This window comes from Halogranum amylolyticum (genome assembly GCF_900110465.1).
GTDB lineage: Archaea > Halobacteriota > Halobacteria > Halobacteriales > Haloferacaceae > Halogranum > Halogranum amylolyticum.
Genome location: NZ_FODV01000025.1, coordinates 1 through 52,039 on the forward strand (window position 1 = coordinate 1; position 52,039 = coordinate 52,039).

Sequence of the window (52,039 nt, forward strand, 5' to 3'; positions counted from 1 at the left end):
CCCCTCTCATCTCCTTTTCCTCTTCTCTCCCCAGACCCCTCTCATCTCCTTTTCCTCTTCTCTCCCCAGACCCCTCTCATCTCCTTTTCCTCTTCCGTGCTCACTCGTCGCCGAACGTCCACCGCGTCGCGTCGCTCGGGTAGTCGCTCCACGCCAGCACGCGCGTCGGTCGGACCGCGAAGACGGGCGTCCCGTGTCGAACCCCGTACTTCGCCTCGTAGGCGTCGTCGATGCGCCTCAGAATCTCGGGGTCGGTCTCGCCCTCGGTGTAGCGCTCTGCGGTCCCCTCGACGATGACGACCGTCTCGGCGTCCTCGCGATGGACCGTGATCGCGTCGTTGTGCGCGAGGTTCCGCACCCATCGGGTCTTCTCGCCGCCGCCGCAGTGGATGGTTCCGTCGACCCAGACGCCCCAGACCGGACGGGCGTGCGGGCGACCGTCTGGCAGCGTCGTCGATACCCAGTAGCTGTGGTCGTCGGCCATCGTCTCCGCGACGAACGACCACGGGAGTAACCCGTCGCTACTCTCGGGAATGCCGTAACTCTCCTCGGTCTGGGGTCTGCTCCGGGTCGCGTCGGGAGGTTCCTCGTCTCGTCTCTCTGAACTCGTCATCGCTGTCTCTCCGCCGTTGTTCCTCTTGAGGCGTTCGCTCGCCTGACGTGTGCGTTCGACACCGAACGACCAGGCCGAGCCGACGGCGTCGCGGCGAACGAACCCCTCGTTTTCCCGCTCGCCTCCTCTCCCCCCACACCCCCCTCTCCACCACTCACCCTTTCGCCGTGTCGTCCCGCGCCGCCCCACGCTGCGCCGCCCCGCCGCTTCGGTCGTGTAATCGCCGCGCTACCCCGTCTTGTAGACGCCGCGGATCTGCGCGGCGCGTTCGTCGTCTTCGGTGTAGACGTCGACGTCGACGACGCCGATGTCGCCGCCGAGACGGATGACGTCCGCCACCGCCCGGAGGTCGCCGGTGCCGGCGTTCAGATAGTCGATGCGCATGTCGATCGTCGGGACGGGTTGGTCGACCAGCGAGACGAGCGCCGCGCCGCCCACCGTGTCTGCCAGTGTGAACGTGACGCCGCCGTGGGCCATCTGCTTCTCGCTGTTCCACGACAACTCCTCGCGCATCTCGACGCGACCTTCGGCGTGGCCGTCTTCCGCCTCGGTCACTTCCACGCCCAGCAGGTCGGCGAACGGCATCGTCTCGAAGAACTGCTCGATGTCCATGCGTGAGCGTCTCTCCCGCTCGACTTAAAAATAGGGACGACCTACTCGGGTTACGGTTCGGCTTCGACCGTCTCGCGGATCCCCTCGGCGATGCGCACCGGTGCGGGCAGGTAGAAGTCCTCCAGCGCGTGCAGCGGGACGGGCGTGTCGAACCCGGCGACGCGCTTGATCGGTGCTTCGAGGTGGTAGAGCCCGTCCTCCTGCAGAGCGCTGACGATCTCGCCGCCGAACCCGCCGGAGAGCGGTGCCTCGTGGACGACGACGGCCCGCCCCGTCCGTTTCAGCGAGGCGACTATCGACTCGCGGTCCAGCGGTGACAGCGTTCGCAGATCGACCACTTCGACGTCGACACCGAGGTCCTCCTCGGCCATCTCGGCGGCCTCCAACGCCTCCGGCACCATCGATCCGTAGGTGAACACCGAGACGTCGGACCCCTCGCGGCGGACGGTCGCCTTCCCCAGTTCGGCTGGCTCTGCATCGAGGGCGACCGGTTCGCGGAACGAGCGGTAGATGCGCTTCGGTTCGAGGAAGACGACGGGGTCGGGGTCGCGGATCGACGCCCGGAGCAGGCCGTAGGCGTCGCGCGGTGTGCTCGGGACGACCACTTTCAATCCTGGCTGGTGGGCGAACAGCGCCTCCATCGACTCCGAGTGGTGTTCGGGCGCGCGGATGCCGCCGCCGTAGGGGGCGCGGACGACCAGCGGACAGGTGAACCGCCCGCGACTCCGGTTGCGGAGGCGCGCGGCGTGGGAGACGATCTGGTCGAACGCGGGGTAGATGAACCCCATGAACTGCATCTCAGCGACGGGACGAAGCCCCTTCGTCGCCATCCCGATGGACGTGCCGACGATACCCGACTCCGCCAGCGGCGTATCGACGACGCGGGCGGAGCCGAACTCGTCGTACAACCCGCCGGTCGCGCGGAAGACGCCGCCGTTCTTGCCGACGTCCTCGCCGAGCACGAGCACGCGGTCGTCGCGTCGCATCTCTGCCCGCAGCGCCTCGCGGACGCCGTCGACGAGCGTCAACTGCTCGTGTTCGCCGTCGGACTCACCGTCGCCCCGACCGTTCGACGCGAGGCTCACGAGTGATCCCTCCGGAAGGCGTCCTCGCCGTAGCGCTCGACGAGCTGTTCCAACTCCTCGCGCTGGCGTTCGAGTTCGGGCGACGGTTCCTCGTAGACGTGGTCGAACATCGCCGAGACGGGTTCGGGCGTCGTGGACTCGGCGGCCTCGATGGCGTCGGCGAGTCGCTCCTCGATGCGGTCGGAGATGGCGTCGTCGGTCTCGTCGTCGAGTCGGCCCGTCTCCCGGAGGAACGTCTCGTACCGAGGGATCGGGTCGCGCTCGCGCCACTCGTCGGGGACGCCCTCGCGGTAGACGTCCGGGTCGTCGGCGGTGGTGTGTGCGCCGAAGCGGTACTGCACCGCCTCGATGAGCGTCGGGCGGGCCTCGCCCGGACTCGGGTTCCGCGCCTTCTCGACGGCCTCGCGGGTAGCGACGTAGACGGCCAGCGGGTCCATCCCGTCGACCTGCACGCCGTCGAAGCCGTAGGCGTCGGCCTTCTGGGCGATGGTCTCGCTGGCGGTCTGCTGTTCGCGCGGCACGGAGATGGCCCACTGGTTGTTGTTGCAGAAGAAGACGACCGGCGCGTCGAAGACGCCGGCGAAGTTCAGCCCCTCGTGGAAGTCGCCCTCGCTCGTCGCCCCGTCGCCGAAGTAACAGCAGTAGACGCTGTCCTCGTCGAGATAGCGCGACGCCATCGCCGCGCCCGCCGCCTGCGGGATCTGCGTCGCGATGGGGATGTACTCGGGCATCACGTTGACGTCCTCGGGGACGGCGTAGCCGTCGCCGTGGCCCATCATCGTCAACAGCAGCGACCGGACGGGGACGCCCCGGACGACCTTCGCGGCGTGGTCGCGGTAGGTCGGGTAGAGCCAGTCTTGGGCGTCCAGCGCGTACGCGCTGGCGACCTGGGAGGCCTCCTGTCCGGCGAGCGGGGCGTAGGTGGCGATGCGGCCCTGTCGCTGCAGGCTGACCGCCCGTTCGTCGAAGCGGCGGGCCAGCCGCATATGTTCGTAGATGCCCAACAGGGTGTCGTCGTCGAGGTCGTCGGGCAGTGGTTCGTCGGTTCTCGACCCGTCGGGGGTCAAGAGCTGATACCGTGGCGAGTCGTCGGTCGAGTGGTCGAGTACGCTCATATCGTGGTCGTAGGTCTGGATGGCTGGTGGTCGTGGTTCTGTCGTCCGTGCGCTGTCCGCTTCGTCGTCGCTCGTCGTCGTCTGCGACGCACCGCGAACGCGTGGCTACCGGCGTTTCAGCGAGCCGTCGGTGGGTTCGGTGTCGAACCGACCTGTCGTCCAGTGTGTCGCGAAAAGTTTCCCCGCCAGTGTCTGCTCCGGCTGCGTTCGGAGGCGGTCACTGCCAACGGTGCGGTCGGCGGACGGACTGGCGGAGTCCATGGTCTGACATCTCTCTAAACTGTATTAACTATTGTGTGGGATACGATATCACAGAGTCGTCGGCAGTTCCTCGAAATAGCCAAAAGAACGACGGGATATCGTGGACTTTCCTACAGAAACGACGGTCTAGCTCGGAACGGGTTCCGGCTGACACGCCGTGGGTACGGTTAAGGTGCGCGCGCCGAGTCGTCAACCATGTCCACACACGACACACCGATCCGTGTCGACCACGTCGGTATCGCCGTCGAGTCGGTGCCGGAAGCGGAGGCGGTGCTCTCGGTTCTCGGAGCCGTGAAGCGACACGAAGAGCCGAGTCCCGACGGGTCGTTCACCTGGGGGACCTACGAACTGGGCGGGGCTTCGCGGCTCGAACTCGTCTCCCCGCGCGAGGGCGGCGAGGAGAGCTTCCTCACCGACTTCCTCGCCGAACACGGCCCCGGCGTCCACCACGTCACGCTCGAAGTCGCCGACCTGGGGGCCGTCGTCGAGGCGCTCGAAGCGGCCGACGTACGCGTCGTCGACGTCACCGAGCGCGACGATTGGACCGAGGCGTTCGTCTCGCCGCGCAACCCGACGGGGGTGCTGTTCCAACTGATGGAGTACCACGAGGGCTACGCGGCGCGTCACGGCGGCCCTGCCGCCGCCTACGTCGGCGGCGTCCCGCTGGAGGGTGAGCGATGACCGACGACTCGACGGGCGACGCGACATCCAACGACTCGACGGGCGATCCGACGTCCGACGACCAAGCGACTGACTCGGCGACTACCGGATCGACGAGCGACGACCCGACCGACGAGTCGGTCGACGCCGACGTCCGCGAGCGCATCGAGTCGGACCCCTACTGTGCGACGCTCGGTATCGAACTCCGTGAACTCGGCCCCGGGTCGGCGACGACGGCGCTGACGCTCACCGACGATCTGGTTAACTTCCACGGGACGCCGCACGGCGGCGCCATCTACTCGCTGGCCGACGCCGCGTTCGCCGCCGCCTCCAACAGCCACGGCGAGACGGCGGTGGCGCTGGAGACGAACATCTCCTATCTGTCCGCCGTCGACGTCGGGACGACGGTCCTCGCGACGGCGACGGAGACGCACCTGACGAGGCGGACCGGCGAGTACGAGGTCGTGCTCACCACCGAGGGCGACGGCGAGCGACTCGCGACGTTCCGTGGACGGGTCTACCGGCCCTGACTCGCTTCGACGCTCAGTGTTCGGCGATCGTCTCCGTCTCGGCCCCCGTGGGGAGGACGGCCAGCGCGACGCCGAACGCCGCACCGAGGCCGAGTCCGTACACGAGATGCCCGATGGCGAGGAAGATGCCGAACGCGAACGACCCGCCCGGAACCGGCCACAGCGGGACTGGGAGCGCCGTCGCACCGACAAGGTTCAGCGCTACCGGGAGCACGAGTCCGCCGGTGACGACGCCGAGGAGCGCGCCGTAGCCGACGCCGAGACCGGCACACGTGGCGACGCTACGCGCGTAGTCGCGCAGCGGCGTCAGCGTGACCGCGGCCGCGAACGCGAGCGCGAAGACGACGCTGTTGAACAGATGCGCCAGCCACCCCCCGACCACCGTCGGCTGCCCGTACAGCGCCCCGAGGAGCGGCATCGCGTTCGTCGTACTGTGCAGAACGATCCCCATGCCGACGCCGCCGACGAGACCGGCGAGGACGGCGGCGACCCAGACACGGGGTTGTGTGACGTGAACTGACGACATCCTCTCTCCCTCTATGTGTGCTACGCTAGCAACCAGCATAACTCCGCTCTCGCCGTCGACGCGACCGGTGAAAGGCGAGTGTCCCGCTCAGCGGTGGTCGTACACGCGCTGGACCTTCCCGACCTCGGTCCGGCCGATCTGGCCGGGGGGAACGATGTCGAGGCTGTCGGGTTTCACGTCGAGGACGTCCTCCAGTCTCGTCTGTACCTCCTTGCGGAGCGACTCGTTCGACTCGTCGTAGTCCTCGTGGTGTTCGACCGTCAGTTCGAGGCGGTCGAGGTTGTTCTCGCGCCGGAGGTCGATCCGGTAGTGCGGGGCCACCTCCTCGAGGTTGAGCATCACCTCCTCGATCTGACTCGGATAGACGTTGACGCCGCGGACGATCAGCAGGTCGTCCGCCCGGCCGGTGACGTTGCCCATGCGGACGCAGGTCCGACCGCACTCGCACGTCTCGGAGTTCAGCGTCGTCATGTCGCCCGTACGGTAGCGAAGGACGGGCAGCGCCTGCTTCGACAGCGTCGTCAACACCAGCTCCCCCTCCTCGCCCTCGGGCAACACCTCGCCCGTCGCGGGGTCGACGACCTCGGGATAGAAGTGGTCCTCCCAGATGTGGAGGCCGTCCTGGGCGTGGGCGCACTCGATGGAGACGCCCGGGCCGATGATCTCAGAGAGGCCGTAGACGTCGACGGCGGTGACGCCCAGCGCCGCCTCGATCTCCTCGCGCATCGGGTCGGTGAACGGCTCCGCGCCGATGACCACCGTCGACAGCGGGAGCTCTCGCACGTCGATGCCGCGCTTCTCGGCGGCCTCCGCGAGGTAGAGACAGTACGAGGGCGTACAGCAGAGCACGTCGCTCTCGAGGTCCTGCAGCATGTCGATTTGCCGGGCCGTGTTGCCGCCGCTCGTCGGGACGACGCAGGCGCCTAACTCCTGGATCCCGTCGTGGAAGCCAAGCCCTCCGGTAAAGAGGCCGTAGCCGTAGGCGTTCTGGACGATGTCGCCCTCGCGGACGCCCGCCGCGTAGAGCGACCGGGCCATCACCTCGCGCCAGACGTCGAGGTCCTCCTCTGTGTAGGAGACGACCTTCGGCTTCCCGGTCGTCCCCGAGGAGGCGTGGATGCGCCGGACGTCGGCCCAGTCGACGGCGAACATCCCGTCGGGGTACTCGTCGCGGAAGTCCTCTTTCCGCGTGAACGGCAACTTCGAGATGTCGTCGACGCTCTCGACGTCCGCGGGCGACACGCCCGCCTCGTCCAGCGCCTCGCGGTAGTGGTCGACGTGTTCGTAGGCGTGAGCGACCGTCTCCCGGAGGCGCTCGCTCTGCAGTTCGTGGAGGTCCTCCCGTGGTGCGGTTTCTACCTCATTATAGACCATACAGAATCGCTACCCTCTACCGTTAAATACGTTTGCGTGTCACTCACTGGCGCGTCGGTCGAAAAAAGTCGGTCTTAGACGCTGACGCCGAGATAGCGGTCGAGGATGCGTTCGTCGGCCTCCAACTCGGCCGGCGTCCCCTCGTAGACGACGGTCCCCTTGTCGAGGATGTAGACTCGATCGGCCAACTCGAGCGCGACGGCGACGTTCTGTTCGACGAGCAGGACGGTGATCCCCTCGTCGTTGATCTCCTCGACGAGGTCGACGACGCGCTCGACGATGAGCGGTGCGAGCCCCTCGGTCGGTTCGTCCAGCATCAGCAGGTCCGCGCCGGCGACGAGCGCGCGGCCGATCGAGAGCATCTGCTGTTCGCCGCCGCTGAGGTCGACGCCGCGGGACTCGCGTCGCCGCGAGAGGTTCTCGAAGGTGTCGAGCACCTCGTCGACGCTGCGGCGGTTCGGCGTGTCGCTGCCGCCGTAGCTGCCGATTCGGAGGTTCTCCTCGACGGAGAGCCCTGGGAACACCCGCCGTTCCTCGGGGACGATGCCGACGCCGCGTCTGACCGTCTCGACGGGGTCGATCGCCGTGATCTCCTCGCCGTCGTAGCTGATCCGGCCGCCCGTCGGCGTCACCGCCCCCAGGATCGACCGCAGGGTGGTGGTTTTGCCGACGCCGTTTCGACCGACGAGCGCGACGGTCTCGCCCGCGTGGACGTCCAGCGAGACGCCCTCCAACACCTGCGTCTCGCCGTACCCCGCCTCCACGTCACGCAGTTCGAGAAGCGGGTCGCTCACCGTCGCTCACCTCCGAGATACGCCGCCTGCACCGCCTCGTTCGCGGCCACCTCCTCGGGCGTCCCCGTCGCCAACTCCCGTCCGCGGTCGAGGACGGTGATGCGGTCGGAGACGTTCATCACGAGATCGATGTCGTGTTCGATCAGGAGCAGGGTGCGGTCGGCGAGCACCTCGTCGATGAGGCGCATCGTCGCCCGCGTCTCCTCGCGACTCATTCCCGCCGTCGGTTCGTCCAACAGGACGACCTGCGGGTCGGTCGCCAACACGAGGCCGATCTCGAGGCGACGGCGGTCACCGTAGGCGAGCGACCCGGCGCGTTCCTCCGCTCTGTCCGCCAGCCCGACCCGTTCGAGCGTCCACTCGGTCCGTTCGTTGACGTCGTCGAACTCGTCGGCCCCGCGCAGAAACCGATCGCGGAACGAGATGCGGTCGTCGAACACCGACTGGGCGGCCACGCGGACGTTCTCGCGGACGCTGCGTCCGGCGAAGACGTTCGTGATCTGGAACGACCGGCCGATGCCGCGGCGGACGCGCTCGTGCGGCGCGAGCCCGCTCACGTCCTCGCCCTCGAAGACGACCTGCCCGGAGGTGGGCGCGAGCGCGCCGGAGATGAGGTTGAAAAGCGTCGTCTTCCCGGCCCCGTTCGGTCCGATGACGCTGCGGAACTCCCCGCGTTCGACGCGGAGGTTCACCTCGTCGGTGGCGACGAGTTCGCCGAACCGCCGGACGAGATCGCGTGTCTCGAGGACGGTGTCCGTAGTGTCGGCGTCGCCGACGTCGTCGCCGCTCGTGGTCGTCGCCATCAGTCGGTCACCTCCACGTCGTCGTCGGCGACGACGTCCGGCCCCCGCGTGCGACCCCCGAACCGCGCCGCGAGCACGCCGGGTAGCGAGACCAGCCCGCGCGGGACGAAGATGACGAACAGCACGAACAGCACGCCCAGCACGCCCTGCCACTGCTCGGTGAACCCCAGGAGGGCTTCCTTGGCGACGAAGAACACCCCCGCTCCGAGCATCGGACCGTAGAGCGTCCCCATCCCGCCGAGGATGGTCATGACGATGACCTCACCCGACTTGATCCACGCGAGGAACGACGGGGCGACGCCACCGGTCGAGACCGCTGCGAGACCGCCTGCAAGGGACGCGAGACCGCCGCTGACGACGAACGCCCGGCGCTTGTACGCAGTCACGTCGTAGCCGATGAACTCCGTGCGCTGTTCGCTCTCGCGGATCGACTGCAGCACGCTCCCGAAGGGGGCGCGCATGAGCTGGCGAGCCAGCAGGTACGAGCCGACGACGAGCACGAGCACGACGTAGTAGTACAGTTCGACCCCGCCGATGATCTCGACACTACCGACCTCGGGACCGCTCGCGAGCCCGTACACCGGGTCGATACCGAAGAGTCCGTTGTCGCCGCCGGTGAACTCGAACTTGAAGACGGCGCTGTGGAACAGTTCGGCGAAGCCGAGGGTGATCATCGCGAAGTAGACGCCCGCCACCCGAATCGAGAGGTGGCCGACCACCCACGCGACGACGACGCTCAGACAGATGCCGACGGCGAGCGCGAGGAACAGCGAGGGGACGAGATGGATGAGCACCAGTACCGACGCGTAGGCACCCACGCCGTAGAACAGCACGTGGCCGAGCGAGACGAGTCCAGCGTATCCCATCACGAAGTCGAGGCTCAGCGCGAACAGCGCCCAGACGAGGATGTTGACGAGGAGCGTGTTGACGTAGTACGACTGGCCGACGAGGCCGAGTGCGAGCGGGAGGACGGCGAGTGCGGCGACGACGCCGATGCCGAGCCACCGCCGGAGCTCCGGGGTGAGCACGCCGTGTCCGCCGGCGGTGAGCAGTTTCCCCTCGTCGCCGTGGCTCCCCCACTCGGGGTTGCCGAACAGCCCCTGCGGGCGGACGAGGAGCACGAGGATCATCAAGAGGAAGACGGCGAGCCCCTCCAGCGCGGGGACGAAACTCCGCATCAGCGTCTGGATGACGCCGACCGCGAGACCGCCGACGACGGCTCCCCGAAAGCTGCCGAGACCGCCGAGCACGACGATAATGAACGCCGGGATGATGACGAGGTCGCCCATCCCGGGGCTGACGCTCTGGCGACCAGCGAGGACGATACCGCCGACGGCGGCCAGCGCGGCCCCGAACGCGAAGACGACGGTGTAGTAGCGGTCGATGTCGATGCCGAGATAGCGCACCATGTCGCGGTCCATCGACCCCGCACGGATAACGAGGCCGTAGCGGGTCTTGGTGAGTGCGAGCCACGTCCCGAGGGCGATGACCGCGCCGACGGCGATGACGAAGTAGCTGTAGACGGCGTAGCCGAAGCCGAACAGTTCGACCGTCCCCGAGAGTACGTCCGGGCGGGCGATCTGCCGGGGTTGGGTCCCCCAGATCAGGTCGATGAGATCTTTGAAGATGAGGACGAGTCCGAACGTCAGGAGGATGTGATAGAGCGGGTTGCGGCCGTAGAGTGGTCTGATGGTAAACCGCTCGACGCCCGCGCCGAGGACGGCGATGAGTAGCGGCGCGACGAGCAGCGCGATCCAGAAGCCGCCCGGACCGGCGCCGACGGCGAGCGCGAACGCGAAGTACGCGCCGAGCGCGAAGAACTCGCCGTGGGCGAAGTTGATGACGTCCATCACGCCGAAGATGATCGAGAGCCCCGCCGCGAGCAGGACGTACACCATCCCGATGGTGAGTCCGTTCAGCACCTGCTCCAGCAGGGCGGTACCAACGGCCATCTTAGAGACTGCAGCCCGTTTCGCTGCAGTCTGGGAGCGTGTTCGGTCCGTCGACCTTGCTCAGCAGCTTCACGTCGGCCATCTCGCCGTCGCCCTCGACGAGTTCGCCCATCCACGTCGGGTTCTCCGCCTGCTGGTCGCAGGTGCGGAACTGGTTCTGCCCGAAGATGGTGGGCATCTGCATCCCTGCGAGGGTGTCTTTGACCTCGGTGGGGTCGGTCGACCCTGCCTCGGCGATGCCGCGGACGGTCATCCGGATGGACTCGTAGCCGACGCGAGAGAAGTTGTCGGGGTCGGCGTCGAACTCCTCGCGGTACGCCTGGACGAACTGCTGGTTGTCGCCGGTCTCCAGCTTCGGGAGGTAGCGGACGCCGCCGTACGTGCCGACGGCGGCCGGGCCGAGCGCGCCGCGGACGACCTGGAAGCTCATCGTCGGGCTCATCAGGTTCACCTGCTCTTTCAGCCCCTGGTCGTTCGCCTGGTTGACGAAGTTGATGAGGTCGCCGCCGGTCATCCCCAAGACGGCGACTTCGGCCTCGGAGTTCGCGATATCGGAGATGAACGAGTCGAAGTTGCTCGCACCCAACTGCGAGCGGGAGGTGCCCACGACCTCCAGACTCGCGTCGGCCTCCTCCATCCGCGAGCGGACGCGGTTGAGTACCGACTCTCCGTAGGCGTAGTCGGCGATGTGGAACCACACCTTGGTGCCGAGGTTCTGTACCGTGTACTCCGAGACCGCCTCCGCGACCTGCGCGGTGTTCGTCTCGAACCGGAAGACGTACTCGTTGCAGTTCTCGCCGGTGACCGGGACGGCCGCCGCACCGGGGTTGTAGATCACCTCCTCGCTCTGCGCGAAGTCGTTGAGCGCGATGGCGACAGAACTGGAGATGGCACCGACGAGATAGTCCGCACCGTCCCGACTGACGAGTCGCTCGGCCGCCTGCTGGGCCTGCGTCGGGTCGGTCTCGGTGTCCGCCGTCACCAGGTCGATCTCGACGTCGAACTCGTCGCTCTCGTTGAGCTGTTGGACCGCGAGCTCCGACCCCCGCCGCTGGGCCGGACCGAGACTGCTGTACGCACCCGAGATCGGGTTCAACGCACCGTAGGTGATGCTGTTGCCACCGCCGCCGCCGACGCTGCCGAGACAGCCCGCGAGTCCCGCGACTCCCGTCGCACCGACGCCCGCGAGGAACCGACGTCTGTTGGTCGAGACCGAGTCTGTCTGCTCTCTGTGGGGCTTGCTACTCATAACCAAACGAATCGAAGGGATACCTCTATATTAATCATTGTATTCAGTGAGTCGACGCGGAGGCTGAAAGAACCGGTCGACGGAGGTCGGTCCCGCGTCCGTCGGTCGCTACCTCCCGGCGTCACAGCGGCAGGTCGAGACCGGGTCGACGTCTCTCCTGTCTCCCGAGGCGTCTGATCGACTCGCCAAGAAGTGATCGCTCGTCAAATTCTAGACCGCAAACGCGACACGGCGTCTCCGCACCGACTGCTCCTAGTCGACCGATTTAACTTCGCTGTGGCTATTTAGGACACAGAAAAATTTTAAAAATTTTAAAAATTTCCACGGTGGCGAGCACCGCGGAGAGTTGATTGAGGGCGGTGATCGATCCAGTTCCCGGGAGCCGCCCGGCACGGTCGCTCCGCTCGGCGGGGTAGCTGCGTCGGAGAACGGTCGAGAGTGATTTCGCGATAGCGCGTCTATCGGATCGATGCGTCGGCTCGGTCGTTACTGTCGGACGCTGCGAGCCTCTCGAACGTCGGGTCCGTCACGGACCATGTCCTCACAGTGCGGACAGACCCGGGGGTTGGCCATCTGGTTCGGCGCGAAGACGCGCACGTAGTCCACGGTGACGAACGACCCACAGTTGCTGCATTCCGGCATACATAGTTCGTAAGGAAATGTACAGGGATAGTCGTCATGCCAAAACAGTTTGGGGAACGACGATTCACACGAGTTCGACGTCGTCGACCCGCGTCGACGGCCGTAGCGACTACGTGATTCCCCCCGAGAGTACTTGTATGAACGTTCGAGCGAGCGGTGTCGCGATCGCCTGTCTGTTGGTCGTTGCGACCGTCGGCGTCGCACCGGCGTCGACAGCCACCACTCCGACGGCGTCAGTGGGCGACGAGGCGGTCCAACAGGCCGACGGCGACACGTTGAGTGGGCTCGAAGAGACGATGCGCGAGATCGACCAGTTCCTCGAGACGGTGATCGACCTCGTCAGAACGATAAACGAACTGACCGGCGAGGCCGAGGGCGGCGACTGAGAGAGATTCTCGACGGTCTCTCGTGAAAACTGGCGACGGGAGCCAGCCGAGGCTCGCCGTGCCACCGGCCGACGACGATACCCCCTGGCTACTCCGACTGCCGCCAGTGACGCAACAGCAGCGTTTCGACCTGCCGGGGGGTGTACGCTGCGACCAACTCCTCTGCCTCCGACTTCGACAGCGAGAACGCCGCCATCGCGTCGGCGACGAGTTCCGCCTCGGGGCGTGCGGTCGGCGCCTCCGGTACGTCGTCCTCCCAGAGGTCGTCCGACAGCGGCGGGTCGACGCCGGTCACGACAACCGGCCTCCGAGCGTCGCCAGCGCGAGTACGCTCCAGATGGCGAGTCCGGCGCCGTAGAACAACAGCGTCACGCGGCCGGGGAGTCGCCACGACGTCGACCCACTGCCCTCGTTGGCGACGCTCACGCTCTCTCCGAGTCCGAACGACGTCGACTGGCTGTTGGGGAGTCCCGAGTCGACCGACCCGCCGCTCGCACCGCCGAGGACGGCCAACAGCAGTCCGAGCGCGGCGAGACCGAGAACGAGCAGCCCCGAACCGACGAGCGACACCGCGACGGCGACGGTACCGAGCGCCAGCGCGACGGTGTAGAGTCCGACCGCCCTGGCGAGCGCTGTCGACGACATCTGTACGGAAACTCACAGAGTCGAAAATAAATCTCTTGCGGCGTCACGGCCGCCGTTGATCGGGAACGCTTCCAGATCGCCCCACTGGGCTCGCGTTTGCGCTACGTGTACTTCTCGGCGTACTCTCGTGCCTGCTCACGGACTGCCTCGGCGTCGACGCCGACGACCTCGCCGTCGTCGAGGAGCACGTCGCCGTCGACCATCGTGAACGCGACGTCGTCGCCGTGGGTGGCGAAGACGAGATGCGAGAGCACGTCGTGGACCGGCGTCGCCCGACTGGTGTCGGTACGGAGGCCGACGACGTCGGCCTTCCACCCCGGCCGGAGTGCGCCGACCTGTTCGAACCCGGCGGCTTTCGCCCCGTTGACCGTCGCCATCTCGAAGACGGTTCGCGCGGGCAACGCCGTCGAGTCCAGCGTGTCGACCTTCTGGAGCAGGCTCGCCTGTCGCATCTCGGTGAACGGGTCGAGCGTGTTGTTGCACGGCGGACCGTCGTTGCCGAGCGCGACGTTGATACCGCGGTCGAGATAGTCTCCCACCGGCGCGACGCCGCTGGCGAGCTTCATGTTCGACGACGGGCAGTGAGTGACGTGCGTCCCCGTCTCCGCGAGCACCTCGCGCTCGGACTCGTCGGTGTGGACGCAGTGGGCAAGCACGACGTCCTCCCCCGTCAGCCCCACCTCGTCCAGCCAGTGGACGTTGCGCATCCCGGTGTCGGCTTCGACCGTCTCGATCTCGCCGCGGTTCTCGCTGGCGTGGGTGTGTATCCGGACGCCGTCGTACTCGTCGGCTAGATCGCGTGCGCCGCGGAGACAGTCCTCCGAGCAGGTGACGGCGAACCGCGGCGTCACCGCGTACCGTACGCGGTCGCCGAACGCACCGTGGTACTGCTGGATGAGTCGCTCGGACTCGGCGAGCGCCGCGTCGGTGTCCTCCCGAAGGTCGTCGGGTGCCGCTTTGTCCATGAGTACCTTCCCCATGAGCGCGCGGATCCCGACCTCGCCGGCGGCCTCGAACGCCTCCTCGGCGTGGGCCACCGAGAGATGGTCGATACAGGTGGTCGTTCCGCTCTCGACGAGCTCGAGATAGCCCAGCGTCGCCGCCGTCCGCATCTCCGCGGCGCTCATCGACCCCTCCATCGGAAGGATGTGGTCGAACAGCCAGTCCAGAAGCTCGGTGTCGTCGGCGATGCCGCGACCGAGACTCTGCACCGAGTGGATGTGGCTTCCGACCATCCCGGGCGCGACGACGTCGTAGTCGCGGCGCTCGTGGTCGGTGTACCGCTCGACGAGGTCCGCTCGGTCCCCGACCGCCTCGACGGTCGTCCCGTCGACGACGACCGCTCCGTCTTCGATGACCGTCGCCGAATCGGCGACGACAGTTCCGCTGAGTAGCATCCTTCCGCGGGAAGGAGGTCCTCGTACATCAACCCGGCGAGTCGTCGCTCCTCCGACCGACCCGTCGCTCCGCCCGCTTATTTACTCGATTACGTATTACAGTACTACTTTATGTCCTCACGTCATACTGTGGGGTGATGCCAGAAATCACCGTCTCGGACACCCTCTACCGGCAGCTCGTGGACGCGTCGGGCGAGGACAACCTCGACAACACGATGTGGAAGATGGTCGCGCAGTACCAGCGCGGCAACAACCCGGGCGACTGACCGGGTTCGGTCTCCTCTCGTTCTCGGCCGACCGGTTCGCGTGCCCGTCCGCGTCGGCCGTCGTTCCTCCGCTGAGAGGCGTCGCCGTCCCTGGAGAGGGGCGTCTCTCCGACACCGACCGTCCAGCCGTCGGACCGACCGACGTTCGTCGGAGCGGCACAAAACATATACCGGTGGTGTGTCCACTACCGAGTACGAAACGCGGGATCGACGCGGCAGGCCTTCGGGTAGGGGTACACGAAGCCTGACGCCAGTTCTCCCGCGCTGTTATCTCGATCGAAGAGCGGCGGCAGCGTGTGGCCGCTCTTCGTCACGCACCGTCCGCTACTCGGTCGCGAACAGGAGCAACCGAACCGTCACGTAGCCGAAGTAGGCGACGACGAGCAGCGCCCCGTCGTGTCGGCGGAGCGTCCGCGAGTCGCGTCGGAGGACGACCGCGAGCAGTGCCACGCCGACGACGAACTTGAAGGGGAGATCCCAGACGACGACCGACCGGGGGACGCGGTACCCCGAGATCACGCCGCCGAGTCCGATGCCGACCAGCGGGTTGACGACGTTACTCCCGACGAGCGTGCCGAGCGCGACGTTTGGGGCCCGTCGCCTGATGGCGTCGACGACGGTCGACAGTTCCGGGAGCGCCGCGGCCAGCCCTAGCGTGACGACGCCGAGCATCGACCCGCCGAGTGCGAGCTCGTCGACGACGACCTGCACCACCACCAACACCACGTAGCTGCTCGCGAGGATGCCGACCAGCGCCCCGATCGCGACGAGCACGTCGCGTCGGACGTTCGTGCTCTCGGTCTCCGGCAGCCGGAGGCGCCGCTCCCGCTGCCGGAGCGCGTAGTACGTGTACCCCGCGAAGGCGATCAGCAGGACGACGCCGTCGAGTCGTCCGAAACTGCCGTCGATGGCGACGGCGAACGTCAGCGCGAACGCGCCGAGCATCGGGAGGTAGGTCGTCCGGAGGAATCGCTCCGTCACCGTGACGTGGCCGAACCCGATGAGAAACACCCCCATGAGCAGCGTCTGTTGAACCGTCGACGACCCCATGTTGCCACCGAGGATGGTCGCCGACGTCACGCCGTAGTCGAGTGTCCCCACGAGGATGCCCAGCGAGGCGATGACGTGGGCGGCGAGTTCCGGGAGGCTCGTCCCAACGGCGAGGACGGTGACGCTGACGACCACGTCCGAGACGTCGTAGTACGTCGCCAGCGACAGTGCTCGGTCGACGGCGATCTCGGCGCTCTCGACGAGTACCACGAGCGCCACCGCCCCGACTGCGAGCAGCCCGAGCAGTCCGACGTCAGCGGTCACCGGCCGCCGGTCACGACGCGTTGGCCGTCCTCGGACTGCGTCTCCCGCATCCACCGACTCACGGGGCGTACGTTCCCTCGAGTACCGTCTCCTCGACGACGTGGCCCTCAATCGCCCGTTCGAGGTCCGCCTTCGTCGCGCCCGCCGCGAGGTCGAGGTCCGCGTCGAGGGCGTACAGCCTGAACCGGTAGGTGTGCTCGCGGTCCGGGGGGTTCGGGCCGCCGTACCCGCGTTCGCCGTAGGAGTTCTCGCCCTCGACCGCCTCTGTGGGCGTCCAGTCCTCGGGGATGTCGGTCGTCTCGGGGCCGACGTTCCAGACGATCCAGTGGTCCCACACCTTCCCGGCCGGCTCCACCGCGTCGGGGTCGTCGACGACGAGCGCCAGTGAGGCGGTTCCGTCGGGGACGCCACTCACCGACAGCGGCGGGTTGACGTTCCGCGTGCGGTAGCCGTACTCGTCGGGGATTCGCTCGCCCGACGCGAACGCCGAACTGGTGAGTTGGAGGGATGCCATCGTGTGTGATAACGACTGGCACGGAAATAGTCGTTGTGGAGGTAGCGCGTCGGCACGCCGGCGCGTCGACTCATCGCTCGGCCGACCAGTCTCCTCGGCTCCTCACTCGGTCAGCCGCGACAGCTCGTCGTCGGTCAGTTCGATGCTCGCGGCGGCGACGTTCTGTTCGAGGTGGTCGACGCTCGACGTCCCCGGGATCGGGAGCGTCACGGGCGAGTGCTGCAGCAGCCACGCCAGCGAGATCTGCTCGGGCGTCGCATCGTGTGCTTCCGCGACCTCCTCGACGACGGACTCCTTCTCGCCGAGGTCGCCCGCGCCGAGCGGGAACCACGGGATGAAGCCGACGTCGGACTCCTCACAGGCGTCGAGCACCTCCTCGGACTCCCGGTTGCCGACGTTGTACTCGTTCTGGACGGTGGCGACGTCGACGATGTCGCGCGCCTCGTCGAGCTGGTCGACCGAGACGTTGCTCAGGCCGACGTGTTCGATCATCCCCTCGTCTTTCAGCTCCGCGAGAGCGTGTACCGAGTCCTCGAACGGCGTGTCGGGGTCCGGGCGGTGGAACTGGTAGAGGTCGATCGTGTCGACGCGTAGGCGGTCGAGACTGCCGAGCACGGCGTTTCGAAGATAGTCCGGGTCGCCGTTCGGCAGCCACTCGCCGTCGGCGTTGCGGAGCAGCCCTCCCTTCGTCGCGACGACGAGGTCGTCCGGGTAGGGGTGGAGCGCCTCGCCGATGAGGCGCTCGCTGACGGCGGGGCCGTAGGAGTCGGCGGTGTCGACGAAGTCGACGCCGCGTGCCAGCGCGGTGTGCAGCACCTTGCGGGCGTTCTCCGGGTCGTCCGGTTCGCCGATGATGTCGTCGCCGGTGAGCCGCATCGCGCCGTAGCCCAGACGGTGGATCGGCGTCTCGCCGCCGAGATGGAACACGTCGCTCTCGTTTCTGACTGTCATACTCTCTCCGTCGGTCGAGTGACAGTAACCTCTTTGGGCAGGGGAAAAAATCGGCTCGAGAGATCGACTCGACGTCTCTCCGTCGTGGACGTCTGCCTTCGGCGGTGCGGTTTTCCCCGTGGAACTCCTTTCGACAGTCATGTCAACCGATACGCATTGCAACTGCCCGCTCTGTGACCACGAGTGCGATGGTCGAAACCACCTCCGTGAGCATCTCCACGAACACCACCGGAAGAGCGAGATCATCGACGTCTTTCTCGACCACTACGACCTCTGAGCACGCCGGGACCAGTAGCGGTTTGCCCCCGCCGTCCCTACCGGCGGCCATGCGCCGACTCGGACTCCGTCTTCTGATGGCCGCGGTCGGGCTGTCGCTCTTGATGCTCTATCTCGGCGTCGCCTACGTCGGCTTCCTCGCTCTCGCGACGGTGTTCTCCTCGCGCAGCGACCTGACGACGACGGTGCTGCTCGTGGCCGTTCTGACGCTCCTGTTCGGCTTCCTCAGCTACCGCTTCGGGACGGCGCAGATGCTCGACTCGATGGACGCCGTCGAACTCGACCGCGAGTACGGCGCCGGACTCTACCGGCGTCTCGACCGCCTGTGTGCGGAGATGGACGTCGCGCCGCCGACGGTGTTCGTCGCGCGGATGCAGCTGCCGAACGCGATGGCGCTCGGTACCGCCCGCGGGGGGGCGCTCGTCTTCGATCGATCGCTGCTGTGGCTGTTGACGCCCGCCGAGTTCGAGGCGATCGTCGCCCACGAACTCGCCCACCTGGAGAGCCACGACGGCCTCGTCCAGACGCTCGCTTACAGCGCGCTGCGGACGCTCGTCGGACTCGTTCTCGTCGTCGCGTTGCCGTTCGTCATCGTCGTCACCGGGCTCGGCCGGGCGTTCGGCTGGCTGAACGGCCGGCCGGCGGAGTGGAACGCCTCACCGTTCGGCCGCCTCCGCGACCGTATCAGTCAGGCCGTCGCCCTGTTGTTCGTCGGGCTGACGTTGCTCGTCCGAGCCCACTCGCGTCGGCGAGAGTTCGCCGCCGACGACCGCGCCGTCGAGGTCACGGGTGACCCGCTGGCGCTGGCACGGGCGCTCCGCCGCATCGAACGCGCCTCACAGCCGACGCGGGGTCTCCGGTCCCCGCTGACCATCTACGGTCCCGAAGAGAGTCAGCTCGGACGGCTGCTGTCGACTCATCCGCCGATGGACGACCGCGTCCAGCGACTTGCCGAGCGCGCTGAACGTCGGCGTCGGGACGCGACGACGATTCCTATTCGGTGACCCGGGCGAGAGAGCCTATGAGAGACGTCGAAGCCGCGCTCGACGGGCTCGACCTCGGCGAACTCCGGAGTGTCGTCCGCTGACGCCTCGGGGCGAACCGTTTTCTTCCGACCGTCCGTCGGTTCACGTATGGTCGCCGAGTTCGGATTCGCCCTCCTCGTGTTCCTGCTCGCCGTCGCCGCCCCGTTCGCCCTGTACGTTCTCGTCTCCGCAGAGACGGACGACCTCCCGGTGATGGACCGCATGGCGGCCGAGCGAGTCGCTAGACGGGACGTCGACGACGCCGACGAACGGGACTAACCCGGAAAGCGACAAGACGCTGGAGCCACTACAGTAGAGTGTGACCGACGACACCGATACGTGGCAGATGGACGCCCGCACTCGGCTCAGTGTGCTGTCGGCCAATCTGGAGACGCTGGCGGGGTTGGCGATGACGCTCGCCGACGAGGCGGAGCACCCGCGGAGCCGCGAGTTCGACGCGCTCGCGACGGCGTTCCGCGAGGAGTCGCTCGTCATCCAGGACGCCCTCCAGTCGGGCACCACGAGAGAACAGGAGGAGACGTTCCGGATGGCGCTCGACAACCTCGTCCAGTTGCGCGAGGAGACCTCTCCGCGGGTGCTCTCGGCGCTCGACGAGCGTGCCGAAGGGTCGCTGGAGACGTTCGAGTAGCCACCCGCCGCGACGTCCTTTCCTGCCACGGGTCGACCGCCCCTGCCCGCCCACGCCGCCAGCGACCGCGCTCCGTCTCCGCGCCGTGAACGGTTTTCCCCGAGGCGAACGCACTTACGGCTCACCCCAGAACTCCCACGCATGGAGTACACGACACTCGGTGACACGGGGACAACCGTCAGTCGCCTCTGTCTCGGCTGTATGAGCTTCGGGAGCAGCCACGACTGGATGCTCGACCGCGAGGAGGGGGAAGAGCTCGTCAAGCGGGCCATCGAGTTAGGGATCAACTTCTTCGACACCGCCAACGTCTACTCTGCGGGCGAGAGCGAGTCGATCCTCGGCGACGTGCTCGCCGAGTACGACCGCGACGAGCTGGTCGTCGCCACGAAGGTACGGTTCCCGGGAGCGACCGAACACGAGAACGCCGAAGGTCTCTCGCGGAAGACGATCGAACAGGAGCTGGAGAACTCTCTCGACCGACTGGGGATGGACACCGTCGACCTCTATCAGATCCACCGCTGGGACTACGATACGCCCATTGAGCAGACCCTCCGGGCGCTCGACGACGCCGTCCGACGCGGGAAGGTCCGCTATCTCGGCGCGTCGTCGATGTGGGCCCACCAGTTCGCCGAGGCGCTCCACACCGCTGACCGCCTTGGTCTCGAACGGTTCCGGACGATGCAGAACCTCTACAACCTCGCCTACCGCGAGGAGGAACGCGAGATGCTGCCGCTCTGTGCGAAGGAAGACGTCGGTGTCATGCCGTGGTCGCCGCTCGGCGCGGGCTACCTCACGCGCCCCCACGAGGAGTTCGACGCGACCACCCGCGGCGAACACGAGGACGACCTCGGGCGCCCGTACAAGCAGGGCGGCGGCGTCGAGATCAACGAACGCGTGCAGGAGCTGGCCGACGAGAAGGGGGTCTCGATGGCACAGCTGTCGATGGCGTGGCTGCTGCACAAAGACGTCGTCACGACTCCCATCCTCGGTACGTCGAGTGTCGAGCATCTGGAGGCGGCCGTCGAGGCGTTCGACGTCGACCTGAGCGACAGCGAGATCGAGTACCTCGAAGAGCCGTACGAACCGGTTCCGGTCTCCGGCCACGAGTGAGCGTGAGGCGCTCGCTGCGGTCCGTCGGCCTATACAGCTAGACACCACTGATATATGTGGACTGCCCGTTAAACACAAACGCAATTTGCCCGTTCAGGCCCTGTTTCGACGGACAGGTCGCCGTTCGGAGTTTTGATACGCAAATTGCGGCATTCCGGTGACGAGACGTCCTCCCACAGGACGTCTCTTCGCTGAGACCCGTAACTCGTCGGACGAGCACCCCAACGTGTGTCGAGAGGCTTCAGTACCGACGGATCACGCCCGAAGCACCGAGAGATCAGCCGTCGCTCGAACGCCCGTCTCGCGCCGCGTCCACGACGTACGACCGGAGACGAGCCAGCCACGGCGTGTGACTCCCTTCGATCTCGACGATGTGCAGCTTCGCCATGAGGAGATAGCCCCCCAGCGAGAGCACGTAGACGAGCGGCGTCACGACCAGTTGCCACGAGAGCGTCGTCGTCGGGTCGAACCCGATCGCCGGAGCCCACATCCGTTTCGTCGCGTGGATGAGGCGGAACATCGGCACGTGGATCAGATAGACTCCGAGAGCGTGTCGCCCCACTTTCGGGAGCACCGTGTTCTTCCCCCATCCCGGGTTCGAGAGCGCGTACGCGAAGAGCGCGAGCACGAAGAACACCGTCGAGAGCGTGTACTCCGTCAGGTATATCGCCTCTCCGAGGACGTGGTCGCGGACGACGTAGCCGAGCACGTACTGTTCGACGAGCTGGGCGCCTGCGAAGAGACAGACCGCTCCGAAGTAGACGTGGCTACGGTCCTCGTTGGGGGTCCAGTCGACCGCGCTGATCGTGTATCCGAGCGCGACGTAGAAGAACCCGAAGAAGAGGGCGTCACGCGTCCGGAGCGGGACGTCGACGAGCATTGGATAGCTCGTTCCGACGATGCCGACGAAATGAAAGAGCGCCGCGACGGGCAGCAGATAGCGGGTCTTGCCGACCTTGACGAAACACGCCACGAAGACGAGTGAGAAGAACAACGCCGTCAGAAACCACAGTGGGACGGTCATCGCGCTTCCGTAGTACAGGAAGTCGAGCAGGCTGAAGTTGCCGAGGCCACGGTCGATCACCGCAGTCGCGACGGGGACGCCTGCGAGGAGCGCGATCCCCGTCACTGTCGCCAGGGAGAGGAGTCTCCCGAAGAGATAGATGGAGCCGAGCTTTCCGGCAACACCGCCGACGACGGCTCTGACGTTGTCGGCGTTCACCGTCTTCGCGAAGAAGTAGCCGGACGTGACGAAAAAGAACGGCACGTCGAACTGACCGACGGTGTCCAAGACGAAGTAGGCGTAGTTTCCGTACGCTTCGAAGCCACGAAACGGCTGGACGTGTGCGACGACGATGAAGAAGATCGCGATCGCACGCAGCGTATCTATGCTGTGTATTCTGTCGCTCATCGTGTTCAGAAGGTACGTGAGGTTCCGCTCTGCCACTTAAACTCTCTGCGATGTTCGGAGGGGCCCGAACCGGTCGACGCTACCGAATCACAGGGGGATCGAGTCGCTCGCTCGTCGATCGAGAACCCTCTGATTCGCAAGTGCGACGACCACAGCGGGCCGGAGTCACCCCGCTTTCACCGTCCCGACGAGGGGCGTCCGAACCCGCACGTTGTCTCCGTGGGTCGGTGGTCGATACCCCACACGAGAAACGCCCAGCGTTCACGCCGGGGAAGACGTCACTTCGGCGCGAGCAACACCGCTCGGTCGGTGCTGAGGATGACGTCCTGTGCGGTGCTGCCGAACACCACTTTCCCGGTCGGACTGCGTCGTCGCGCGTACAGACAGACGACGTCGGCGTCGAACTTCTCGGCGGTGTCGACGATTGAGACGCCCGTCTTTCCGGTCGTCTCGTAGAGTTCGACCTCGAACCCCGCCTCGAGCAGCGCCGACTCGGCGGCGTCGACGGCGGGGACGTCGTCGAGCGTCGACTCGGTGTCGTCCATCGGGAAGTTGTGGTGGACGAGCGTCCGGACGTTGTCGGGGTCGAAGAGGTCACACACGAGTCGCGCCTGCTTCTCGCTTCGGTCGGTGTCGTCGTCGACCGCGAGGAGAACCGTCTGCTGTGCCATGGTCTGCCTACGACCGCGACCGACAAAGGCGTACCCGCTGACGAGCGTCTTCGCGGCCGGAAGCGGTTGTCGCTCCGTCAGGTTCATATATTTTCATAAACCAGTTCACATCAGTAATGTCAGCTTACTCAACGTGTCTTTCGGGCGTTCACTCTCTTGGCGGGCGTCTGGCGGCGCTCAGAGGGGCGTGAACAGATGGACCGCCGCACGTTCGTCGCCCTGCTCTCCGCCGGCGTCGCAGGCTGTACCGGCACGAAGTCCGCGACCCCCTCGGACACGGTGACGTCGGCGTCGCCGGTGACCTCGTCCACGACGACGACTGCCTCGCCGACGGACTCACCCGAACCGACGACCGAGTCGCCCGACGAGGCTGCGTTCGCGGTCGACGGCCATCCCGTCGAGCGGAACCGCTACGACCTCCAGCGAGTCTCCTACGAGAACCGCCCCCAGTTCATCCTCGACCGGCGCGAACCGCCGCGCTGTGCGTACAACGTCGCCGAACTCGACGGGATCGACGACCTCCAGACCGCGACCGTCGACGGCGACACCGGCCACATGCCGATCCGAACCTCGCGGATGGTGATGCGGCTGCTCCACTGCAACCGCGAGATCGACCGCGAGGCCTACCTCGAACGAGCCGAGGAGATCGCCGCCGCCTACCTCGACTCGGCGACGGTGGTCGACGGACTCCCGTACTTCGCGTACACGCTCGCCAAGGGCGGGTCCGGCGAGGACTTCGCGCCGCCGTGGTACTCGGGGATGGCGCAGGGGACGTCGCTGTCGGCGTTCCTCAGACTCTACGAGCAGACCGGCGACGAGGCGTACATGGACGTCGCCGACGACGTCTTCGCGACGTTCACTCGGACCGGCCCCCGCGAGGAGCCGTGGACCGTCATGGTCGACGACGACGGCTACTACTGGATTGAGGAGTATCCGCACGACCCGCCGACGCACGTCCTCAACGGGTTCAACGTCGGTCTCTGGGGGCTGTACGAGTACTGGCTGTTCACCGAGACCGAGGAGAGTCGCGCGCTGGTGGAGGCGGCCATCACGACGATCGAACGCTACATCGAGGAGTTCCGCGTCCCGGGCGAAGTCAGTTGGTACGGTCTCAACCGCGGCTATCGGGGCAACGAGTACTACCACGCGGTCCACATCCGCCAGCTCCGCGAACTCCACCGCATCAGTGGCGATCCGTACTTCGCCGAGATGGAGGCCGCCTTCGACGAGGACAGCCCCGAGTCGGCGGGCCTGAAGTGACCGGGTGACGCACCCCGCTGACCCGGGCAGGCATGGTCGGCCTTCCCGACCCCGCACTGTCGGCAGCCGTGAGTGCGAAAACAACATTCTTCAACGCACTCTGTGATTGATTCGACAATGTCTGACCCCGACAGTCGGACCCGACCCCAGAACGGTCGGGAGCACGCCGAGAACGACGCCCATATGTCGGACGAGGCCGTTCCCGATCGGTTCTCCTCCGACGAGGTGTTCCGTCGGATCGTCGCCGACGCCGATCACGAGATCACCTCGGGGACGCGCGAACTGTTCTTCAGCGCGCTGGCAGGTGGACTCGCCATCACCATCACGCTCGTCGTGTACGCGTCGATGTATCCGAAGACGGACAGCAGCATCGTCGCCACGCTCCTCTACCCGATCGGCTTCGTCTACATCATCATCGGCGGCTACCAGCTCTACACCGAGAACACGCTGCCGCCGGTCGCGCTGACGCTCGAGCGGTTGGCGTCGATCCCGTCGTTGCTCCGCCACTGGGCGGTCGTCCTCGCCGGCAACTTCCTCGGCGGTGCGATCGGTGCGGTCGTGCTCGCGTTCGGCGGCGTGCTCTCCCCCGAGGCGGCGACGGTGGCGGCGGACTTCGCCATCGAGGGCGTCTACGAGACGTCCCGGTGGGAGCTGTTCTTCAAGGGCGCGTACGCGGGACTGGTCGTCGCCGGCGTCGTCTGGATGAACTTCGCCGCCAGCGACACGGTCTCGCGGCTGCTCATCGTCTATCTGGCGTTCCTCGTGGTGCCGCTGGGGAACCTCTTTCACGTCGTCGTCTCCTTCACGGAGGCGGTCTACCTGATGCTGGTCGGCGATCTGGGGCTCCTGTTGGCGATGACCGACTTCATCGTCCCGGTGTTGCTCGGCAACACCATCGGCGGTGTCGTCCTCGTCACCGTCGTCAACTACTATCAGACCACCGAGGAACGACTCGAGACTGCCCGCTTCGAGAACGTCCGACGGCTCTCGGTCCGCGAGTGGCTGCTCGGGGGGCTGGCGGGTCGGTCGTACGTCCCGCTCGTCGACACCGTCGAGGAGTTCGTTCGGGACCCCAACTCCTACCGGATCTTGGTCCCCATCGCGAACCCGCGGACCGAGTCGGAACTCGTCAAGATGGCCTGTGCGCTCGCCAGCACTCGCGAACGCGGAACCGTCCACGTCGTCCACATCGTCCAGGCACCCCAGCAGCTCAGCAAGAGCGACAAGCGAACCCAGCGCGACCAGATCGTCCGGGAGTCGAACAGACTACTGGATGACATCAGCCAGATCGGCGAACAGTACGACGTCAAGTTCGAGACGTCGACCATCGTCACGCACCGCTCCTTCGAGGACGTCTTCGACCGGGCGAACCGAACCCGGCCGGATCTCGTGATGATGAACTGGGAGGAGAACGGACTGTGGGCCTCCGCCCGCGCAGAGCGACCGATCGCCGAACTGACCAACCGACTCCCCTGTGACTTCCTCGTCGTCAAGGACCGCGGACTCGACTACTCGCGGGTGCTCCTGCCGACGGCGGGCGGTCCCGACTCGGACTTGAGCGCCGAGGTCGCGCGGACGTTCCGGTCGGTCGCCGGTTCCGAGATCTCGCTCATGCACGTCGTCGATGACCCGAGCGAGCGCGAAGCGGGCGAACGCTTCCTCCGGAACTGGGCCGTCGACCACGATCTGCCGGATGCGACCCGGATCGTCGACGACTCCGGCGACGTAGAAGGGGCGATAAAACGCGAGGCCGCCGACAGCACGGTCGTCCTCCTCGGTGCGACCGAACAGGGGCTGCTCTCCCGGCTGGTCACCGACTCGCTGCATCTGAACGTCGTCGACGAGGTCGACTGCTCGGTGCTGTTGGCCGAGCGCCCCAGCGACCGCTCGTTCGGCGAGCGGCTGTTCGGCGGCGGGCAACGGCGCAAGGTGAGAGCACCCCACGGAAGTAACCACGACGATCGAGACGAGTAGTCGGGGCCGACGCTCCCGTCGGACGGCAGGTACATACTTCTCCGACACCTTGATCGAGGTATGATCGAGACGGCGACCTTCGGTGGCGGCTGCTTCTGGTGCGTCGAAGCGGCGTTCGAGGAACTCGACGGCGTCGAGACGGTGACGTCGGGCTACGCCGGCGGCCACACAGACGACCCCACGTACCGGGAGGTCTGCTCCGGCACGACCGGACACGCCGAAGTGGTACAGATCGAGTACGACCCCGACGTCATCGCCTACGACGAACTGCTGGAGGTCTTCTTCACGATCCACGACCCGACGCAGCTGAACCGCCAGGGGCCGGACGTCGGCACGCAGTACCGGTCTATCGTGCTGTACCACGACGACGACCAGCGAGCGCTCGCAGAGTCATACGTCGAAGCGTTGGACGAGGAGGGCGGCTACGACGACGACGTCGTGACCGAGATCGAGCCGCTCGAGCGGTTCTACCGCGCCGAGGAGAAACATCAAGACTACTTCGCGAAGAACCCGAACGACGCGTACTGCTCGATGCACGCCCAACCCAAAGTCGAGAAGGTCCGCGAGAAGTTCCGCGAGAAGCTGAAGGCGTAGCGCGAGTCGTCGACGCGGCCATGTGAACCGGCGGTGCGGAGACGCGACGCGGGAGTCGCCCGCGGTCCGGCGAGACTGTCGGCTCGCCGAGACTCAAGACTGATTACAGTTCGACACAGTACTGTTGCTATGGAACAACGCAAGGCGAAGCGCACGTGGCTCGCGGTGGCTCTCGCCATCCCCGTCGTCGGGTTGGGCCACCTCTACCTGCGTCGCTGGGCGCGAGCCGCTGGCTGGCTCTTCTTGGTCGTCGTCGCGTCGGTCTTCGTCCCGCCCGAGGAGCTCGAGGCGCTGAACGCGACGTGGGAGCAGGGGCTCCTCGCCACCGGCAATGCGGCGAGCGTCCCCGCGCCGGACTTCCTCGCCCTCGCACCGGTGCTCGTCGTCGGCGTCCTGAGCATCGTCGACGCCTACCTCGTCGCACGGCGTCACAACGCCCAGTTCCGTGCCGAGCAGGCGGCGGTCGCCGCCGGAGACGACGCCGAGGCCGGCGTCGAGTGTCCCTCCTGCGGTCGAGAGGTCGACCCGGAACTGGACTTCTGTCACTGGTGTACGACGCGGTTGCAGCGTCCCGACGAGGAGACGACCGACGTCTGAACACGGTCCGAGACGACGTCGACACGAGCTAAACGACCCGACGCTCGAGCGCGAACGCCGTCGCTCTCGGCTCTCCGGCTCGCTTTCCCGCCGGTGTCGAACTCGTGATAGCTGTGTCCCCGTTAGGGTAACTGGACGAGGCCCGCCGCGAGGAACCACAGCGAGATCACTACCAGCGCGGTCAGGATGAACGCCAGCAGGTACTCGAAGGCACCTTCTGGCGTCCGAGTGGTCGGGAGATGCATACCGTGTACTACGGTCGCAACCCACATAACGACGCGTTTCGTCTCGACGGAACGATCGGGTCAAACACAAGTAACTAAACACCACTTCACGAACGGAACGCATGGACAAACTCGCCGACGTCAGCGCCGACGCGCTTCGAGACGCGCTCGCCGACGTCGAGAGCGCGAAGGCGGCAAAACGGCTGATGGTCGCGCTCGACTACAAGGACAGCGTCTCCGTCGCCGTGCTCGCCGAGCGGTACGGCGTCCCTCGGTCGACGCTCTACTACTGGCTCGACCGGTTCGAAGAACAGTCCATCGAGGACGCCGTCGAGGACGAACCGCGACCGGGCCGACCGCCCCGGCTCACCGACGAGGCGCGCGAGTCGCTCCAGACCGACGTCGCGGGCGACCCGACCGACTGCGGGTACGACGCCGAGAGCTGGACGCCGGAGCTCGTCCAGACGCATATCGAACGTGAATACGGTGTCTCCTACTCCACCGGCCACGTCCGTCGACTCCTGCGCGAGTTCGACGTCCGGGACTGAGTTCCATCCAAGCAGTTCTGCAGTTCGACGCCGGTGGTTCGTCCGTCGAAACCTGTCCACGCAGGGAAAAGCCTACAGCACACTCCGTAGCTGTGTCTCTCATGCCAGAGTGTCAGAACTGTGGGTCGACGGTCACCAAGCAGTACGTCCGCGTCTTCGCCCTTCCCAGTCAGGATTCGGTCCGCTGCTGTCCCAACTGCGACCGGATCCGGGAAGGGACGAGCGTGCGCGACGCTCGGAGCTCCACCGGGACGTAGCGCGTCGCTCCCAGGCGCGTCACCGCTTCGGCAGCGCCGTCTCTGATCACTTCACTGCCAGTCCGCTGCCGCACTCCGAACAGGTCGGGTCCTCGAGCGCCAACCGTGCGGAGTACGGGCGGTCCACGCTGATCCGACGGGGGTAGCTCAGACAGTCGTCGTCCGGACAGACGAGCTCCGTGTCGTCCTGTAGACGCTCGATGTACTCGACGGCCGAGAGCTCCGTGAGCGGCGTACGTTCGGACATCGTCTCTCCTCTTCGACTTCACCGAAGTAATCAGTTCTGTAACTCGAAATCCAGTACTAATTCGGACGCCGTCGGCGAGGGCGGCCGCGAGCCCGAGGTTTACCCGCCTCCGTCGCCTCGATTCGCCGATGGAAGTTGCGATTCTGACCGTCGGCGACGAGTTGCTCGCCGGCGACACCGAGAACACCAACGCCTCGTGGCTCGCCCGGCAGATCACCGCCCGCGGTGCGACGGTCACGCGGATGCTCACCGTCCCGGACGACGCCGCGCTCATCGCCGAGACGGTCCGCGAGTGGCACGCAGCGTTCGACGCCGTCGTCGTCAGTGGCGGTCTCGGCGGCACCCACGACGACGTGACGATGGCGGCCGTCGCCGACGCCTTCGACCGCGAGCTCGTCGTCGAGGACGACGTCGCCGCGGACGTCGTCGAGACGGCCCGCGCCTATCAGGAGGCGAACCCGGAACTGGTCGCGGAGTACGACGACCTCGACATCGACGTCGAGGCGTGGGCGTCGACGCCGGCCGGGGCCGAACCGCTGCTCAACCCGACGGGTCTCTCCCCGGGCTGTGTCGTCGAGGACGTCTACGTCTTCCCCGGTCCGCCCGACGAACTGAAGCCGATGTTCGAGGGGGTCGCCGACCGCTTCGGCGGCGACCTCGTCAGCGAGACGTTCTACACGCCCGCCCCGGAGGGGGCGATGACCGGTCTCTTTAGGGAGCTCCACGACCGTTTCGACGTCGTCGTCGGCAGCTACGCCTCCCGTGGGTCGACGCCGAACCGCGTCAAACTCAGCGCCGACGACGAGGCGACGCTCGCCGGCGCCGTCGCGTGGCTCCGGGAGAACGCCGACGTCGTCGACGAGCCGTCGGAGCTCGACGGGACGGACGCTCGGAACTCCTAATCGGGGTTCGTAGAAGTGGCTGTGTATTCGATCTCATCGCCTCTCTGTCAGTCCAGAAACGTCACCGAACGCTGTCAGAACCGTGTGTAACACACAGAGGGTGTATTCACAGAAAAGTCGAGGCGGATGCCCCGAGGCTTGACCTCGGGGAGGAAGCCGACACTCTATGACACCAACCACACTCGATAGCACGACCGACTCCCCCCCACGCTCGACTTTAACTCTTATTAGACATCACTATCTAATGTGAAGTACGGATGGACGATGCGCCACGATGCACCGTGCCCATCAAACTTGACGTACCCGGAGAGAGTCGTGGCGACCTCCATCAAACCAAAGACCAGTTCCTCCACTGCGCGAACCGCACGAGCGACTGGGCGTGGCGATACGACGACTACTGCATCACCAGCAAGTCGAAGGCCGAGAAAGCTCTGTACGGCGAGTTGCGCGAGGAGACTAACCTCACCGCCAACCTCGTCCAGAAGGGCATTCGACGGGCCATCGAAGCCGTCACAGGCGGCGTAGAGAAACTCAAGCAGGGCGAGAAGACAAGCCAACCGTACTTCGACTCGTGGAGCGTCGTGTACGACAAGCGGAGTGCAACGTTCAACGGCGACCACGCCACGCTCTCCACGCCGAACGGCAGACTCACCGCCGAATACGTCCTCCCACCCAAAGACGAGCGCGAGGACACGCCGTTCGGTCGGTACTACGCGAGCGACGACTGGGATGCGTCGAATGCTACGCTCCAATATGACGAGCAAGCAGACGAGTTCTACCTGCACGTCACGCTGAAAAATCCGGACTACAAAGTTGAAAGTGAACACCAAGAAGTCGAGTCACGTGATGAAGCCCCCGAGAACGGAGTGGTTCTCGGCGTGGATTTGAACGTGACTGGCGCGTTCGCCGTCACCAGCACCGGAGAGTTCATCGGCAGTGCGGACTCCCTCACCCACAAACGCGACGAGTACGAACGCCGACGTGGACGCCTGCAACAGACGGGCACTCGTTCCGCACACCTCACGATTCAGTCCATCGGCAGTCGCTTCTTAGACTGGTCGTTGGACTGGTTGCACAACCGAGCGAACGACCTCATCGAAGAAGCTCACAACGCGGATGTGGATGGCATCATTTTCGAGAATCTCGACCACATCCGCGAGAACATCGCTAATAGCTCGAAGTTCCAGCAGTGGACCTCCGTCACGTTTGTTGAACTCGTGGAGTACAAGGTTGAATCCACAGAGTTGTTTGTGGACTTGGTGAATCCGGCGTACACGAGTCAGCGTTGCTCGTACTGTGGATTTACTCACGAAGACAATCGGGACGACAAGCACTTCAAGTGTCAGGACTGTGGGTACGAGGTAAACGCGGATTACAACGCGGCGAAGAACATCGCCGTCCGATACTGCGGGTATATCCATCGCGGGCAGAAGTCTCGCGGTGGATGGGCCACCAGTCAACTGGCCCTCAAGTCAGGGACGTTGAACGTGAACGGCGACTACACGCCTACCAAGCTAAGCGGGTAGAACGGGAGTCCACTGACAAGCCTCGGGGCTTGACCCCGAGGCGGTTGACCCGATCCATCACAACGTTCTCGCGTCGCCGGTTAGCTCTGCTTCGAGCCACTCTTCGAGTCGCGAGACGAATGCTTCGGGGCGCTCACGTGTCACCCAGTGACCGCACTGTTCGATCGTGGACAGGTCTGCGGCGGGCGCCACGCGTGCGGCTCGCTCCGAGAGCTCCAGCGGGATGAGGTGGTCTTCCGCCCCGTGGACGAACAGGGTCGCTACCGGCAGGTCCGGAATCCTGTCGAAGTAGTTTGTCCGGGGACCCGAGAGATGCATCTCCTCGCGGGCGAACCGGAAGAAGGTCTCCCCGGAGTTCGGTCGCCGGATCTCTCGATGGACGTCGTCGACGAACTCTTCGTGGACGTTCTCCGGGTGGACCACGTTTCCGAGCGACGCCTTCGTCACTTTTCGGCTCTTCTTCATCGCCCCCCACGACAGCTCCAGGAGTTTCGGGGTTTTGACCGCCACGGCGGTCTTTCGGCCGCCCGGTACCCGGTCGCCGAGGCCGAAGCTGTCGACGAGAACGAGCCGCTCGACGCGGTCCGAACGGTCGAGTGTGTAGCCGAGAACGATCCCACCGCCCTTCGAGATGCCGACGAGCGTCACTTCGGCGAGGTCGAGTTCGTCTAAGAGGACATCTAACACACCAACGTAGAAGTCGGTCGTCGGCGCGACGTTCTGTGGTACAGGGTCGCTCTCCCCGTACCCGGGCAGGTCGAGCGCGTAGGTGCGATACGATCCGGCGAGTGCTGGAAAGGCCTTCTTCCAGGACACGCCCGCGGCATCTGGACCGGCACCGTGGACCAGAACGACTGGAGGGGCATCCTCGGGACCGTCGACGTGACAGCGGACGGTTACCCCCTCGACGTCGATATCTCGCGTCTCGCCTCCGAGTTGGCTCATGTGACCTGTTCGGTCAGGACGCGTAAATAGCGCCGGCTTGCATGAGACGCCGAACGGCGACGGCCCTCTCGGGGACCACCCGCAGTGAGGTACGCGCTCTCTATTCAGCGCGCCGATTTCAGCAGCCGCTAGAGGTTATCGTAGCTGGCCGGAAGACGAGTGATCGCCGATGAGCCGCCGGGTTCGATTCTCAGGGAGAGAAGTCGAGCGTGTCTCGAACTGCCGAGCACAACTCCTCGTGGGCCTCGCCGTTCGACGCGACGAGCCCTTCCGACGTGGGTCGCCACGGGTCGCCTGCGAGGTCCGTGACGATACCGCCCGCACACCGGATCTGGTGGACGCCGGCGACCGTATCCCAGGCGTTCGGCCCCTCGACGGTCGAGACGGCGGCGTCGAGTTCGCCGCCGGCGACCATCGACAGCGTCACCTGCGCAGAGCCGATGCGTCGGAACTCGCCGAACCGCTCGACGGCGAGTCGTGCGAGCGCGCCGGTCTCTCGGCCGTCACCCGCCCCCAGTCGGAGCGTCGACGCGACGACGAACGCCTGCAGGTCGTCGGCCGTGCTGGTCGAGACGGGGTCGTCGTTGCGGGTCACGGTCTCGTCGTCGGCGACGTAGCGGTCGCCGAGCGCGGGAGCGACGTTGGCGGCGGCGACCGACCGTCCGTCGTCGACGAGCGCGACGCTCGTCGTCCAGATTCGACTTCCATGGACGAAGTTGGTCGTCCCGTCGATCGGGTCGACGATCCACGCCCGACCCGTTTTGCGGAGCGTCTTCCGTGCGTCGTCCTCCTCGGCGACGACGACGGCGTCGGGGTCGGCCTCGCGGATGATCTCGATGGCGCGCTCCTGTGCGGCGCGGTCGGCCTCCGTGACGACGTCGACCTGTGAGGACTTCTCTTCGACCGAGAGCGTCGTCCTGAACAGCGACAGCGCAACTTCCGCGCCGGCGCTCGCCGCGCGCTCGGCCACCTGCTTCGGGTTCTCACTCTGCATGTGCGGCGGGACGGTCCTCTCCGACAAAAGCGACGGTGCCGATGCCGGTTTTTGCTCTGATCCGCACCGCTCCGCTCATCGCCGCGTCGAGACGGCCACGAGCGCCGCCTTCGCGGCGACGCCGACGACCACCAGCAGGAGGCCGAGGTGGAGCGCCGACAGCACCGACAGCCCCTCGACGAACGTCTTGAACGCGCGCCAGTGAGACGTCTCGAACGCGAGCCAGCCGCCGACGGCGACGCCGCCGAGCAGCGTCAGTGCGGTGAGGAGACCGGTGCCGACGAGTCGAACCGCCGTCGATTCGTTCCGACCGTGACGGGGAGTCATCGACGGGTGTCGTCGGTCGGTCACAATGCCTCTTGCGGTCGGCGTCGCCGACGAGCGGGCCGAGCGCCGTCGCCCGCGAGACCGCCGCCGCTGTCGACCCCCACCGCCAGAGCGCCCAAGAGGCTCCGCTCCCTACCCGCACTGTGTTCTCTCAGTCACGCAAGTCACCGTGGACCGTCGACGCGATGCCGGACTGTTCGGGGAAGACCGTCGTGGTCACCGGGGCCAACAGCGGGCTCGGCCTCGAGGCGAGTCGAGCGTTCGCGGGGAAGGGAGCGCACGTCGTCCTCGCCTGTCGGAGCACGTCCCGCGGCGACGACGCCCGAGAGGAGATCCTGAAGGACCATCCCGACGCCTCTCTCGACGTTCGCGAACTCGACCTCGCTAACCTCGACTCCGTCCGCTCGTTCGCCGAGGTGTTCACCGACGACTACGACGACCTGGACGTTCTCTGCAACAACGCGGGCGTGATGGCGACGCCCTACCGGACGACCGCGGACGGCTTCGAGCTCCAGTTCGGCGTCAACCACCTCGGCCACTTCGCACTCACCGGCCAGCTGCTCCCGATGATCGCGGCGACGCCCGGCGAGACGCGCGTCGTCACCACCTCTAGCGGCGCACACCGCATGGGCGAGATCGACCTCGACGACCTTCACCACCAGCGCTCCTACGGCAAGTGGGAGGCGTACGGGCAGAGCAAACTCGCGAACCTGCTGTTCGCCTACGAGCTCGACCGCCGGCTGGGCGCTGCCGACGTCGACGTGACGAGCGTCGCCGCCCACCCGGGTTACGCGGCAACGAACCTCCAGCTCCGCGGCCCGGAGATGGAGGGTGCGGACCTCCGCGAGCGACTCATGGCGCTCACCAACAACGTGGTCGCGCAGTCCGCAGAGAGAGGCGCGCTGCCCATCCTCTACGCTGCGACCGCCGCCGACGTCCGCGGCGGCGACTACGTCGGCCCGGACGGACTCGCCGAGATGCGCGGCTACCCGACGAAAGTCACCTCCAGCGACCGGTCGTACGACATGCAGCTCGCAGACGAACTGTGGGCGGTCTCCGAGGAGTTGACCGACGTCAGCTACGACTTCGAGGCGTTGCCGAACGGCCGGACGACTCCGACGGCGGACTGACAAGCACCGACTATATCCGTCGCTGTCCTCTTCTTTCAGTAGATTCGATGGACGCAGATATCAGTTCGACCGAGGCCGTCGCCGAGCGTCGCGAGGAGATCCTCGCGGCGGTCGAGACACACGCCGGACGCATCGCCCGCGAACTCGCGGTACTGAAGGGGGGCGACTACGGGTCGGAGACGTTCAACACCGACGCGGGCGAGTGGACTGTCAAGTACGAGGCCGGCGCGCTGCAGTACCTCCGCTTCTCGGGGAAGGGTGGCGGCGAGACGTACGTCGTCTCGACGCACCGTCCGCCGGACCCGAAGGAGCTCGCGACGGCGATGGGTGACTACGACGCCTTCGTCGCCGCCTACAACGCCTACGTCGAGTCACTGGACGGCGTTCTCGACGGCGTCACCGACGAGTTCCCGGACGTCGCCTCGACCGAGTCCGTCGTCGCCGAACGCGACCGCATCGTCGGTACGATCCGCGAGACGTCGAACGCGATGGCGGGGCAACTCCACCGCTACGAGGGTGACGCCTACGGGACGTTCGCGAAGCGCGTCGACGGCAAGCGCTGGGAACTCAAGTGGGAGGACGGGCTCGCCTCCTACCTCCGCGTCGGCGGCGAGGGCGGCATCTACCTCGTCTCGCAGTACTCGCCGCCCTCCGCACAGGACGTCCGTACCCTCGCCGACGACTTCGCCGGGTTCGTCGCCGCGTTCAACGACCACGTCGACGACCTCGACGCCGACCTCTCGACGGTCTCGTTCGACGACTGACCGCTCGCTCCGTCTCCCGCCCGGTTCTCCTTCCCTCCGCTCGGTCGCCGACCTGTCACCGCCGACACCAGAACGTTTTACCATCGAATCATACTACTTAGTGGTATGACGCTCACGGATGCGCAGTTCGAACAGTATCAGCGAGAGGGCTACGTCGTCGTCGAGGACCTCCTCCCGCCGGAGACGGTCGAGCGGGTGAAGACGCGCCTCCGCGAGTACGTGACCGGCGAGCGGACGGAGACGGAGTTCGGGCGGATGCTCGAACCGAATGCAGAGACGTTCGCTGGCGACGGTGACCCCGTCCGGAAGTTCGAGGGGGTGGGAATGGTGCGCGAGGACGACGTGTTCCACGACCTCGCGTTCGACGACGCGATCCTCGACGTGATCCACCAGCTGCAGGGGCCGAACCTGAAACTGCTCCGCAGCGCCGCGATGCTGAAACCCCCTCGCGTCGGCAGTGAGAAGAAGTTCCACCAGGACGCCGCCTACTACCCGATCCACCCGATGGACCACGTCACGGTGTGGATCGCACTCGACGAGGCGACGACAGACAACGGCTGTATGCAGGTCGTCCCAGGGGGACACACCGACGGCCTGCTGCGCCACGAGACGCTCGAGTACGACACCGACATCACGCTCACCGGGCGGGAGTACGGGTCCGACGACACCGTCGCTCTCCCGATGACGCCGGGGAGCGTGCTGTTCCAGCACTGTCTGCTCCCGCACTACACCGCCGAGAACACGACCGACGACTGGCGGCGGGCGTTCATCCTGTCGTACATGCGGAGTCGCTCCCGGTTCACCGAGGCGAACCCGCCGGAGTGGGTCGACAGTCTCCACGTCGCGGGCAAACAGTTCCCGGGGTGCGTCTGAGATGGCAGCGAGAGACGGGAGCGGCCGACTCACGTCGCGTCTCTCGGCGATGGGACCGACGTGGCTCGCGGGTGCCATCGCCGCCGGGCCGGCGACGATGGCGAGTCTCATCACCGCCGGCGCGGGGTTCGGCTACACGCTGCTGTGGATCGCCGTGCTGTCGGCGATACTCGGGGCGACCTCGCAGTATCTCGCGATGCGTCTGGGTCTGTTGACCGAGGACGGTATCGTCTCCGTCGTCGAGAAGCGACTCGGTTCCGGCTGGGCGTGGCTCCTGGTCGCGGATACGGTGCTCGCGTCCGGGCTGGCCCAGTTGGTCATCATGAAGACCGTCGCCGACGTCAGCGCCACGATCACCGGGTTCGACAACCGGCTGTGGGCGGTCGTCTGGGGCGTCGTCCTCGCCGTCGGTATCGCGGGCGGCGGTTACCGCTTCGCGGAGACCGGTGCGAAGGTGCTCGTCTCGCTCGTCGTGCTCGCGTTCGTCGCCTCGGTGTTCGTCGTCCCCATCGACCTGGGAGCGGCCGCCGCCGGACTCGTCCCGCGGATCCCGGCGGGCGTGAGCGGCGCGCTCGTGGCGGCGGGCATCCTCGGCGGCGCGGTCCACATCACGCTCGTGACGATGCAGTCGTACACGATGCGCGCTCGCGGCTGGACCCGCGACGACTACGGCCTCGCGCGGTTCGATGTCGGCGCGTCGATGCTCGTCGCGTTCGGCGTCTACAGCCTCGCCATCTTCCTCGTGGCGGCGGCGGTGCTCCACTCGCCGACGGTCGACGCGAGCGGACTGACGGCGACGGCGGCGGCGACGGCGCTCGGCCCGCTCGTCGGACCGTACGCCGAGTGGCTGTTTCTGCTCGGTCTCTGGGGAGCGGCCGTCTCGACGCTCGGCGGCAACACGGTCGTCCCGCCGTACCTCCTCGGCGACAAACTCGGCTGGGGTCGCGACGTCTCCGACCCGCGATACCGGGGTGCGATCGTCGTCACCGCCCTCGCCGGCATCGGCGGCGTCTTCCTCGGCGGTACGTTCTTCCAGCTGTTGGTGCTGGTGCTCGCGTTCGGCCTCGTCGGGACGCCGTTCGCGCTCGCGCTCGTCCTCTACCTGCTCAACGACCCCGGCGCGGTACCGGAGACGAACTCCCACGCCGCGAACGCCGCCGGACTCGTGCTCATCGGCGTCACCGTCGTCACCGCCGGCTCGTTCCTCCGCGAACAGGTCGCGAGCGGGCTCGCCGACCCGACGACGGTGCTGGTCGTCGCCTTCGCGGCGGTGTTGGCCGCGGCGACGCTCGCCCTGCTGGCGCTGTTCGTCCGGGAGTGGGTGCAGGCGACGCGGGCCGCACGGGCGGCCGCCGAGTGACGGCGATGACGGAACTCTCCTTCCCACTCGCCGGCCGGATGCTCGTCGTCGGCCCCTCGAACGTCGGCAAGACCCGATCGACGGCGCGAGCGCTCGACGCCTGGGTCGCCGAGCACGGCCCCGCCGGCGTCGTCGTCTTCGAGTTCGCCCCCGAGATCGAACGCGACGGCGTCCTGCTCGGCGGTCGAATCGCGCGGTTCACGACCGTCCCGGACGCCGCGTGGCAGGGCGTTCTCGAGGCCCGTGCGCCACGCTCGGAGGGAGAGACCGACGCGGCGGCGCTCGCACTCGCCGAACGGAACGTCGCCGGCGCCGACCGCCTGCTCGAGGCCGCCCCCTCGGACCCGACGGCCGTCTTCGTCAACGACGCCACCGTCGCGCTGCAGGCGGACGCCTCGCGGACGGACCGATTGACGGGCTACTGCGACCGTGCCGACGTTGCCGTACTCAACGCCTTCGAGAGCGACGAACTCGGCGTCGACGACCCCGTCTCGCGGAACGAGCGGGACGCACTCGACCGGCTCCGATCGTGGGCCGACCGCGTCGTCGAACTGCCGTCTCCGTAGCTCTCCCCTGCGGAACCGAGACGTACTGCGACCTGTATACCGTCCAGACCTTCCATCGGACGTAGATTTAAGTAGGACCCGGGGCACCGTCTAAACAGACCTCGCCGTGGGAGACGGTAGCCCATCTGGTGACCGAAGCCGTCGGTTCGATTCCGACGTGGGCGATGGCCCGACTGGGACCCGGTGCGGCCCTGTTTCGGGCATGGAGCAACAACAAATGTTCGGCAGTATGCCCTCAGAAGGCTGGACGACTCCGACGACTCTCCCGTGTGCGCTCTCGGAGGTGCAGAGATGAGTACACAGGACGTAACCGACTTTGCTGGCGCTCAATGCCCGGACTGTGGCAGTCCGTGCGTCCGCGCGACGCTCCTCCACTTCGGAAACACGTGGCACCCCACCGAGTGCCGCGAGTGTGACTGGACACGCGACTGACGAGACTCCCGACGACGACCGTGGCCGATTTTTTGAACCTCGACTCCGCGAGTCACGCGTACTCTCAGGTGTCGATCACGGTGCGACATCGAGTCCGCGACTGCCGGTCGCGAGCGGACGGGATTTATCATCTCCACCGACGACGGCACTGACATGAACCGCAACCGGGCGTTCTTTCTCCTCGTCCTCGCCGTCGTCGCGACGCTGTCGCTGCTCGTCGCGCTCCCGTATCTCCAGTACATCCTCCTCGGTACCCTTCTCGCGTACGTCCTCCACCCGGTCCATCTACGACTCGCCCCGCGTGTCGGTCCTCGTCTCTCGGCCGGCGCCCTCATCGTCGCAACCGTCTTCGTCGTACTGTTGCCGTTCGTCGTCCTCCTGAGCGTCGTCGCCGGACAGGCGCTGACGGTCGCGACGGCGATTCGCAACGGTCGACTCCACCTCGACGTCATCGAGGCGTACGTCCAGACGTACTTCGGCATCACCGTCGACGTTCGGGAACTACTGCGGTCGCTCACGGCCGACGGCCGTGCCGCCCTGTTCGACAGCGTCTTCGACATCTTCGGCGGCATCTCTAACGCCGCGATCGGACTCGCGGTCCTCCTGTTCGTGCTCTACTATCTGCTGAAGGACGGCCGACAGCTCGTCGCGTGGGTTCGAGCGGCCGCGCCGCTGCCCGCGGACGTGCAAGACGACCTCTTTGCCCACCTCGATCGACTCATGTGGGCCGTCCTCGTCGGCAACGTGCTCGTCGCCCTCGTCCAGGGTGTCCTCACCGGCCTCGGTTTCGTCGCCGTCGGCCTCCCGAACGCCGTCTTCTGGACGGTGATGACGATCGGCCTGTCGCTGCTGCCGCTGATCGGCGCGTCGGTCGTCTGGTTTCCGGCGTCGCTCTATCTGTTCTTCGTCGGTGACCTCACTGCCGGTGCGGCGCTCTTCGTCTACGGAGCGCTGGTCGTCAGCCTCTCTGACAACTACCTCCGACCCCTCATCGGCGGCCACGAGGCCCATCTCAACCCGGGGTTATTCATCGTCGGCATCTTCGGCGGTATCGGCGCGTTCGGCTTCGTCGGCCTCTTCTACGGTCCCATCGTCCTCGGGGCGTTGAAGGCGCTCGTCGACAGCTACAACGAGGTCGGCGGGCGGCTGGAGCTCATGGACTCCGTCGGCGAGTCGTCCCCACGGGAGTGACCACTCGCGCCACCGGATGCGACGACTGCACCGCCCCGTCACCGACTCGGCCGCCGGTGGGCTGAAGTCGCTGTCGCTCCTCGGGCCCGCATGAGCGAACCGTCGCAGACGCCACCGGAGAACAAGATCGCGAAGGCCGTCGACGTACTGCGCGTCGGCACGTGGTCGCTCCTCACCCTCGTCGTCGCCGCACTCCTCGTGATCCCCGTTGTCGGCCCGTACCTCCTCGGCAACCCCGCGGTCGCCGGTGGCGCCCCGCTGCTGTTCGGCGTCCTGCTCGGCGGCCTGTTCGCGGCGACGCTCTGCGCCGTCGTCGCCGAGGTACTGCTCTACTGATCGCTCACTCGAGGACGATGTACGTCCGCGTCGCGTCGACGCCCGCGACGGTGCCGATCTCCGAGGAGACGAGACTGAGAATCTCGTACACACGGTCGGCGTCGACCTCGACGACGAGATCCCACTCGCCGGCGACGATGTGAGCCTCGGTGACGCGATCGAACTTCCGGACCGTCGCCAGCACGTCGGGCGATCCCCCCGACTCGGTCGCGACCATCACGTATGCGTGGACCATGTTATGACTAGACACGCTTCGAGAGCATAGCCGTTCTGGAGGTAGCTGGGGAGAGTGTGTCGACGCGCTCGGTGGGCACGTCGACGGAGGAACCTAGTTCAACGTGTCGACCTCGTCGGTGAGGTCGCTCGGGGCGTCGACCGGGCCGTTGACGAACAGCCCGTGGGCCATGATGGCGATGGCGACGAGGCCGGCCACGGGCACCGTCGTCGTCGACGAGAGCGCGGTGAACGCACCGAGGGCGACGCCGCCGGCGAGACTCGCGGCGATGCCCAGCAGGACGAGGTCGTAGTACTGCCAGGTGTAGCTCACGGTCGGTCGTAGCGTTCGAACCGACGAAAGCGTGGCGGCGTTCGAGCGAGTCGTTTCTCCGTCGGAGTCGCAGAGCTGCAGAGACACAACGCTCATGAGAACCCGTCACGACCGTGAAACGGAATGCGAACCGAGACCGAGAGTGTACGCCGTCGACTCAAGCGACCCCTCCTCTTCGTGATGGGTGGGGTGTATATCCTCGCGGGTGTGATGCACTTCGTTTCACCGAAAGTGTACGCCCAGATCGTACCGCCGTCGTTCCCCGGCGCACTCGAACTCGTCTATCTCTCCGGCGTCGCGGAGATCGTCCTCGGGGTGGGGGTGTTGTACCCGCGAACACGTCGTCTCGCTGCCTGGGGACTGGTGCTCCTCTTGCTCGCCGTCTTCCCGGCGAACGTGTACATGGCGACCAGCGACGTGGTTCTCGAGGGTGCTCCCGAGGTGCTGCGTGACCCATCCGACGTGGCTCGGTGGGCGCGACTCCCGCTGCAGGGACTACTCGTCCTGTGGGCGTGGTGGTACACTCGGCCCCTGCCTGACACTGCCGACTGAGTGGTGGTTCCCGTCACAGGTGAGGGAACCGGCATGGTCTTCGACACGTCCCGCGGCTTCACCAGGTCTGGACGTGTGGTGTTCGTCTCTCACCGAGAGACCCTGCTCGGTCTGCGCTCTCTACTCGGTACGACTGCTGGGATCTACCTAGACGCTGCCAAAAACGACGTGCAACAGATAGAGGGATGAGTTCAGCAAGTTTGTCGTTGTGTTGACTCGCTATCCACGGAGAGATGACGTACCGGTAGATATGACCGACCACTCAGTCGCTGACGTCAGAAAAGCAATTAAACTCAATAGTAACAAAATCGACAGACTCCTCACTGGTATTCACCGCGTCGACTCGGTACCGACCGTGGAATGGTCGACGACCGATAGATTGCTCGTACAGGAGTTGACCTTCGTTCACACCTGCTTTGTTCGCCATTAGTTCTGCATCGTCCGCTGATTCCGGAATTGCGTGCACCAAATTTCCCGCCGCATCATACACCTTCAGCACACTGATACTGTATTCTCGAACGTTGTCGACAGACAACGGAACAGCGAGCCTCACGTCGCCTTCTTCAACCGTCCCGCGAGCACCATTGTCGAGAACGTTCCCACGTCCGTGAACAAGGGCGCTTGTGTGACAGTCAACCGTATCGGAACCGCCCGAGGCTGATCCGCTACAACCGGCCATCCCGGCGACGGCCACACTGCTGATGGCAGCCAGCAATCTTCGTCTGGAGGGCATATGACAGACCAATCGTGTTAGAGAAAAAGGCTATTTCGGTTCAAGTCCACTGAGGAATCTTGATTTGCATAGCATATCCTGCGAGACTAGCGCTCTCTATTCAGCACGACCGCTGAAAGCTCTCTGGTCACTGCCAGATATGGTGTGTCTACAAGCGATGAAACGCTTCGCTTGTGGTCTGAGTTCGGCAAAAATATAGCGGGAAGTAGATTCGAACCACGGTCGCTCCTTCCAGTCGCTCCCTGGTTCAAACCTACTGCGTCTGACTTGCACGGACTCACAGCTATCACGCCGAGACGAGACTCGGCGTTCGAGTGTGAGTTCGAGAGAAGTAGCGGGAAGTAGATTTGAACTACCGATCTCCGGGTTATGAGCCCGGCGGAATCTCCTGGCTATCCCATCCCGCTACCAGTTTCTACCTCCGGGCCACGTATAAGGTTTGGTAAGTCGTCCTGTTCCGTGGACTGGTAGCAGGCGACGTGGTTACTCGACCACCGCCTCGCCGTTCGCGGCGTCACAGACCCGCCGCTGGAGCTCGTCGAGCTCGTCGTGTTCGGTCACTCGGTCGTTCTCGATGACGACCTGTACCGGCCGCGTGCGGTCGGTGAGATGGTTGTGCAGGACGGTCGCGACGATGTCCCGCGCGATCTCCGACGGTACCGCCACCGACAGCCGGAGCACGTCCACCGGCACCGATCCGGTGGCGGCGCGGGCGGACGCCCGTTCGACCGCGACGTCGAGGTCGGTGTCCGTCGCGACGCGGGCCCGTTCGGGCGACTGCGTCCCCGCCGTCGGCCCCCGCGGCACCTCCGTCCACCGCTCCGTCGTCACCTCCGACATCATCTCGTCGAGTTGCTGGAACGCCGCTGCTACCGAGAGTCGGTCGCCGACGAGGGTCACCGTCACTGGTCGAACCATGTCATAAGTTATCATTCAACATCCTTGAACGTTCTTGCCGTCTCAGAGACTCGAGTCGCTCAGCGGACCCTCTGTTCACGCCGATCACGACGGACGAAAACGTCTGACACGTGCCTGACTGGCACTTATGTCTCGGGAGAACGATGTGACGCGTATGCAAGACGAATTACGCGCGACCGGCGAGACTGCGGCCGAGCGTGATTCGCCCATGGACGGTGGTCTCGGTGTCTGAACAGTCGGTTCTCATCGAGCTGCTCGTCGACGACGGCGAGGAAGAACGGCCGCCGGTCGAACCCGCCTCCCGCATCGACGTCTCGGTCGACGGACAGATGTACCCGACCGCGAAGTTAGACGACGGTCGATACATCGCGTGGTGGTTTACGACGACCGCGCCGGAGCCGACCGACGCGGCCGCCACCGAGTGGGTCGCCGCGCCGACGCGATATCTCGCGGCGGCGACGCTCGGCGAACTGTGGGAGGATCCGGCGCTGTTCGACTCGTTGACGGCTGCGGCACAGCCGTCGCTCTGAGCCCGTTACTCGACCTCGATGACGATCGGTTCGCTCTCCTCGCGCTCTTCTCGGTCCGCCTCGGCCGTGAGATCTTCGAGCGCCAACTCGAGGTTTCGCTTGTTCGCCTTCCAGACCGCGTCGAAGACGCTGCCGACGATCGGGATCGACCCGACTACCGCGTCGAGCGTCACGTTCGCGAGCATCCGCAACAGCGTCGAGAACGAGACGCCGAGTCGCGCCGACTCGAGGACGACGTACAACGAGAGCCCCGCGCTCACCGCGTCGCCGGCGACCGGCACCGCTCCGAGGATCGGATCAAGGCCGATACGGAACTCCGTCCCCGGCACTCGGACGAGGTCGTCGAACACGCGGGCGACGGTGCGCATTCGCTCGACTGCCGCCTCGTCGATGCCCGGTGGTATCTCGCCGCTGTAACTGTCGTCGAACGCCTCCTCGATCTCGTCGAAGTTCCCAGCCATACCAGACGGTTGTCGGTCCGCGCTGATAAGCGCGATGGCAGGCGTGACGGTCGGTAGAGCGGCCGCTCACTCCGACTCTCGACGGCTACCGAGCGGCGACTCCCATCCCCTCTGTCGCCGGCGGCGTCGCTGTTCCCGGCGCTGGCGTCGACCTCCCGACACGCCGCGGCGTCGGCGCGTCGACTGCATCCGCCACGACCGGGGCGTGACCACCCGACGTCGCGTCCGCGGTTCGGTGTCGACGACACCGAGCAGCGTCCGCCCGAGGAGCAACGAGACGCAGAGGTTGAACAGGACGACGAGCGGGACGTCCGCGGAGACGAGCGTCACGAACAGGCCGGTGAGGAGGAGTCGAGAGAGCAGTGCGACGCCGGCGACCGTCGCACCGGCGGTCAGAAGCGCACGGGTCCACCCGTACTCCCGCCGCATGTCACCGCGGGCGAAGTGGAGCGGCGAGTGGGCGAACAGCGCGCGCCGCAGGTCACGGCCCCACCGCCACGGGAGACGCGCATACGTCCGAACCCGTGATTCGAAGCACTCGCTCAGCGAGGCGGGTTCCCGACGAGCGCGCCGCGGCATGGCCGCCGGTTCGCCGGCCACCCGCTTGAAATCCTGTCAGACGGACGTCTGCCGCTCGGAGGTTATCCCACTCACTCCAAGAGGACCGAGAACCCCCAGCGGGCCTGTCGCCCCTCGTCGCCGCCGGCCAGTCCGTCCTCGCCGCGACCGACGGTGTAGGTCGACTCGAAGCGGTGTTCGCCGACGGGGAGACAGCCGTCGCCGCCGGCCGCGCCGTAGACGTCGACGAGCTGCGACACTGACTCGCCGGGCTGGAGCGTTAGGATGCGGTACTCCTCGGTGACGGCGACGCCGTCGGTCAGCCGCCAGCATCCCGGTTCGGCGGGGTAGTCACCGTCGATCGGCAGCAGCGTCAGTTGTCCGCTCTCGCTCGTCACGTAGGCGAAGAGGACCGCCCGTTCCTCCCCGACCTGTACCGCCTCGTCGCCGTCGTTGGTAACCGTCACGCGGAGCTGCGGCGGATGGTCCTCGGTCGCCGTGTCTTCGGTCACTTCGACCGTGGGAGTCACCGGTAGATCGGGTGCGTCGTCGACGCTCGCGAGCGTGATGCCCGGCCCACCCGTCCCCGTCGGTCGCGTGCCGCCGGCTCCGTCGTCGGTGGGTGTCCCGTCGGTCGGCAGGTCGTCCGTCGTCGGCTCGCCGGTCGTCGGTTCGCTCGTGGTAGGCTCGTCGGGCGTCCCTTCGTCCGTGGGGTCGTCGGTCGACCCGTCGCCACCGGCCGTACAGCCGGCGAGGAGGGCAACCGTCGCGATACCGCCCGTGCGGAGGAACGTCCGTCGTGTCGGGAACATAGCGAAGAGATAGTCGGACGAGGGATTAACCGTGTTGTAAGGTGAGAGAGCGGTTTGTGCTATCCGGCCGGTGCAGACGTCACTCCGGCTGTTCAGGCCGTCCGGAGCTCGCTCGCCACGCGGTCGCTCACCGGTGGCGTCGCCTCGACCATCGCAGCGGCGACGACGTACTCGGCGACGGGTTCACCGACCCGGGTCGCCCGTACCATCCCTTCGAGGTCGGCGAGTCGACGGTCTCCGAACGCGATACGCCGAGCGACGTCGGGGACGAGGTTCCGCGTGAGCGGCGAGACGTCCGACCCCGACAGCGCGGCGCGGATCGCGTCGACCGCGTCGGCACGGGCGGTCTCGACGTCCGCCACGCGCTCGACGGCGAACGTGTCTCCCTCCGCGATATCGGCCAGCACGGCGTCGAGCGCGCGGTGACGGACCAGCTGCTCGTGGGCGCGGACGACGCCGTCGGCGACCCACTCGGCGCTCCCGTCTTCTCCCCGCCTGAACGCGAGTTCGCGGGCGAGTTCGCGTAGCACCCGCTCGGCGGGCGTTCCCTCGACGTCGCGGTCGACGAGCGACGACGGCTCCGGGTAGTCCTCGCCGGAGCCGAACCGCTCACGGGTGCGCTCTCGGACCGCCGAGACGAGCGCGTCCCGCGTGGACTCGAACGTCGGTCGCATCTCGCGGTCGTCGGCCAGCGACGCCGTGTACCGTCCGTAGACGTGTCGACCGTCGGTGACGTTCACGCGCACTCGCTCGGCGGTCTCCGCGAGTTCGCCGACGTCGAGCACGTCGCCCGGCTGGTGCGTCCGAGCGGCGCGGAGACTGTCGACGAGGTTGGTCGCAGCTCGCACCCACCCTTCGAGCGCATCGTGGACGACGACGCTCCGGACGGGGTCGTCGCCGACGTACCGCCGCTCCTCGCGGAACGCCGCCAGCGACGTCTCGAGGTCGGACGCCTCCGCGACGACGTCCTCGCGGGCGAGTCCTGCGCCGACGGCGGCCCAGGCGGCGTCGACGAACCGAGCTTCGGCGCGTGCCCGCTGGAGTTCCAGCAACCGCTGGTACGGCGACGCCGTCGCTGCCGCCCCTCGCAGCGCGTCCGCCGCCCCTCCCCGTGCGTCGACGACGCGCGCTCGAACCACGCCGTTCGGGATCTCGGTCTCGGTCAGCGGCGACGGAACCGCGCCGAGCAGCTCTCGCGCCCGCTGCTCGGACTCGCCCAGATACGCCGACGCGACGTTCACCGGAAGCGTCTGTGGCACCTCGACTCCCTCCGCCGCGAGCGACCGAAGCGCCGCGCCGTCGAGTTCCATCCTGTCGGACTGGTCGCCGACCGGGAGGTCGGTGCAGCCCGCGGCGGCGACGCTCCCGACCAGCGCGAGCACCGTGCGCCGCGTCGTCGCCGGAGAGCGACTCGCCGACTCCGGGGACGAGGTGTCCGGCGAACCTGGTGAGTCTGTGCCGTCGACCATCAGTTCGCCTCCGCGCCGGTCGTCTCGACTCCGGCTCCGGTCTCGCCGTCGTCGCGGCGCTGCGGCGGCAGCCGACAGCCGTCGCTGCTCGTCCCGGAGCCGTACTGGCGTATCTCCTCGGGGTCGAGACGGGCGGGGATGCGGACGAACGTCGCGACGGCGACCTGTTCGTCGGCGCTGCAGGCGACGTCCGCCGCCCGCAGCCGCCGCCCGTAGTCGGTCTCGACGCGCTTCGGCCCCCAACGCACGTAACAGAGGTCGAGCTCCCAACACTCGCCGACGGTCCGCCGTTCGACGTAGACCGTCTCCGTCTCGAACGACGTCTCCGCGAGGAACGCGCGCGCACCGTCGACGCCGTCGACGTCGGCGAACCGAAGCGACTCGGCCGCGTCGGCGGAGGTGACGAACTCGTGGTGCCAGCGCCGCTCTTCGAGGCGGTCGGTCGGCGTGTCGGTCGACGCGTCGCCCGTCCGGACGAGCGGATCGTCGGTCGGCCCGCGGAGCGTGTAGCTCTCGGGGTCGGTGTCGCCAGACCCGCCTGACTCCGCGGCCGTCGGGCTGCTGGAGCGCGAACTGGAGCTCGACCCGCTGCAACCGGCGAGGCCGGCGAGCAACGCCGTCGCTCCGTGGAGGGCACGCCGTCGTGTGAGGGGACCCATCTGTCTGCTCGACGTGACTCTCTGCCGGTACAAATAACCACGGCGTCGTCGCCGCGGCGAAGAGTTAACTCTCGGCCGTCGGAGCAGTCGGTATGGACACCGAGTTCGACTGGCTCTCGCTCGACGACGACGAGGAGGTCCTCTGGGCCGACACGCCCCACCCGTACAGTCTCGTCCCCGCGTTCGTCGTCGGCGTCCCGCTGGCGTTCGTCCTCGTCGGCATCCCGATTCTCGTCTCCGCGTACCTCACGTATCAGAACACCAACTACGTCGTTACCTCAACGGCCCTCTACAAGAAGACGGGCGTCCTCTCCCGGAGCGTCCAGCGCATCGAGTTCGACAAGGTGCAGGACACCTCCTACCGTCAGAGCTTCTTCGGCGCGCAGTTCGGCTACGGCACCGTCGACATCAGCACGGCGGGCGGCGCCGGCGTCGAGCTGAGCTTCCAGAACGTCGCCGACCCCCAGCAGCTCCAGACGTTGATCAACGAGCGACTCCGCCGGCGCGAGAGCCGGACCGGCGACGGCGACAAGGCATCCGTCCTCGACGACATCCTCGTCGAACTGCAGGCGATCCGACGGGCGGTCGAAGGTGGGTCGTCACCCAGCGAGTCACCGTCCTCGACGGCTGCGACCGACGAGACCATGTTCGGCGCAACGTCCGATGCCGAACCCGACGTGGACGGGGCGGACGACCGGTCCGACCCGGACGGTCGATGAGCGTCACGGACGCTCCCGGAGCCGAACGAACGTCGCGCATCGACGAGTGGATGGCCCGCGGCGACGAGGAGGACGTCCACTGGAGCGGCCATCCGCGCGTGACGACGACGCTCCCAGCGGTCGTCGTCGGACTCGCGCTCGTCGCCGTCGGCGTCGTCGTCGCGGCCACACAGAACCGACTGCTGGTAGCGCTGCTCGTCCCGGTCGGTCTCGCGGTCGCCGTCGGCGCGTACCTCCGGGTCGTCAACACCCGCTACGTCGTCACCGACCGTGCGCTGTACCGCAAGACCGGCGTCCTCTCGCGTCGCGTCGAGCGCGTCTCGCTGTCCCGCGTCCAGAACAGTTCGTTCACGCAGGGGGTGCTCGGGTCGCTGTTCGACTACGGCACCGTCTCGGTCGAGGCGGCGGGCGGCGGGTCCATCGCGTTCGCCGACGTCGACGACCCACGCGCCCTCCGCACGCTGATCGAGCGACAGGTCGGTAGCGACGACGACATCCCCGGCGACGTCGACCAGTGGACCACCGTCCTCGGCGAGGTGCGTCGACTCCGAAGCGCAGTGGAACGACGGGGTCGGTAGCGCCCTCGTCTCTCGGCCGTCGGTGACCGTTGCCGCGGCACCGACGCTTTTGCGACCGGCCCCGCGAGAGGAGGTATGAACGACTGCAGCGCACACCACTTCGGCGTCACCGTCGCAGAACTCGACCGAGCGGTCACGTTCTACGAGGACGTGTTCGGACTCGACGTCGCCGCCCGCTTCTCGGTCTCCGGCGAGGCGTTCTCGACCGGCGTCGACGTCGACGGCGCGACCGGCCGCTTCGCGCATCTCGACGCAGACGGTGCACGCGTCGAACTCGTCGAGTACGACCCCGAAGGCGACGCGCGCAAAGCAAGTCGACTCAACCAGCCGGGTGCGACACATCTGGGGCTGTCGGTCGACGACCTCGACGCGTTCTACGCCGGCCTCCCCGACGACGTCGAGACGCTCAGCGCCCCTCAGACGACCGAGAGCGGGACGCGGATCATGTTCGTCCGCGACCCAGAGGGGAACCTTGTCGAGGTACTCGAAGCGTAGGCGAGAGTCACCCGACGTCGCCGAGAAGCGGAGTCACATCGTCGAGGTCCCTCCCCGGCGTCGAGAGTCAGAACCCCTCCCGTAGGTCGTCTCGGGCGTGTTCGGTCTCGCCCTGAGATACCCCTCCGGGAACTCCTCGTCGTCCGCGCCACAGTCAGGGCACGATTCACCGGGGTTGCCGACGAACCCTTGCTCACAGAATCGACATTCGTACAACATACATCCACGATAATAGATAGCATACCACATATTACTTTCCCACAGTCGGACAGTCTCCCGAAGGATTCGTCGCAAACTCTCTATTTATCGGTTATTTATGGAAAATTTACTATTCCTCTCAGTTCGTTTCGTCGTGTCGATGATCTAATCGGAAGCTTCAACTGGCGGTTCGACCTCGTTTGTATCTCTGCTGGTCGGGGGTGAATCGGTACGATAAAGTAGGGGAATCCTCCGGGTTGTACACTCTACCACGTCGCCGTCTGGCGATTCACCCCGAAATCTGAAAACAGCACATATTTACACGCTCGAACCTGAAAACGTATCTCAATGGCTGATTTCTCCCGGCAACGATCCCGCCGTCGCGTCGACGAGGACGAACAGACGTCCGACGAATCGGAAGAGCAGACCTGTCCGGAGTGCTCGTCCGATAGCGTCGTCCACAGCGGGGGCGAACTCGTCTGTGACGACTGTGGACTCGTGCTCGACGAGCAGAACATCGACCGGGGGCCGGAGTGGCGTGCGTTCAACCAGAACGAGCGTGATTCGAAATCGCGCGTCGGCGCACCGACGACGAAGACGATGCACGACAAGGGGCTGACAACCCAGATCGACTGGAAGAACAAGGACGCCTACGGGCGGTCGCTCTCCTCGGAGAAGCGCTCCCAGATGCACCGGCTGCGGAAGTGGCAGGAGCGTATCCGGACGAAGGACGCCGGTGAGCGGAACCTCCAGTTCGCGCTGAGCGAGATGGATCGGATGGCCTCCGCGCTCGGCGCGCCGCGGTCGACACGCGAGGTCGCGTCGGTGCTCTACCGCCGCGCGCTCAACGAGGACCTCATCCGCGGACGCTCGATCGAGGCCGTCTCGACGAGCTGTCTCTACGCCGCCTGCCGGATGGAGGGGATCCCGCGGAGCCTCGACGAAGTGACCGAAGTCGCCCGCGTCCCGTACAAGGAGATCGGCCGGACGTACCGCTACATCGCCCAGGAACTCAAGCTGGAGATGCAACCGGTCGACCCCAAGGAGTACGTCCCCCGCTTCGCGAGCGAACTCGGCGTCAGCGAGGAGGTCAAACAGAAGGCCAACGAGATCATCGACGTCTCGGCCGAGCAGGGACTGCTCTCGGGGAAGTCGCCGACCGGGTTCGCCGCCGCCGCGCTCTACGCCGCCTCGCTGCTCTGTAACGAGAAGAAGACCCAGCGGGAGGTCGCCGAGGTGTCGCAGGTCACCGAGGTCACGATCCGCAACCGCTATCAGGAACAGATCGAAGCGATGGGTCTCTACTGAGGCCGTCGCTTCTCTCTTTTCACACGCGTCGACCCCAACGGGGGAAGCTATACCTCGCTGTTCGCCCTCTTACGGTCGTGACCGACGACCAGCCGGCCCGGGCGGGCGAGTCTACCGACGAGTCGAGCTACGTCGTCGCCCGGGTTCGGGGCGAACGGATCGAGGTCCCCGCGTCCGTGCTGGACGACCTCGGCGGCGTCGCCGCCGCCGACGAGATGACCGCCGAGGCGTGGCTCGAACGGAACCTCGGGCCGTCGATCCTCTACGGAGGACTCGTCCAGTTGGTCGACGAGTTCGGCGACGCCGAGGCGGTTCCGTCCGCGACACGGGTAGCGCGGTGGCGGGCGGAACTGGCCGAGACGCGCGAGGCCGCCGAGGAGGTCTGGGACAGCCCGACGCTCGGCTACGCCGAACAGATCCGGGCGGCGGCCGACCGCCTCGAGACACTGCTCGAGACGCTCGAGACGAGCACCACGGCGCTCGAGGAGTGTCGCCGACGGTACAGCTCGGATCACGAACTCGTCGAAGAACTCGCCGCCAACGTTCGACGACAGGTCGACGCCCTCCGCCGCGTCGCCAACGCGCTGACCGACTGACTACGACTCGTCCGATCCGTCTGTTCCCAGCGCCACCGGTTCGACCGACAGATACGCGTCCAACTCCATCGTCGAGAGACCGTCGGGGAGCGTCCGCCACTCCCCGTGTTCCTCGTCGGCGGTGTGTCGGATGTGGTTCAACAGTCCGCCTCGGGCACGGGGCTCGTCGGCGGCCTGTCGGATGTTCGTCCGACTGGCTCCACAGAACGGACACTCCCAGCTGACTCGCACGAGGACCGAGTCGACTGACATACGCGATCGTACGGGCCGTAGCCGGAAAAATAACTAGAGTAAATACGGAAAGAAAGAAATTCTTTGCTACTGAACAGAGTCGATATAGTCGAGCACCGTCACGTCGGACGTGATCGTCTCGGGGAGCGTAATCGAGTCGACGCGTTCGGCGTCGGAGATGCGGTTCCCCTCCGGATCGATCTCGTAGACGACGGGCGTTCCGGCGCCGCGCGTCCCCTTGTCCTTCGCGAGGAGACGGATCCGACGGTTCTCACCGATGAGTTCGACGGTCGTGTCGACGTACTCGCCGGCGTAGTTCGCGCGCTCGCGCCGTTCGCGGACGTTGAACGGCCCCATCCCGTTGATACGGACGGACCGCGTCCCTGCCCGCAGTTCGTCGACCGTGTCGCGCACCTCGGTCCCGGTACGTTGCGTACTACTCATTGTTTACTCGTTCGCGTGTAAGCGTTTAACGTTCACGGTCGACTGTCACCACGGCACACGGTCCGAGAAGCGTCTATCCCGACTGTATACTACATTATTACTTGTACTCTCTTTAGTATGGTATTTCTCGCTGACATTTTTCTCTCTTTTTAGATCTTCGTTTATAACGCATTTTATCAATGAGCTGTACAAATTCTACAAATTTTAAAATTTGTGATCGCTGTCTCCGAACGGACTCGGGATGGGAAGTACAGTTATTTCTGTTGTCTTGTCACGGCCGGGCCGAGAAGTAGTGGCCGCCATCGGCGACTACCCTCGGGCGTCGACGACGGCGGCCCCCACGAGGTCGACGA

General features: G+C 66.3%; 69 protein-coding genes and 1 tRNA gene. 32 read left to right on the forward strand and 38 right to left on the reverse strand.

Going from position 1 to position 52,039, the window contains the following annotated elements:
- Positions 1-100: 100 nt before the first annotated feature.
- The 5 genes from BSG17_RS22525 to BSG17_RS27315 all read right to left on the reverse strand — a co-directional run bounded on the left by BSG17_RS22525 (position 101) and on the right by BSG17_RS27315 (position 3,686).
- Positions 101-613, reverse strand: coding sequence for a pyridoxamine 5'-phosphate oxidase family protein (locus tag BSG17_RS22525; protein ID WP_089827702.1), 513 nt, complete (start codon positions 611-613; stop codon positions 101-103).
- 228 nt (positions 614-841) lie between these two features.
- On the reverse strand, positions 842-1,225 hold the full coding sequence (locus BSG17_RS22530; protein ID WP_089827640.1) for a PaaI family thioesterase: 384 nt from the start codon (positions 1,223-1,225) through the stop codon (positions 842-844).
- A gap of 50 nt (positions 1,226-1,275) precedes the next feature.
- Positions 1,276-2,310, reverse strand: a complete 1,035-nt coding sequence (locus BSG17_RS22535; RefSeq protein WP_089827641.1) for an alpha-ketoacid dehydrogenase subunit beta — start codon at positions 2,308-2,310, stop codon at positions 1,276-1,278.
- Complete coding sequence (gene pdhA / locus BSG17_RS22540; protein ID WP_089827642.1) at positions 2,307-3,425, reverse strand: pyruvate dehydrogenase (acetyl-transferring) E1 component subunit alpha; 1,119 nt, start codon at positions 3,423-3,425, stop codon at positions 2,307-2,309. Before pdhA ends, BSG17_RS22535 begins: the two co-directional genes overlap by 4 nt.
- Positions 3,426-3,530: 105 nt before the next feature.
- Positions 3,531-3,686 (reverse strand): hypothetical protein, encoded by a 156-nt coding sequence (locus BSG17_RS27315; RefSeq protein WP_170864919.1) that lies wholly within the window; start codon positions 3,684-3,686, stop codon positions 3,531-3,533.
- A 195-nt stretch (positions 3,687-3,881) separates the two neighbouring features.
- Between BSG17_RS27315 and BSG17_RS22545 the strand changes: the two genes are divergently transcribed.
- Both BSG17_RS22545 and BSG17_RS22550 read left to right on the forward strand, forming a co-directional pair.
- A complete protein-coding gene (locus BSG17_RS22545) occupies positions 3,882-4,367 on the forward strand; it encodes a VOC family protein (RefSeq protein WP_089827643.1) in 486 nt (161 codons plus the stop codon).
- A gap of 143 nt (positions 4,368-4,510) precedes the next feature.
- Complete coding sequence (locus BSG17_RS22550) at positions 4,511-4,876, forward strand: hotdog fold thioesterase (protein WP_089827703.1); 366 nt, start codon at positions 4,511-4,513, stop codon at positions 4,874-4,876.
- A gap of 13 nt (positions 4,877-4,889) precedes the next feature.
- On the opposite strand, the gene BSG17_RS22555 is transcribed toward BSG17_RS22550, so the two are convergent.
- The 7 genes from BSG17_RS22555 to BSG17_RS27320 form a co-directional block, all read right to left on the reverse strand.
- A complete protein-coding gene (locus BSG17_RS22555; protein WP_089827644.1) occupies positions 4,890-5,402 on the reverse strand; it encodes a hypothetical protein in 513 nt (170 codons plus the stop codon).
- Positions 5,403-5,489: 87 nt separating this feature from the next.
- Positions 5,490-6,776: a phenylacetate--CoA ligase PaaK gene (gene paaK, locus BSG17_RS22560; RefSeq protein WP_089827645.1), complete on the reverse strand. Its 1,287-nt coding sequence runs from the start codon at positions 6,774-6,776 to the stop codon at positions 5,490-5,492.
- A 74-nt stretch (positions 6,777-6,850) separates the two neighbouring features.
- Positions 6,851-7,570 (reverse strand): ABC transporter ATP-binding protein, encoded by a 720-nt coding sequence (locus tag BSG17_RS22565; protein ID WP_089827646.1) that lies wholly within the window; start codon positions 7,568-7,570, stop codon positions 6,851-6,853.
- Positions 7,567-8,373: an ABC transporter ATP-binding protein gene (locus BSG17_RS22570; RefSeq protein WP_089827647.1), complete on the reverse strand. Its 807-nt coding sequence runs from the start codon at positions 8,371-8,373 to the stop codon at positions 7,567-7,569. Before BSG17_RS22570 ends, BSG17_RS22565 begins: the two co-directional genes overlap by 4 nt.
- Complete coding sequence (locus BSG17_RS22575) at positions 8,373-10,325, reverse strand: ABC transporter permease (RefSeq protein ID WP_089827648.1); 1,953 nt, start codon at positions 10,323-10,325, stop codon at positions 8,373-8,375. Before BSG17_RS22575 ends, BSG17_RS22570 begins: the two co-directional genes overlap by 1 nt.
- 1 nt (position 10,326) lies before the next feature.
- Complete coding sequence (locus BSG17_RS22580) at positions 10,327-11,574, reverse strand: ABC transporter substrate-binding protein (RefSeq protein WP_089827649.1); 1,248 nt, start codon at positions 11,572-11,574, stop codon at positions 10,327-10,329.
- A gap of 486 nt (positions 11,575-12,060) precedes the next feature.
- Positions 12,061-12,216 (reverse strand): DUF7563 family protein, encoded by a 156-nt coding sequence (locus BSG17_RS27320; RefSeq protein WP_170864920.1) that lies wholly within the window; start codon positions 12,214-12,216, stop codon positions 12,061-12,063.
- Between the two features lie 137 nt (positions 12,217-12,353).
- On the opposite strand from BSG17_RS27320, the gene BSG17_RS22585 reads away from it, so the two are divergent.
- Entirely contained in the window at positions 12,354-12,602 is a 249-nt protein-coding gene (locus BSG17_RS22585) for a hypothetical protein (protein WP_089827650.1), read from the forward strand.
- 88 nt (positions 12,603-12,690) lie between these two features.
- Here BSG17_RS22585 and BSG17_RS22590 read toward each other — a convergent pair whose 3' ends face one another.
- The 3 genes from BSG17_RS22590 to BSG17_RS22600 form a co-directional block, all read right to left on the reverse strand.
- Positions 12,691-12,897, reverse strand: coding sequence for a hypothetical protein (locus BSG17_RS22590; RefSeq protein ID WP_089827651.1), 207 nt, complete (start codon positions 12,895-12,897; stop codon positions 12,691-12,693).
- On the reverse strand, positions 12,894-13,247 hold the full coding sequence (locus BSG17_RS22595) for a DUF8070 family membrane protein (RefSeq protein WP_089827652.1): 354 nt from the start codon (positions 13,245-13,247) through the stop codon (positions 12,894-12,896). The genes BSG17_RS22590 and BSG17_RS22595 overlap by 4 nt, the downstream gene beginning before the upstream one ends.
- 101 nt (positions 13,248-13,348) lie before the next feature.
- Positions 13,349-14,644 (reverse strand): 5'-deoxyadenosine deaminase, encoded by a 1,296-nt coding sequence (locus BSG17_RS22600; RefSeq protein ID WP_089827653.1) that lies wholly within the window; start codon positions 14,642-14,644, stop codon positions 13,349-13,351.
- 137 nt (positions 14,645-14,781) lie between these two features.
- On the opposite strand from BSG17_RS22600, the gene BSG17_RS28405 reads away from it, so the two are divergent.
- Positions 14,782-14,910: a hypothetical protein gene (locus tag BSG17_RS28405; protein WP_280141215.1), complete on the forward strand. Its 129-nt coding sequence runs from the start codon at positions 14,782-14,784 to the stop codon at positions 14,908-14,910.
- Between the two features lie 324 nt (positions 14,911-15,234).
- Here BSG17_RS28405 and BSG17_RS22605 read toward each other — a convergent pair whose 3' ends face one another.
- The 3 genes from BSG17_RS22605 to BSG17_RS22615 all read right to left on the reverse strand — a co-directional run bounded on the left by BSG17_RS22605 (position 15,235) and on the right by BSG17_RS22615 (position 17,689).
- Positions 15,235-16,224 carry a sodium:calcium antiporter gene (locus tag BSG17_RS22605; RefSeq protein ID WP_244531676.1) on the reverse strand — a complete coding sequence of 330 codons (990 nt, stop codon included), beginning with the start codon at positions 16,222-16,224 and terminating at the stop codon, positions 15,235-15,237.
- Between the two features lie 58 nt (positions 16,225-16,282).
- On the reverse strand, positions 16,283-16,738 hold the full coding sequence (locus BSG17_RS22610) for a YbhB/YbcL family Raf kinase inhibitor-like protein (protein WP_089827654.1): 456 nt from the start codon (positions 16,736-16,738) through the stop codon (positions 16,283-16,285).
- 102 nt (positions 16,739-16,840) lie between these two features.
- Positions 16,841-17,689, reverse strand: a complete 849-nt coding sequence (locus tag BSG17_RS22615; protein WP_089827655.1) for an aldo/keto reductase — start codon at positions 17,687-17,689, stop codon at positions 16,841-16,843.
- A gap of 139 nt (positions 17,690-17,828) precedes the next feature.
- On the opposite strand from BSG17_RS22615, the gene BSG17_RS27325 reads away from it, so the two are divergent.
- From BSG17_RS27325 to BSG17_RS22635, 5 genes are all read left to right on the forward strand, one after another.
- Entirely contained in the window at positions 17,829-17,966 is a 138-nt protein-coding gene (locus tag BSG17_RS27325) for a hypothetical protein (RefSeq protein WP_170864921.1), read from the forward strand.
- A gap of 49 nt (positions 17,967-18,015) precedes the next feature.
- On the forward strand, positions 18,016-18,969 hold the full coding sequence (locus BSG17_RS22625; protein ID WP_089827657.1) for a M48 family metallopeptidase: 954 nt from the start codon (positions 18,016-18,018) through the stop codon (positions 18,967-18,969).
- 129 nt (positions 18,970-19,098) lie between these two features.
- Complete coding sequence (locus BSG17_RS27330; RefSeq protein WP_170864922.1) at positions 19,099-19,269, forward strand: DUF8143 family protein; 171 nt, start codon at positions 19,099-19,101, stop codon at positions 19,267-19,269.
- A gap of 40 nt (positions 19,270-19,309) precedes the next feature.
- Entirely contained in the window at positions 19,310-19,639 is a 330-nt protein-coding gene (locus BSG17_RS22630; protein WP_139246769.1) for a hypothetical protein, read from the forward strand.
- 141 nt (positions 19,640-19,780) lie between these two features.
- Positions 19,781-20,749, forward strand: a complete 969-nt coding sequence (locus BSG17_RS22635; protein ID WP_089827659.1) for an aldo/keto reductase — start codon at positions 19,781-19,783, stop codon at positions 20,747-20,749.
- Between the two features lie 277 nt (positions 20,750-21,026).
- Here BSG17_RS22635 and BSG17_RS22640 read toward each other — a convergent pair whose 3' ends face one another.
- A complete protein-coding gene (locus BSG17_RS22640) occupies positions 21,027-22,160 on the reverse strand; it encodes an acyltransferase (protein ID WP_089827705.1) in 1,134 nt (377 codons plus the stop codon).
- A gap of 278 nt (positions 22,161-22,438) precedes the next feature.
- Entirely contained in the window at positions 22,439-22,831 is a 393-nt protein-coding gene (locus tag BSG17_RS22645; RefSeq protein WP_170864923.1) for a universal stress protein, read from the reverse strand.
- A 195-nt stretch (positions 22,832-23,026) separates the two neighbouring features.
- Between BSG17_RS22645 and BSG17_RS22650 the strand changes: the two genes are divergently transcribed.
- From BSG17_RS22650 to BSG17_RS22665, 4 genes are all read left to right on the forward strand, one after another.
- On the forward strand, positions 23,027-24,091 hold the full coding sequence (locus BSG17_RS22650; RefSeq protein ID WP_089827661.1) for a D-glucuronyl C5-epimerase family protein: 1,065 nt from the start codon (positions 23,027-23,029) through the stop codon (positions 24,089-24,091).
- A gap of 117 nt (positions 24,092-24,208) precedes the next feature.
- The gene (locus BSG17_RS22655) at positions 24,209-26,065 is read left to right on the forward strand and encodes a formate/nitrite transporter family protein (protein ID WP_089827662.1); all 1,857 of its coding nucleotides are present in this window, start codon (positions 24,209-24,211) and stop codon (positions 26,063-26,065) included.
- Positions 26,066-26,125: 60 nt separating this feature from the next.
- The gene (gene msrA, locus BSG17_RS22660) at positions 26,126-26,659 is read left to right on the forward strand and encodes a peptide-methionine (S)-S-oxide reductase MsrA (RefSeq protein WP_089827663.1); all 534 of its coding nucleotides are present in this window, start codon (positions 26,126-26,128) and stop codon (positions 26,657-26,659) included.
- Between the two features lie 129 nt (positions 26,660-26,788).
- The gene (locus tag BSG17_RS22665; RefSeq protein ID WP_089827664.1) at positions 26,789-27,256 is read left to right on the forward strand and encodes a zinc ribbon domain-containing protein; all 468 of its coding nucleotides are present in this window, start codon (positions 26,789-26,791) and stop codon (positions 27,254-27,256) included.
- 122 nt (positions 27,257-27,378) lie between these two features.
- Here the strand turns inward: BSG17_RS22665 and BSG17_RS28410 are convergent, their stop codons facing one another.
- Positions 27,379-27,501 carry a hypothetical protein gene (locus BSG17_RS28410; protein ID WP_280141216.1) on the reverse strand — a complete coding sequence of 41 codons (123 nt, stop codon included), beginning with the start codon at positions 27,499-27,501 and terminating at the stop codon, positions 27,379-27,381.
- Between the two features lie 101 nt (positions 27,502-27,602).
- Here BSG17_RS28410 and BSG17_RS22670 point away from each other — a divergent pair, with 101 nt between their 5' ends.
- On the forward strand, positions 27,603-28,028 hold the full coding sequence (locus BSG17_RS22670; protein WP_089827665.1) for a helix-turn-helix domain-containing protein: 426 nt from the start codon (positions 27,603-27,605) through the stop codon (positions 28,026-28,028).
- Positions 28,029-28,129: 101 nt separating this feature from the next.
- Positions 28,130-28,285, forward strand: a complete 156-nt coding sequence (locus tag BSG17_RS27335) for a DUF7563 family protein (RefSeq protein WP_170864924.1) — start codon at positions 28,130-28,132, stop codon at positions 28,283-28,285.
- Between the two features lie 46 nt (positions 28,286-28,331).
- Here the strand turns inward: BSG17_RS27335 and BSG17_RS22675 are convergent, their stop codons facing one another.
- Positions 28,332-28,532, reverse strand: coding sequence for a hypothetical protein (locus BSG17_RS22675; protein WP_089827666.1), 201 nt, complete (start codon positions 28,530-28,532; stop codon positions 28,332-28,334).
- A gap of 128 nt (positions 28,533-28,660) precedes the next feature.
- Between BSG17_RS22675 and BSG17_RS22680 the strand changes: the two genes are divergently transcribed.
- Both BSG17_RS22680 and BSG17_RS22685 read left to right on the forward strand, forming a co-directional pair.
- Positions 28,661-29,434, forward strand: coding sequence for a competence/damage-inducible protein A (locus tag BSG17_RS22680; RefSeq protein WP_089827667.1), 774 nt, complete (start codon positions 28,661-28,663; stop codon positions 29,432-29,434).
- Between the two features lie 257 nt (positions 29,435-29,691).
- Entirely contained in the window at positions 29,692-30,960 is a 1,269-nt protein-coding gene (locus BSG17_RS22685) for an RNA-guided endonuclease InsQ/TnpB family protein (protein ID WP_089827668.1), read from the forward strand.
- Positions 30,961-31,017: 57 nt separating this feature from the next.
- Here the strand turns inward: BSG17_RS22685 and BSG17_RS22690 are convergent, their stop codons facing one another.
- From BSG17_RS22690 to BSG17_RS22700, 3 genes are all read right to left on the reverse strand, one after another.
- Complete coding sequence (locus BSG17_RS22690; protein WP_089827669.1) at positions 31,018-31,905, reverse strand: alpha/beta fold hydrolase; 888 nt, start codon at positions 31,903-31,905, stop codon at positions 31,018-31,020.
- 190 nt (positions 31,906-32,095) lie between these two features.
- Positions 32,096-32,899: an inositol monophosphatase family protein gene (locus tag BSG17_RS22695; protein ID WP_089827670.1), complete on the reverse strand. Its 804-nt coding sequence runs from the start codon at positions 32,897-32,899 to the stop codon at positions 32,096-32,098.
- Positions 32,900-32,974: 75 nt separating this feature from the next.
- Positions 32,975-33,226, reverse strand: a complete 252-nt coding sequence (locus tag BSG17_RS22700; protein WP_139246770.1) for a hypothetical protein — start codon at positions 33,224-33,226, stop codon at positions 32,975-32,977.
- A 185-nt stretch (positions 33,227-33,411) separates the two neighbouring features.
- Here BSG17_RS22700 and BSG17_RS22705 point away from each other — a divergent pair, with 185 nt between their 5' ends.
- The 8 genes from BSG17_RS22705 to BSG17_RS22735 all read left to right on the forward strand — a co-directional run bounded on the left by BSG17_RS22705 (position 33,412) and on the right by BSG17_RS22735 (position 39,878).
- Positions 33,412-34,356: an oxidoreductase gene (locus BSG17_RS22705; protein WP_211609298.1), complete on the forward strand. Its 945-nt coding sequence runs from the start codon at positions 33,412-33,414 to the stop codon at positions 34,354-34,356.
- A 47-nt stretch (positions 34,357-34,403) separates the two neighbouring features.
- Positions 34,404-35,120 (forward strand): profilin-fold protein, encoded by a 717-nt coding sequence (locus tag BSG17_RS22710; RefSeq protein WP_089827673.1) that lies wholly within the window; start codon positions 34,404-34,406, stop codon positions 35,118-35,120.
- Positions 35,121-35,225: 105 nt separating this feature from the next.
- Positions 35,226-35,993 carry a phytanoyl-CoA dioxygenase family protein gene (locus tag BSG17_RS22715; protein ID WP_089827674.1) on the forward strand — a complete coding sequence of 256 codons (768 nt, stop codon included), beginning with the start codon at positions 35,226-35,228 and terminating at the stop codon, positions 35,991-35,993.
- 1 nt (position 35,994) lies between these two features.
- Complete coding sequence (locus BSG17_RS22720; protein ID WP_244531677.1) at positions 35,995-37,353, forward strand: NRAMP family divalent metal transporter; 1,359 nt, start codon at positions 35,995-35,997, stop codon at positions 37,351-37,353.
- A gap of 5 nt (positions 37,354-37,358) precedes the next feature.
- Positions 37,359-37,919, forward strand: coding sequence for a hypothetical protein (locus BSG17_RS22725; protein ID WP_089827707.1), 561 nt, complete (start codon positions 37,359-37,361; stop codon positions 37,917-37,919).
- Positions 37,920-38,210: 291 nt separating this feature from the next.
- The gene (locus BSG17_RS27340) at positions 38,211-38,351 is read left to right on the forward strand and encodes a hypothetical protein (protein ID WP_170864925.1); all 141 of its coding nucleotides are present in this window, start codon (positions 38,211-38,213) and stop codon (positions 38,349-38,351) included.
- Positions 38,352-38,504: 153 nt separating this feature from the next.
- Positions 38,505-39,542, forward strand: a complete 1,038-nt coding sequence (locus tag BSG17_RS22730) for an AI-2E family transporter (protein WP_089827675.1) — start codon at positions 38,505-38,507, stop codon at positions 39,540-39,542.
- Positions 39,543-39,632: 90 nt separating this feature from the next.
- The gene (locus BSG17_RS22735) at positions 39,633-39,878 is read left to right on the forward strand and encodes a hypothetical protein (RefSeq protein ID WP_089827676.1); all 246 of its coding nucleotides are present in this window, start codon (positions 39,633-39,635) and stop codon (positions 39,876-39,878) included.
- Between the two features lie 4 nt (positions 39,879-39,882).
- On the opposite strand, the gene BSG17_RS22740 is transcribed toward BSG17_RS22735, so the two are convergent.
- Entirely contained in the window at positions 39,883-40,113 is a 231-nt protein-coding gene (locus BSG17_RS22740; RefSeq protein ID WP_089827677.1) for an Lrp/AsnC ligand binding domain-containing protein, read from the reverse strand.
- Positions 40,114-40,206: 93 nt separating this feature from the next.
- Positions 40,207-40,425: a DUF8015 family protein gene (locus tag BSG17_RS22745; protein ID WP_089827708.1), complete on the reverse strand. Its 219-nt coding sequence runs from the start codon at positions 40,423-40,425 to the stop codon at positions 40,207-40,209.
- Positions 40,426-40,548: 123 nt separating this feature from the next.
- On the opposite strand from BSG17_RS22745, the gene BSG17_RS22750 reads away from it, so the two are divergent.
- On the forward strand, positions 40,549-40,977 hold the full coding sequence (locus BSG17_RS22750) for a DoxX family protein (RefSeq protein WP_089827678.1): 429 nt from the start codon (positions 40,549-40,551) through the stop codon (positions 40,975-40,977).
- 262 nt (positions 40,978-41,239) lie between these two features.
- Here BSG17_RS22750 and BSG17_RS26450 read toward each other — a convergent pair whose 3' ends face one another.
- The 3 genes from BSG17_RS26450 to BSG17_RS22770 form a co-directional block, all read right to left on the reverse strand.
- A complete protein-coding gene (locus tag BSG17_RS26450) occupies positions 41,240-41,710 on the reverse strand; it encodes a hypothetical protein (RefSeq protein ID WP_139246771.1) in 471 nt (156 codons plus the stop codon).
- Positions 41,711-42,042: 332 nt separating this feature from the next.
- Positions 42,043-42,117: transfer RNA gene (locus tag BSG17_RS22765), tRNA-Met, on the reverse strand.
- 76 nt (positions 42,118-42,193) lie between these two features.
- The gene (locus BSG17_RS22770) at positions 42,194-42,628 is read right to left on the reverse strand and encodes a hypothetical protein (RefSeq protein WP_139246772.1); all 435 of its coding nucleotides are present in this window, start codon (positions 42,626-42,628) and stop codon (positions 42,194-42,196) included.
- A 224-nt stretch (positions 42,629-42,852) separates the two neighbouring features.
- On the opposite strand from BSG17_RS22770, the gene BSG17_RS22775 reads away from it, so the two are divergent.
- Entirely contained in the window at positions 42,853-43,158 is a 306-nt protein-coding gene (locus BSG17_RS22775; RefSeq protein ID WP_244531678.1) for a hypothetical protein, read from the forward strand.
- 5 nt (positions 43,159-43,163) lie between these two features.
- Here the strand turns inward: BSG17_RS22775 and BSG17_RS22780 are convergent, their stop codons facing one another.
- From BSG17_RS22780 to BSG17_RS22800, 5 genes are all read right to left on the reverse strand, one after another.
- Positions 43,164-43,619: a DUF4112 domain-containing protein gene (locus BSG17_RS22780; protein ID WP_089827683.1), complete on the reverse strand. Its 456-nt coding sequence runs from the start codon at positions 43,617-43,619 to the stop codon at positions 43,164-43,166.
- 66 nt (positions 43,620-43,685) lie between these two features.
- Positions 43,686-44,198 (reverse strand): hypothetical protein, encoded by a 513-nt coding sequence (locus BSG17_RS22785; protein WP_139246773.1) that lies wholly within the window; start codon positions 44,196-44,198, stop codon positions 43,686-43,688.
- 71 nt (positions 44,199-44,269) lie between these two features.
- On the reverse strand, positions 44,270-44,989 hold the full coding sequence (locus BSG17_RS22790; RefSeq protein WP_089827685.1) for a hypothetical protein: 720 nt from the start codon (positions 44,987-44,989) through the stop codon (positions 44,270-44,272).
- A gap of 92 nt (positions 44,990-45,081) precedes the next feature.
- A complete protein-coding gene (locus BSG17_RS22795; RefSeq protein ID WP_089827686.1) occupies positions 45,082-46,458 on the reverse strand; it encodes a hypothetical protein in 1,377 nt (458 codons plus the stop codon).
- The gene (locus BSG17_RS22800) at positions 46,458-47,117 is read right to left on the reverse strand and encodes a hypothetical protein (protein WP_089827687.1); all 660 of its coding nucleotides are present in this window, start codon (positions 47,115-47,117) and stop codon (positions 46,458-46,460) included. The genes BSG17_RS22795 and BSG17_RS22800 overlap by 1 nt, the downstream gene beginning before the upstream one ends.
- A gap of 92 nt (positions 47,118-47,209) precedes the next feature.
- Between BSG17_RS22800 and BSG17_RS22805 the strand changes: the two genes are divergently transcribed.
- From BSG17_RS22805 to BSG17_RS22815, 3 genes are all read left to right on the forward strand, one after another.
- Entirely contained in the window at positions 47,210-47,836 is a 627-nt protein-coding gene (locus BSG17_RS22805; RefSeq protein ID WP_089827688.1) for a PH domain-containing protein, read from the forward strand.
- Positions 47,833-48,414: a PH domain-containing protein gene (locus tag BSG17_RS22810; protein WP_089827689.1), complete on the forward strand. Its 582-nt coding sequence runs from the start codon at positions 47,833-47,835 to the stop codon at positions 48,412-48,414. The genes BSG17_RS22805 and BSG17_RS22810 overlap by 4 nt, the downstream gene beginning before the upstream one ends.
- Before the next feature lie 75 nt (positions 48,415-48,489).
- Positions 48,490-48,909, forward strand: a complete 420-nt coding sequence (locus BSG17_RS22815) for a VOC family protein (RefSeq protein ID WP_089827690.1) — start codon at positions 48,490-48,492, stop codon at positions 48,907-48,909.
- Positions 48,910-48,942: 33 nt separating this feature from the next.
- Here BSG17_RS22815 and BSG17_RS26455 read toward each other — a convergent pair whose 3' ends face one another.
- Entirely contained in the window at positions 48,943-49,128 is a 186-nt protein-coding gene (locus BSG17_RS26455; protein WP_139246774.1) for a hypothetical protein, read from the reverse strand.
- A 327-nt stretch (positions 49,129-49,455) separates the two neighbouring features.
- On the opposite strand from BSG17_RS26455, the gene BSG17_RS22820 reads away from it, so the two are divergent.
- Both BSG17_RS22820 and BSG17_RS22825 read left to right on the forward strand, forming a co-directional pair.
- Positions 49,456-50,415, forward strand: a complete 960-nt coding sequence (locus BSG17_RS22820; protein WP_089827691.1) for a transcription initiation factor IIB — start codon at positions 49,456-49,458, stop codon at positions 50,413-50,415.
- 77 nt (positions 50,416-50,492) lie between these two features.
- Entirely contained in the window at positions 50,493-51,011 is a 519-nt protein-coding gene (locus BSG17_RS22825; RefSeq protein ID WP_089827692.1) for a hypothetical protein, read from the forward strand.
- Here the strand turns inward: BSG17_RS22825 and BSG17_RS22830 are convergent, their stop codons facing one another.
- Together BSG17_RS22830 and BSG17_RS22835 are read right to left on the reverse strand one after the other, a co-directional pair.
- The gene (locus BSG17_RS22830; protein WP_089827693.1) at positions 51,012-51,263 is read right to left on the reverse strand and encodes a hypothetical protein; all 252 of its coding nucleotides are present in this window, start codon (positions 51,261-51,263) and stop codon (positions 51,012-51,014) included. It lies immediately after the preceding gene.
- Between the two features lie 66 nt (positions 51,264-51,329).
- Positions 51,330-51,686 carry a hypothetical protein gene (locus BSG17_RS22835; RefSeq protein ID WP_089827694.1) on the reverse strand — a complete coding sequence of 119 codons (357 nt, stop codon included), beginning with the start codon at positions 51,684-51,686 and terminating at the stop codon, positions 51,330-51,332.
- Positions 51,687-52,039: the final 353 nt, after the last annotated feature.

What these genes read in the sequence shown, in the direction of transcription:
- BSG17_RS22680 (WP_089827667.1), top strand. Translation starts at nt 28,661, where the DNA reads ATGGAAGTTGCGATTCTGACCGTCGGCGACGAGTTGCTCGCCGGCGAC.
- BSG17_RS22770 (WP_139246772.1), bottom strand. Translation starts at nt 42,628, where the DNA reads ATGGTTCGACCAGTGACGGTGACCCTCGTCGGCGACCGACTCTCGGTA.
- BSG17_RS22690 (WP_089827669.1), bottom strand. Translation starts at nt 31,905, where the DNA reads ATGAGCCAACTCGGAGGCGAGACGCGAGATATCGACGTCGAGGGGGTA.
- BSG17_RS22735 (WP_089827676.1), top strand. Translation starts at nt 39,633, where the DNA reads ATGAGCGAACCGTCGCAGACGCCACCGGAGAACAAGATCGCGAAGGCC.
- BSG17_RS22665 (WP_089827664.1), top strand. Translation starts at nt 26,789, where the DNA reads ATGGAACAACGCAAGGCGAAGCGCACGTGGCTCGCGGTGGCTCTCGCC.
- BSG17_RS22705 (WP_211609298.1), top strand. Translation starts at nt 33,412, where the DNA reads ATGCCGGACTGTTCGGGGAAGACCGTCGTGGTCACCGGGGCCAACAGC.
- BSG17_RS22580 (WP_089827649.1), bottom strand. Translation starts at nt 11,574, where the DNA reads ATGAGTAGCAAGCCCCACAGAGAGCAGACAGACTCGGTCTCGACCAAC.
- paaK (WP_089827645.1), bottom strand. Translation starts at nt 6,776, where the DNA reads ATGGTCTATAATGAGGTAGAAACCGCACCACGGGAGGACCTCCACGAA.
- BSG17_RS22700 (WP_139246770.1), bottom strand. Translation starts at nt 33,226, where the DNA reads ATGACTCCCCGTCACGGTCGGAACGAATCGACGGCGGTTCGACTCGTC.
- BSG17_RS22810 (WP_089827689.1), top strand. Translation starts at nt 47,833, where the DNA reads ATGAGCGTCACGGACGCTCCCGGAGCCGAACGAACGTCGCGCATCGAC.
- BSG17_RS22595 (WP_089827652.1), bottom strand. Translation starts at nt 13,247, where the DNA reads ATGTCGTCGACAGCGCTCGCCAGGGCGGTCGGACTCTACACCGTCGCG.
- BSG17_RS22730 (WP_089827675.1), top strand. Translation starts at nt 38,505, where the DNA reads ATGAACCGCAACCGGGCGTTCTTTCTCCTCGTCCTCGCCGTCGTCGCG.
- BSG17_RS22600 (WP_089827653.1), bottom strand. Translation starts at nt 14,644, where the DNA reads ATGCTACTCAGCGGAACTGTCGTCGCCGATTCGGCGACGGTCATCGAA.
- BSG17_RS22790 (WP_089827685.1), bottom strand. Translation starts at nt 44,989, where the DNA reads ATGTTCCCGACACGACGGACGTTCCTCCGCACGGGCGGTATCGCGACG.
- pdhA (WP_089827642.1), bottom strand. Translation starts at nt 3,425, where the DNA reads ATGAGCGTACTCGACCACTCGACCGACGACTCGCCACGGTATCAGCTC.
- BSG17_RS22720 (WP_244531677.1), top strand. Translation starts at nt 35,995, where the DNA reads ATGGCAGCGAGAGACGGGAGCGGCCGACTCACGTCGCGTCTCTCGGCG.
- BSG17_RS22785 (WP_139246773.1), bottom strand. Translation starts at nt 44,198, where the DNA reads ATGCCGCGGCGCGCTCGTCGGGAACCCGCCTCGCTGAGCGAGTGCTTC.
- BSG17_RS22615 (WP_089827655.1), bottom strand. Translation starts at nt 17,689, where the DNA reads ATGACAGTCAGAAACGAGAGCGACGTGTTCCATCTCGGCGGCGAGACG.
- BSG17_RS27325 (WP_170864921.1), top strand. Translation starts at nt 17,829, where the DNA reads ATGTCAACCGATACGCATTGCAACTGCCCGCTCTGTGACCACGAGTGC.
- BSG17_RS22570 (WP_089827647.1), bottom strand. Translation starts at nt 8,373, where the DNA reads ATGGCGACGACCACGAGCGGCGACGACGTCGGCGACGCCGACACTACG.
- BSG17_RS22835 (WP_089827694.1), bottom strand. Translation starts at nt 51,686, where the DNA reads ATGAGTAGTACGCAACGTACCGGGACCGAGGTGCGCGACACGGTCGAC.
- BSG17_RS27330 (WP_170864922.1), top strand. Translation starts at nt 19,099, where the DNA reads ATGGTCGCCGAGTTCGGATTCGCCCTCCTCGTGTTCCTGCTCGCCGTC.
- BSG17_RS22640 (WP_089827705.1), bottom strand. Translation starts at nt 22,160, where the DNA reads ATGAGCGACAGAATACACAGCATAGATACGCTGCGTGCGATCGCGATC.
- msrA (WP_089827663.1), top strand. Translation starts at nt 26,126, where the DNA reads ATGATCGAGACGGCGACCTTCGGTGGCGGCTGCTTCTGGTGCGTCGAA.
- BSG17_RS28410 (WP_280141216.1), bottom strand. Translation starts at nt 27,501, where the DNA reads ATGCATCTCCCGACCACTCGGACGCCAGAAGGTGCCTTCGAGTACCTG.
- BSG17_RS22805 (WP_089827688.1), top strand. Translation starts at nt 47,210, where the DNA reads ATGGACACCGAGTTCGACTGGCTCTCGCTCGACGACGACGAGGAGGTC.
- BSG17_RS22670 (WP_089827665.1), top strand. Translation starts at nt 27,603, where the DNA reads ATGGACAAACTCGCCGACGTCAGCGCCGACGCGCTTCGAGACGCGCTC.
- BSG17_RS28405 (WP_280141215.1), top strand. Translation starts at nt 14,782, where the DNA reads ATGCCAGAAATCACCGTCTCGGACACCCTCTACCGGCAGCTCGTGGAC.
- BSG17_RS22575 (WP_089827648.1), bottom strand. Translation starts at nt 10,325, where the DNA reads ATGGCCGTTGGTACCGCCCTGCTGGAGCAGGTGCTGAACGGACTCACC.
- BSG17_RS22795 (WP_089827686.1), bottom strand. Translation starts at nt 46,458, where the DNA reads ATGGTCGACGGCACAGACTCACCAGGTTCGCCGGACACCTCGTCCCCG.
- BSG17_RS22695 (WP_089827670.1), bottom strand. Translation starts at nt 32,899, where the DNA reads ATGCAGAGTGAGAACCCGAAGCAGGTGGCCGAGCGCGCGGCGAGCGCC.
- BSG17_RS22525 (WP_089827702.1), bottom strand. Translation starts at nt 613, where the DNA reads ATGACGAGTTCAGAGAGACGAGACGAGGAACCTCCCGACGCGACCCGG.
- BSG17_RS22750 (WP_089827678.1), top strand. Translation starts at nt 40,549, where the DNA reads ATGCGAACCGAGACCGAGAGTGTACGCCGTCGACTCAAGCGACCCCTC.
- BSG17_RS22685 (WP_089827668.1), top strand. Translation starts at nt 29,692, where the DNA reads ATGGACGATGCGCCACGATGCACCGTGCCCATCAAACTTGACGTACCC.
- BSG17_RS22650 (WP_089827661.1), top strand. Translation starts at nt 23,027, where the DNA reads ATGGACCGCCGCACGTTCGTCGCCCTGCTCTCCGCCGGCGTCGCAGGC.
- BSG17_RS22555 (WP_089827644.1), bottom strand. Translation starts at nt 5,402, where the DNA reads ATGTCGTCAGTTCACGTCACACAACCCCGTGTCTGGGTCGCCGCCGTC.
- BSG17_RS22820 (WP_089827691.1), top strand. Translation starts at nt 49,456, where the DNA reads ATGGCTGATTTCTCCCGGCAACGATCCCGCCGTCGCGTCGACGAGGAC.
- BSG17_RS27315 (WP_170864919.1), bottom strand. Translation starts at nt 3,686, where the DNA reads ATGGACTCCGCCAGTCCGTCCGCCGACCGCACCGTTGGCAGTGACCGC.
- BSG17_RS22675 (WP_089827666.1), bottom strand. Translation starts at nt 28,532, where the DNA reads ATGTCCGAACGTACGCCGCTCACGGAGCTCTCGGCCGTCGAGTACATC.
- BSG17_RS22625 (WP_089827657.1), top strand. Translation starts at nt 18,016, where the DNA reads ATGCGCCGACTCGGACTCCGTCTTCTGATGGCCGCGGTCGGGCTGTCG.
- BSG17_RS22635 (WP_089827659.1), top strand. Translation starts at nt 19,781, where the DNA reads ATGGAGTACACGACACTCGGTGACACGGGGACAACCGTCAGTCGCCTC.
- BSG17_RS22585 (WP_089827650.1), top strand. Translation starts at nt 12,354, where the DNA reads ATGAACGTTCGAGCGAGCGGTGTCGCGATCGCCTGTCTGTTGGTCGTT.
- BSG17_RS22815 (WP_089827690.1), top strand. Translation starts at nt 48,490, where the DNA reads ATGAACGACTGCAGCGCACACCACTTCGGCGTCACCGTCGCAGAACTC.
- BSG17_RS22740 (WP_089827677.1), bottom strand. Translation starts at nt 40,113, where the DNA reads ATGGTCCACGCATACGTGATGGTCGCGACCGAGTCGGGGGGATCGCCC.
- BSG17_RS27335 (WP_170864924.1), top strand. Translation starts at nt 28,130, where the DNA reads ATGCCAGAGTGTCAGAACTGTGGGTCGACGGTCACCAAGCAGTACGTC.
- BSG17_RS22530 (WP_089827640.1), bottom strand. Translation starts at nt 1,225, where the DNA reads ATGGACATCGAGCAGTTCTTCGAGACGATGCCGTTCGCCGACCTGCTG.
- BSG17_RS22725 (WP_089827707.1), top strand. Translation starts at nt 37,359, where the DNA reads ATGACGGAACTCTCCTTCCCACTCGCCGGCCGGATGCTCGTCGTCGGC.
- BSG17_RS22780 (WP_089827683.1), bottom strand. Translation starts at nt 43,619, where the DNA reads ATGGCTGGGAACTTCGACGAGATCGAGGAGGCGTTCGACGACAGTTAC.
- BSG17_RS22830 (WP_089827693.1), bottom strand. Translation starts at nt 51,263, where the DNA reads ATGTCAGTCGACTCGGTCCTCGTGCGAGTCAGCTGGGAGTGTCCGTTC.
- BSG17_RS22545 (WP_089827643.1), top strand. Translation starts at nt 3,882, where the DNA reads ATGTCCACACACGACACACCGATCCGTGTCGACCACGTCGGTATCGCC.
- BSG17_RS26455 (WP_139246774.1), bottom strand. Translation starts at nt 49,128, where the DNA reads ATGTTGTACGAATGTCGATTCTGTGAGCAAGGGTTCGTCGGCAACCCC.
- BSG17_RS22710 (WP_089827673.1), top strand. Translation starts at nt 34,404, where the DNA reads ATGGACGCAGATATCAGTTCGACCGAGGCCGTCGCCGAGCGTCGCGAG.
- BSG17_RS26450 (WP_139246771.1), bottom strand. Translation starts at nt 41,710, where the DNA reads ATGCCCTCCAGACGAAGATTGCTGGCTGCCATCAGCAGTGTGGCCGTC.
- BSG17_RS22610 (WP_089827654.1), bottom strand. Translation starts at nt 16,738, where the DNA reads ATGGCATCCCTCCAACTCACCAGTTCGGCGTTCGCGTCGGGCGAGCGA.
- BSG17_RS22655 (WP_089827662.1), top strand. Translation starts at nt 24,209, where the DNA reads ATGTCTGACCCCGACAGTCGGACCCGACCCCAGAACGGTCGGGAGCAC.
- BSG17_RS22645 (WP_170864923.1), bottom strand. Translation starts at nt 22,831, where the DNA reads ATGGCACAGCAGACGGTTCTCCTCGCGGTCGACGACGACACCGACCGA.
- BSG17_RS22715 (WP_089827674.1), top strand. Translation starts at nt 35,226, where the DNA reads ATGACGCTCACGGATGCGCAGTTCGAACAGTATCAGCGAGAGGGCTAC.
- BSG17_RS27340 (WP_170864925.1), top strand. Translation starts at nt 38,211, where the DNA reads ATGAGTACACAGGACGTAACCGACTTTGCTGGCGCTCAATGCCCGGAC.
- BSG17_RS27320 (WP_170864920.1), bottom strand. Translation starts at nt 12,216, where the DNA reads ATGCCGGAATGCAGCAACTGTGGGTCGTTCGTCACCGTGGACTACGTG.
- BSG17_RS22800 (WP_089827687.1), bottom strand. Translation starts at nt 47,117, where the DNA reads ATGGGTCCCCTCACACGACGGCGTGCCCTCCACGGAGCGACGGCGTTG.